The following is a 57671-nucleotide window of genomic DNA, read 5'->3' as shown; positions in this document are numbered from 1 at the left end:
GGAAACTCGAAACGCGTCTTTTCACCCAGACCGGGATGCTGAGACACTGCCTGAGGCATCACCAGCTTCAAAATCTTGAAGCTGTAGTCCCTTGAGTAGATGATGGGCGTCTCGGTGTAGACAAACACCGACTTGAACCCGACGCCGAACTTGCCTATGCGGTCAGGGTTGTTTTTCTTGCTACTGTTGTGAATTCCTGTGATGGCTCGAATGTCGGCTTCATCGAAATGCCGGCCACCGTTGTGCTCGAAATAGCATGCGTGAAGCCCTAGCTCAAACATGACTTCGGTGGCGCCAGCGTCCTCTGCGTTCTGAAGAAGCTCGTAGATGAAATGAGCTTCGTCTGGGTAGAAGTCTTCGAAGATACTGAGGTTGATGTCCCCCTGATTGGCCTCGATGCCATCAAGGAAGCGCTGACGCTGCTCAGCAAGATCCTTCAAAAAGCTCATATTGGCCTCCTGACTTCCAGAATACCGAACACCGTGGGTGTGGCTCGGATGTCGCCACTTTCGGCAGCCTGACGTAAGGCGGCAATACGCATATCAAAGTCAATTTGCGCACGCTCTAGTTCGGACTGTTTCATCACACGAATCTTGTCGTTCGTCGCACGCCCTATATGTTCTTCCAATAAGGCCTTACGAGCAGTAAAGCTGGCCGTCAGGCTCTGAATTCGCACGCCAACAAGCTGCCGATTGTCTTCGGAATGCTGTGTCGACTTTGCCAGCCACAGCTGGTGATGGACGCCATCCAGGCCATCCCAGACTTGCTGCGATGGCACCTCGACGCTAGGCGCGTCAGTTACCCCTTGCAGTAACTCCAGAAGTGCCTCTGCGATGAGTGCTTCAGCAGCCACAGGCACCAGTTCTTCATCATGCTTCACGCCCTGCCTATACCAGCGGTAAAGCGCAAATGGATGCATGCCAACAGGCAAAGTCTCGTGCATAACCGAAACCTTGACGATGACCACCTCCGCCTCTTTGAGGAAGGCCGCCGCTTGGCGGAGCAACGGGTGCCCCAGAGAGAGAAGCACCGCTGATGGATTTTCTACAGCACACTCTTGCTCGAATGTGGCTTGCAGCGTTGGCACAGAGCCTTTGAGCCACCTCTCCCACCCTCGATGCATCGGATCAGTTGAACGCGGAAGCTTGCGGAAGTCCTCGAGCAACGTAGCGCGGGCCTCTTGACTGAGACGCAAGGTTTTCAGTGGTTTGTCCCCAAGTAGGAAATCCTGCTCTTTACCAAGACGTCGGCCCAGATAGGATGCCACTGCACGGCTAAGCGCATGAGGTTCAAGCCAATGGTTTCGGGACTGCGCCAGACGCTGTTCCCAGCTCGCAGCAGCGATATTGAGTCCGAATAGCTCACCCTGGCGCTCTTCGAGGCGCTGCTCTTCCTCGATTTGTCGAATCTTATTGTCGGACAGCTGCTGAAGTCGTTGGGCTCGCTCCTCTTCGCTGAGGCTGAAGGTCTCGGCGATGCTGTGAAGCTCTCGCGTGATGTCACCCAGGATTTCCTCATTGCCGCCAATGGCGTGCTGGAACACTCCGATGCGAGATAGGCAGCGGTCATAAATTTCCGCGTCAATCGTCCCAGGTGTGACCAGGTTGAAGATGCCCACCGCATCGCTTTGCTGCCCATAGCGGTCAATACGGCCAATGCGTTGCTCGATTCGCATCGGGTTCCACGGCAGATCGAAGTTGATGAGACAGTCGCAGAACTGGAAGTCCAGACCTTCACAACCGACCTCCGAGGATAAGAGCACATCGATTGCGTCTTCATCTTCCTTGGGCAAAGAGAAGCGGTAGCGCAGCGACGCACGGTTTTCATCGGAGATACCACCGTGCACTAGGCCAAAGCGGATGTTGGCAGCCTCCAGCTTGCCAGCGAGATAGTGAAGGGTGTGCCTGAAGGTACTGAAGACCAAGAGCTTGTTACGAGGCATGGTCAGTTTGTCAGTGACCACTTGCATGAAGGCTTCTGCCTTCGGGTCCTTCGGATCCAGACGCTTGGCCCGCTCGACAAGCGACTCGATGTCCTCGCTAATTTGGTCCACGAAGTCGAAAGAGCGCTCCTCAACGTTTTCACCGTCGTCCTCAGCTTCAAGACGGGCTAGCTTGCCCAGAAGGATGTCCTCGAGAGCTGGAGCCAAGCCATACAGGCTGCTCGCAGCCTGTCTGCTGACCGTTGTCATCATGAACTTGACGTTCTGATTGCCGTGCAGCCGAGCGAAAATGCGTGCGATGACGGAGAGTAGGTCGTCGTGAAGAACCTTTTGGCTTGGGGTGAACTCAGTGGTAACCGTCTCAGCCTTTCGGGTCGTGAACTCACCGATGTCGCGGCGCCTGGTGCGATTGATGAGCGAACTAAAAGTGTAGAGGTCTTCTAGGGCCTGGATGGTCTTAATGCGAACAGCGCCGTCCTCAGATCCTTCGGCTAGCCCGTCATAGATGTGCTGGAACCCCGGGTTCACCGCGAGCACCTCGCGCCCCCAAGTAGTGCTGGCAACGCCACGAAGTTGCTCCCGCACTTCCTCTGTCCAGCCTGAGCTTCCCCGACGGCAGGCTTGAATGCCCGCGTTGATAAACTGGTTAGGCTCAGCCATCTGGTTGAAGCTGGCCGGATCAATGATGACGTCGGGGCGTAGGACGTTGAGCAGCGTGTATAGGTCTTCACGACCAAGTTGCACCGGGGTAGCCGAAAGAAATACTACCGCCTCCGCATTATCCGCAAAGTAGCGCACTGCTTGGTGCAGAAACGTATCGGCATTGCGGATGTGATGCGCTTCATCAACGATGACTAGGTCGAACTTCGGTGAGGGATCCAGCTCAAGCAGACCAAGGTCTCGCGACTTCCCCTTGCCCGGCTTGCCAAAGAGCAAATCGCCGTCGAACAGTGAAGTCGGAAGAATGGCTTTCTCATATTGGGCAGGCCACTCACCACTGAGGTGTGTTTCCTTAATACAGTGGCGGAGCAGTGACCCGTCGAACGCGACGAAGTGCTCATCAAAGCGCTTCATTTCCAGTTCCCATTTGCGCTCGGCTACCAGAGCTTTTGGGCAAATGATGAGGACTGACTTGATGTCACTACGGGCCTGCAACTCCTTGAGAATGAGCCCAGCCTCGATTGTCTTACCCACACCAACTTCGTCTGCAACAAGCAGGCGTGGCCGGTCTGCTCGAATGAGCTTGAATATCGGTCGGTACTGGTACGGTACAAACCGAACGCGGCCGGAATTCAATGAGTAGAGCGTAGAGGCAGACGGCGAGGACAGTTGTACTGCACTGAGCATTGCGGAGAGCTCGGTCGCGGTTAGGACCTTATGGCTTTCAGCTGGATCATCCAGTGCTTGGAGTTGGCTTTCATAGTAAACCTGCCTCGCCCCATTCTCGAAGACCCGGTAGCGGGTCTCTGCCTCTACGCTCGGAAGTACCTCCAAAACGGGGAACACGGCGTTTGGATTGGAGCGCAGACAGAGTAGCTCTCCAACTGAAAACTTTTGTGCCGATTTTGGCGCGGGCGCAGGACTCTCTGCAGGTAGGGCGGTCTGGGTAGAGCCCTGAGTTGACGCTGCGAGCACTTCAGTTTGCGATGCCATCCTTGCCAGAGTAGCTCGCTTGAACTCTTCGACTCGGTTTAGAAGAGCATCATCAGCATTAATGACGTAAAGGAACCGCTTCAAAGTATCGGCGTCTCGATAAGCGTCCGTGGAGTTCAAGCCACCTGCAGGAGCATGAGCCCACCGATTGCGAACGCTTTGCAGCTCCCTAATCCAATTTCTCGCCTCTCTCGGGAGGGGCTCGGCCCCTGCCAGTTCAGTCCAGTTCTGATCAAGCACGCGAAGGATAGCGGCTAGGTCAAGCCCCGAGAGAGACTGGATACGCTTTTCCTCGACGATTCGTTGCTGCTGAAAGGTCAAACGGTTAAAGACATTGTCGACCCACCACTTCGGGCTTAGCGAAGGAAGTTTTGTCTCCAGCCAACGTGCTATCACCGCTCCCGATGCATGCAGCAACTCGTTCATTCCAGTTCCTCGGAAAACGTTGTCGTTGGTATCCAACGGTAGCCTAATGGCGGACAACTGCTACAACGCTACGTGAAGGACGTTTGGCAGCTTCGGCTCAAGCACAACTGATTGAGATACCTCTTTCGGCAAAGCTTAGCCGGTTGGCCCCTACGATTTGGTTTTTCAGGCCGATTCGAGAAAAATCGCTGAGACGTCTGATTCGACAATCATGAAAAGATCACCACTTAAAATAGGCGGATACGATCACCCTAAGCATTGGGATCAAGAAGGTGTGTTGGCTGGACGCTTACGCCTGCCGTAACTCCGACATTGAAGCATCAGGTTAAAACCGGTCTCACCCTCTTTCCCCTTTCCGAGGGCTTGCTGGGGCAGTCACCCGACTTGCCATCTTTTTATGCCCCCAGTGGAGCAAATTTCACGACAGGATCGGTCACGCACAAACGAGATGGGGGGACAAATGGGGGGACAAAACTTAAAGTGAGCGTACAATCCAGTAAAACAAGGCCATAACTCAACAATAAAGCCGCCCACAAGCCGGCTTTTTAATGCCCGGAATAATCCTCCCCCCACCGCTCTCCTGACCTTTCCCCCTGGTGAAGCCTCTCTCACAGGCATCGATCCGTGCGAGCACGCCTGCGCGCTATCGAAACAAACGGGCCTCCAACTGTCATGGTCGCGCAACGATACAGTTCGTTGCCCATGCCCGTCGCCGTACCGGTACTTCCCTCGCCAAGCTCCCTAATCTGCAGTTCGTCATCAGGCACCCACGCCTCAGTTCGCCAAGTACCGATAAAAAATGCAATAAAAAAAGGAGCTTCAATTGAACACTGATGAAACAGTGGTTGTCACCGGAGTGACATCAGGTATTGGTCTGGCCTGTGCCAGGAAGTTGATCGAACAGGGAAGCAAGGTAGTTGGAATTGGGCGCAGAACCGAGCGCCTCAATGCATTGGCCGACGAATTGGGTGAGCGTTTTTATCCCCTAAGCTGTGATGTGCGTGACATCGACTCACTCAACACACAGCTGAAACAACTCCCCGATGCATTTGCCGCCATCAGCAAACTCATCAATAGCGCCGGCTTACTTCAGGGACAAGGGACGTTACTGGAAGTCTCGGATGTTCAAATATCCACCATGCTGGAGACCAATGTTCACGGTTTGATCAATGTCACTCGGGCGGTATTACCCAAGCTGATAGAAAGTGGACGCGGGCACATTATCAACCTGACCTCGATTGGCGCTCATTATCACTACGCCGGCGGCCATGTCTATGCGGCATCCAAAGCCTTTGTCGACCACTTCGGACAATGCCTGCGCACCGAACTGGTGGGCGCTCGGGTCCGGTTGACCAACATCGCACCTGGTAAAACCCGCTCAGAATTCGCCTTGGTTCAATTTGCCGGCGATCAAGCCAGAGCCGACCGGGTGTACAGCACCCTGACGCCGCTTGAGCCGATGGATGTTGCCAACTCGATCCTCTGGGCCCTGCATCAGCCCTCCCACGTCAATATTAATCTTATTGAACTAATGCCTGCTGATCAGGAACTTTCATACCGGTGATCCCATGAGCCAATCTCTCGCCCACTACTATGTCAGAAACAAACTTACCCACAAGTTGATCAGCAAGCGCGTGCTGTCACCTATTTCACTTTCCCAACAGCCACCGGCTGACTTGGTACAGGCACTTTGCATTGAAAGTGAAGTGTCAAAGTTGTCCGATGTTTATGCCCGGTTCCAACACTCGGACGATAACCAGACGGGGCTTCCTCGTTACATGCCGTTTTATCGTTTCATACAGTCCAAATTCCCCGGCTTTCAATGGCAGGTTCGTTCCACTCAGGGCAAGAAAACCTTGATTCTGGACAAGCCGTACATCAACCAAAGCCGTCCTTCGCTGTTGAATTTGCTGCTGTGTGCCATCAACGACAACACCGCCACGACCCCGGCCCTGAAAGTGCGATACCCCGCCATGCGAGAACTGCCGGACGAGTTGGTGGTGGATCTTGAGCAGGCCTTTGAGCGTTTGTCATTTGCCCAATCAGCGCCCCACTTTGTCGCGCGTTTTGCCCAGGCTCTGGCCAAGGGACTGGCCGGTGAAACCATTACCCTGGTCTCCCCGGTGTGCCCTGATTACGGCTACGAAAACAAGAATGGCCGCCTGCGCTATACCTTCGAGCATCTGGGCGAAGGCATCGGGCTGGTGGCCGGACGTGTGGTCAAGACCCTGCCTGACCTGCAAGCAGTGCTGCAAAAGCACGGCATCGATGCACGGATCGCCGTGGCGGCCGGGGATTTTGAAGGGTTTGACGCCAGTACCCTGAGCCGCCTCAAGGAAACACGCGAAGGCTTCGCTCACAAACTGCGAATCAGCCAGCAGAAGATCCTCGACGTTCTCGGCCCAGGCGCCGAGTCGATCATGATCGCCGAAGCGGCCGGTGGCGAGGACTGCTGGCATGCACTGACGACTGAAGCCCAACAGCGTCTGGCACATCAGGACAACGGCTGCATCGTCGAGGACGATCTCGACTATGCCTCCATCTTCAGTGCCCGACTGCCGCTCTATCAGGCCTGGCACCAGCAGCGCAGCAACGAAGAGCTGATGCAGATCCTGTATGCCCAGGGTGCGGAGTATGCGGCCATCGGCAAGGTGTTTGCCCGGCAGTGGACCAACCCGATTGTTATCGGAGCGGATCACAATCGCATGCAACCCTTCTATTGGCTGTACAGCACCATTCCTGTCCTTTACCTGACCCGGGTTTACTGATGAGCGCCCGTGAAAGTGCAGGTCAATGCACTCTCTACTGTCAGTACGGGCCACAGGGCGATGTCCGTGCCAGCTATGCCCATCTGCCCTTCCAGGGTTTCTGGACCTGGCTGACCGGCAAGGGACAGGCACTGGCACCCGAGGCGTTAAAGCGCGCAATGAATGAGAGCGGTGAGCGCTTTCTGGTGGCTCATTTGCTGTTCACCTGGTCAGTGATGATCGCCCTGGTGATGCTTGGCCAAGCCGTTCTGGAGGGAGCCTTCTCCACGGGTACCGCGGTGTTGCTGGTGCTGGTGGGCTGGGTCTTGATGGTTAACCGATTGCGCAGCATGCAAGCCACTTTCCACTACCTGACCCACGGCGCGGTGCTCAAGGACAAGGCTCGCGCGCAGCGCTATGCCAGGCTCTTTCTGACCACACCGCTGCTGTACCAGGATTGGGACACCTATAACCAGAGCCATGTGCGCGAACACCACAATATCCATGTGTTGTGCTCCGACACCGATCCCGACCAGCGCTTCATTCGTGAGCAAGGGTTCTACCCGGGGATGCCGGAACCGGTCTACTGGTGGCGAGTCTGCTGCACGCCCTTTCGCCCCGTTTACCTGATGCGCCAATGGCGTGGGACGCTGCTCGACAGCTTCGTTCGTCTTGACCGTCGTGAAGCGCTGTTTCGCGGCTGCTTCTGGGGCGTATTGCTGACGCTACTGTGGGCGACAGGCGGGTTACCAGCCTTTGGCTTGATGTATGTGATCCCGCGCGCTGTGCTGTTTGAGCACTCCATGTGGCTGCAATTGTTTACCGAGCACCTGTGGTTCTATCACCGGGACGCCCGCAGCACCGAGAAAAGCCACTATGGCCGACTGACCTGGGGTCGTTTCCAGGGCCGTACACCGCCAGAGCGCGGGATCATCGCGCACGCCGTCTGGGTATTGAAGTGTGCGCTCTACGATCTGCCGGTGCGCTTGTATGTGTACCCGCAAGACTTGCCCAACCACGACGCACACCACCGTCGCCCCAACGTGCATTACCGGCATATCGCCAACTATCGCGCCAGCGTCGAGCAACAGCCTTCCCCTTACGGCCCGTTCCTCGAAGTCTGGGGGTTCATGGCGGGGCTGTACCTGATTCGCGACCATTTGTGCCGAGGAGTGACCGAGCCGTTTACCCCTCGGGAACCTGCTTCTCTCGATACCCCAAACAGCCTGTACCCAACGTCCACCTCTCAAGGAGTCTGAGCAATGCAAGAGACGATTCAAGCTGCGAACCACGAACTGCAGAACAACGCCTACGCCTCCCTCAAAGCCTCACAGCTGTTTTCTCAAGAAGAGCTGGAGTACATGGAAGCGGCGTGCCAGGTCATCCCCAAAACCATCATCGAAATCGGCGATGTGGGCGAAGAAAACTTTCTCGCAGTGGGACGCTTCATGGAGGATCAGAAAGGCCAGTTACCGGTGTATCGCAACGATCCTTACGGAAAACGCGTGGTGGAAATCCTCTCGTCGGGAAAGAGTCGTGAGTTCTTCAACGGCATCATGGAAGCCGAGTGTTTTATCCGTCGCTGCCAGTCCAATCTGCTGGAAGCCGGCAACTTCATCGGCAAGCACATCGATACCTACAGCAACCTGGAATATCGCTATTCAGTGGTGATCCAGTTCGGCAAACAATACGAAGGCGGCGAGTTTTTCATCGAGCATGAAGGCCGCGAATCGCAATTTAAAACCGGCTATGCCGATGTGCTGATCAATCGCTGCGAGATTCCCCACGGCGTACGCAAGGTGGAGAGCGGCACACGCTCCTCCCTGGTGTTTTTCCTGAGCACCAGCCCGTTGGACAAACCCAACCTCAACAACAAACAGATCTGATCGGAATGTACGTCCACCCCCGCAGGGTGGACGTACGACCGGCGAAGCCAGAAGGAAACGTCCCATGACGCAAACCAACGTAGCCAGCTTTCAAGAAACAAAGAATCAAGACCTGCAAGCCTATTTCCTGGGCCTCATTTCGGTCGCGGCGTTTGCCATGACCTTACCGGCGGCAAAAATGCTCGCTGGCGACCTGAGTGCCCTGCAAGTCGGGTTCTTTCGGTCGGTGTTGGCTGCGTTTGCGGCAATTCCCTTTTTGCTTATCGGTCGGGCAAAGTTTCCCAATCGTTCGCAAATCAAGCGGATGTTACTGACCTCCACCGGGATTGTTTACGGCTTTCCGATCCTCACCGCGCTGGGCATGCAATACGTGCCGGTCAGCCACGGCGGCGTGGTGCTCGCTGCACTACCGCTGTCCACAGCGATTTTCGGCACCCTCATCACAGGCACTCGCCCATCCAAAATGTTCTGGGCGGTCTCAAGCCTGGGCTTCCTGGTGGTGATGGCCTACACCGTCATCAAGTCGAACGTTTCAGACATCTACATCGGTGACCTGGCGCTGCTGGGTGCCGTACTGCTGGCCGGTTTTGGCTACGCCCAGGGCGGTGCACTTTCCAAGGAACTGCCAGGTTGGCAGGTCATGTGCTGGACCCTGGTCATCAGCCTGCCTGTGCTGCTCCCTGTCAGCCTCTGGCTCTATGACGGCCAGACCATCGCCAACTTGCCTGGACAAGGCGTCGCCGCCCTGTTGTTTCTGGCCTTGATCAACTCGCTGCTGGGTTTCTTCTCCTGGAACCGCGCCCTGGCCCTGGGTGGCATCCAGCGCATCAGCCAGCTGCAGTTGCTGCAACCGTTCTTCACTTTTGCCTTTTCGATCATCCTGATGGGCGAGTCCTGGAACTGGCTGACCCCGGCCGTCTGCGCCATCGTCATCGTGTTGGTCTGGCTGTCCAAGCGCATCTGAACAGGACCGCGCGCTGGCTGACCAGCGCGCTCCCATCCACGTGTTCCTCAAGGGACTTTCAGCCCGGCTGTTACACCCTCTCCACACCCAGACGGAAACCCGCCCATGACCTCTTCGAGTTTTTTTCGTCCCACCGCTGAACTGCAACAATGGGACGTCTCGCAGTATGAAAACAACGCCCGTCTCGTCGCTCAGCTCGCCAATGGCGCGGTGGAACTGTTGGCCATCAAGGCGGGCGAGCGGGTCTTGGACATCGGTTGTGGCGACGGCTATTTGAGCGAGCAATTGGCTCGGCAAGGCGCTGATGTGGTGGGTTTCGACTACAGCCCGGAACGGGTGAAAGCCGCACGATCGCGCGGCCTGGATGTGAGGTTGGGTAATGCCGAAGAGCTGATCTTTCACCAAGAGTTCGATGCAGTGTTCAGCAACGCCGCCATGCACTGGATGCGACGTGCCGATCAAGTCGCCCATGGGACCTTTATGGCACTCAAGCCCGGTGGGCGTTTCGTCGGTGAATTCGCCGGCGCCAAGAATGCCTTACTGATCCGTCGGGCAATTCACGACGCCCTGGAGCGCAGATCCGTCGATGCACAGAACATTGCCCCCTGGTACCTGCCCACAGCCGGTGAATACCAGCAGGTGCTGGAGAACGCCGGGTTTCATGTCAGCTCTATCAGTTGGTTTGAACGGCCGGTGGTGCTGGATTACCCCATTGCCCAATGGATACAAACCTTTGGCAGCCCTTACCTGACGGTGCTGCCAGTCGAGGCTCACGCGAGTTTTCTGGAGGAAGTGACGGAGGAGCTGGCCAATGACCTGCTGGACTCCGACGGCCAATGGACGGTGGACTACACACGCCTGCGTTTCAGAGCCGAGAAAAAGGCATAACCCACAGAACCTGTCTGAAAAAAGAGCGGTGCATTGGAGCAATCAGCAGATGGCGGGCGATGCTTGCCGTCGAACTGGGAAATAACGATATGTCTATGAAAACCAATGGATTAACGCTGAAGTCTTTTTACGCCGACACCCAGGTATGGTCGAGCCAGGACGGTAAACCGCTGTACTGGATCGATGACATCAGCCTGACCGTCAACGGCTCGGAAATCGTCGAGGATTCGCTCATTCAAGCCCTGCACGATAATGACGAAGTCCAGATCCTCAACGGCGTCATCTACTCCTATGCAGACCTGGGTGAAGTAGCCACCCTGGTGGAATACTTCAGAAGCTGGCAGCAAAACCTGGAGTCGATGCACCGCCCTCCCTTCACCCGTGAAGCGCCGCCGGGCAGCGAGATCGACTAGCGTCAGGCTAACCCTGGCCTGGTCTCAAACGCCGTGTTCGGTGACTCGGGCTGTTTCGCTGCAGACCTGAGATTCGATGAAACGCTTGAACTGGATGTCATTGCAGTGGCTGACGTTCAGGCGGATGTACTGATCGTAGTCCCGGGTGTTGCTGAACAACGATCCTGGAGCCAGAAAGATACGGGCGTCATGGGCCTGTTCAATCAGACGGCGAATATCCACGTGCGCGGGGAAACGTGCCCACAGGAACAAGCCATCCACGCCGGGTTCGTCAAACACCACACCGACCTTGCCCAGCCACTCCCGTGCCCGGACACGCTCCTGCATCACCCGCTGACGCAGGGCATCCAAATGGTGTTGATAACGCCCGGACTCCAGGGTGTAAGTCACGATGGTTTCGTCCAGGGATGAGCCGCACAACAAGTTGTACATCTTCTGCTCCACCAGACGCTCGACGAAGGCCGGCGGTGCCGCCACATACCCGAGGCGCAGGGCAGGACTGAGCACCTTGCTGAAGCCGCTGATGTAAAACGTGCGATTCAAACCATCCAGGCTGGCCAGTCGAAGGGTTTGCTTGGCAGACAACGAGCCGAAAATATCGTCTTCAACAATATGAAAATCATACTTCTCGGCCAGCGAAAGAATCTTGAACCCCTTGGCCGGGGAGGTATTGCCGCCAGTGGGGTTGTGGATCAGGGTCTGGGTCAGAAACAGTTTTGGCCGGTACTTGATCAGCATGGCCTCCATGGCCTCCAGGTCCGGACCATCACCCATTCGTGGCACCGTGATGATGTTGAAATCCCGCCCCTTGATCAGCTTCAACTGCAGCAACAAATAGCTTGGGTCCTCGACCAGCAGGTAATCACCAGGCTTGAGCATGACATTACGAATCAGCGAGAACGCATGGGTAGCGCCCACCGTCACCACAATCTGGCTGCTGGAGGCATTGATGTGCACCTCTCGCAACTTGCGCCCAATCACCGAGCGCAACGCCTGGCTCCCCGCTGCGGGCGCCGGAACGCTGCAAGACAGCGTGTTACGAATCAACCGTCCGGTAACCGAAACAGGCACAGCTTCAGCCAGCCAGGACGGAGGAAAGTAACCTGAACTGACGGGGATGTCGTACTGAGAAGGGTCCAGCGCGCGGTACAGAAACCCCGCATGCAGGCTGGACGGCGGGATCAACTCGTCCAGGTCCTTGAGCGTTCCTGCCGGGTTGGTCGCGAGAATAAAGTAACCGGCCCCGGGGCGGGACTCGATAATGTGCTGCGCCACGAGGTCCTCGTAAGCGCTGCTCACCGTAAAGTTACTGACGCCCAGTTGTTTGGACAGAGCCCTGACCGATGGCAACCTGCTGCCTTGAACCCATTGAAAAGATTCAATGCGAGCAATAATTGCGCTTCGGATCTGGTCCACCAACAGCGTCTTGCTGCTGCGATCTATCTCAAACATCTCATTCCCTTAATGAAACAACCGCCACCTCTGAAAACATGGCCTTCCTGATTCCGGCAAAGAGCAGGGCCGGCGATCGACAGCCCACCCGGAAATTTTCGCGCACGAGGTAACAATCCTGGATTTTTTGTAAGCAAAGTTTACGCCAGTGCTCGAAAAATACCTCGCCTATTCCATCGAATAAAAACTCAGGAACGTAAACAACCATGACCCACATGCCGATCCACGTCCGTGCGGATCATCTGCGATAACAGCGTGCGGAAGCGACGCTCCTCTGTATAACCGTTCGCTTATTCGTCAACATTCAGCGCATAAAACTCATGCAACTTGGCCTGCAACAGTTTCTTGTCAGGCAGCTGAGTCTGATACTCCGCGATCAATGCTGGCGAAAGCGAACGGTTCAGGGCGTACTCGACGACTTCGTCATCTTTGCTGGCGCACAGCAAGACCCCAAGCGCCGGGTTTTCATGGGGCTTGCGGACATTGCGATCCAAAGCCTCAAGGTAGAAGTCCAGTTTGCCGAGGTATTCTGGCTCGAAGCGGCCGACCTTGAGCTCAATCGCCACCAGGCAATTGAGCCCACGATGGAAGAAGAGCAGATCCAGCGCAAAGTCGCGGCCACCCACTTGCAATGGATACTGCGAACCGACGAAACAAAAGTCACGCCCCAGCTCGATCAGAAAATCCCTGAGCCTGCGCAGTAACCCGCCCTGTAAATCAGCCTCGACATGACCTTGCGCCAAATCGAGAAATTCGACCATGTAGGTGTCCTTGAACACACTCAAGGCTTCGGGACGTGTTTGCCTCATCAACGGTGAGACTTTTGCGGGATTGACAACGCTACGCTCAAACAGAGCGGCTTTGAAGTGGCGTTCGAGCTCCCGGCTCGACCACTTCTCCTGAATCGCCATGCGCAGGTAAAACTCACGCTCTTCCGGGCGTTTGCTTTGGTTGAGAATGATCAGGTTTTGGGTCCACGGCAATTGTCGCAGCAGTGCTGCGACAATTGCATCATGCCTGTATGTCTCGAAAAACTTGCGCATGCGAAACAGATTAGCCCTGGTAAAACCACGCAATCCTGGCTGAGTACGGGCGAGGTGAGTAGCCAATTGAGCGACCACTCCATCCCCCCACTCAGCTGCTTCGATCTTCCGGCTGATGTAAGCCCCGACCTGCCAGTGCAGTTCAATCAACTCGGTATTGACTGCCTGCACCGCTCGCTGCCGGGCAGTGACGATGAGTTGCGTGATTTCGTTAAAGCTTGCACCAACGGATGGTGCGATAGAGCTGAGGTCATTCACGTGAAGGCGTTCCTGTTTAGTCGGTGACGACCTTTTTAGTACGCCTCAACCCAAAACAATAATCACGATGTATGTCGAGGTGATACAGACTCACGGATAACTAAACCCCTTGACCAACGTCAACTCCCCCACCGCCCGCATCGGCACCAGGAACGTTTCCATCTTCTCGTTCGGCGTCCCCTCTTGCGTGATCACCGTAATCTGCGCAGTGGTCAGCGGCTGAACAGCTTCTTCCTGGCCCTCCTCATCACTGCGATAGCCACCGCCGTAGTAATTCACATAAATCAGATACTGCCCCTTGATCGGCGCGGGCATGGCGAAGATTTCCGGGCCGTAGCCGGTGGTGACGTCAACATCCAGCGCCGCGCCATTGGGAGCAACACGATCGCCGTACCAGATATGCGCCCCATCGGGCGTGATGAGGTGCAAATCCAGATCAGTGCCGTCGCTGTCCCACGAAAGCAGCACTCGCAACTTGGCCGGGGTGGCGCCGCCGCGGGTGTTGAGAAATTGAGTGCGGTGGCGTTGTTGACCGTCGGGGCTGCGGACTTCGACGCTGTTGCTGCCGTTGGGGAATGAGAACGGGCGATCGAAGCGCCCGGCGGGGTCGATCTTCAGCGGCATGCTGACGCCGTTGACGATCAGCTTGCCGGGGTCATTGCTCTTCGGTGTCGCGTTGATCTGCCCCGTAATGCGCGCAGTGTTGGCCTGCCCCACCGGGGTGTTGACCGAGGACGCCGGGTAATTAACCGTCTGACGAAAGTTCTCGCCCTCGCCTTCAGGAGCCCCCGTGCGCCAGCCGCCGACGGGCGTATCAAGTTTGACGGCGGCGAGCGTCGCCGGCAGTACGCAAAAAGCGCAAAGGAACAGGAAGACCTGTGGGTAACGGAGTTTCATGGCCTATTCCAGCAAGAGGTGGCGGGCGAGCCCTTCGATGTAGGTTTCATCCTGGCCGTTGGGGTGTGCTTCGAAGGCCAGGTGCAAGTATTCGTGAGTCAGGTCGAGGCGGTCTTGCAGCGACAGCACGCCACGCACATAGATGCGCTGGCGTTCGCGATCGACAAACGGACGGCCGAAGGCCAGGCGGCAGACGGCGAAGGTGCTGACTTCGTTGTAGCCGACCTCGCTTTCCAACTGCGCACGCCAGCCACGGCGTTGCTTTTGCAGCCAGTCTTGCGCGGCGGGCAACGCTTCGCAGGAGGCGACGGGGTTGTCCCAGCGGCTGAGGCTCGCACGTGGGTAGGCGTGCAACAGGATGGCGTCGTAGCGTTGGCCGGCATTGGCCTGTTCGACGGCTTGCTGCCAGGAGAGTTTGTCCGGGCCCGGTTGGTCGGTGTGATAGGTGACGGTGCTGCCGGCGAGTACCAGGTCGCTGGTCCACGCGGCGATGTTGCGCGATTCGGTGGCGGCCGGGCGTGGGGCGACGCGTTGTCGACTGCTGCTGTCATCGATGCTCAGGCAATCGCCGTTGCGCGTGGCGTTTTGCAGCAGATAAGTGCGGATCGCGATGCTCAGGGCTTTGGCGGCTTCGACAGGTTCGGGTCTGGCTTCGCGTTGCAGGACGCGGGCGACGTACTCTTCGCGATCCAGGCGGGCGACCAGTTTGTCTTTGAGCAAGAACAACTCGCCGTCGCTATGGATATCGAGTTGATTGCCGTTGGCGAATTCGACCCGATAGTCGCCTTGCAAAGGCCCGGGCGTTAACACGCGATCCCCCGACAGCACGCGTTTGAGCGGATAACGCGCGAACAGGCCGACCTCGACGCACTTCCCCGCCTCGGCGGGCCATGACGAGGGCAACACCGTCGCCAGTGCCTGACCGTAATTGCGCAAGACCATTTGACTGGTGCCGCGCCCACCGGCCCAGATCGGCGTTCCGTCCGCCGTCCAGCCAGCGAATCCGCCCTGACGCGAGGAAGGATCCTGATCCCCCAACCAGCTCCAGGTTTTCACCCGTAACCGACCACCGAGTTCGCCCACGACATTGCCGTCAGCAGCGTTCAGCACCACATCGAGCAACACCCGTCGCGCCTGATCCTGCGCTGGCATCACGGCCAATACCTTCAACAACTCAGCCACCGAAACCCGGGTCTGCGGTTGCAACGATGGCAAATCCAGCAACCACTTCGGCGCTTGTCTCGCCTGCCAATACGCGCGCCACTGCGCGCCAGCAATGCCCAGACGCGCAGGATCGAAGTACAACCCGCAGGACTTCACCAACGCCTGATCGCGCTCAATCCTGCCGCCCGCTGTGCAGCAATACACTTCTTCCTTCGATTGCCCGCGACACTCGTAAGCTGGTTCGCGCGCGCCGGTGTCCACCAGCCAGGCATAGACAAACAGCTTCCACACACTGCCCAGCGGTGTCTGCACATCAGCAGGCAATGGCTCACGCGAGATCACCTGCGTCCGGCTCAACGAAAGCCATTCACCCTTGAAGCCCAGGTGCAACGGCTCGTCCTGCGCTGTCGCCAGCGCAGGCATCAAACACAGCAGCCACCAGACCAGACGCCGGGTCATGTCAGTGGACCGAGACCTGGCCGAGCGCGGGCTTCTGCTCCTGAGCCTGATGCTGCGGCGCGTAGATTTGAGTGAAACGCACCGGCGGCAGGTTGAACTGACCTTTTTGCGAGAAGCGCACCAGATGACGCAGGCGCAATTCGCCGCTCAGGGCATCCACCGGGATCGCGTAAGCCAGTTGCCCCGGTTCGAAACGGGCCTTCTCCAGCGCGGTCGGCTCGGTGCCGGCCTTGCCCATCAGCTTGATGCCCCAGGTGGTGCGCTCGACATCGGCGCCCGGTGGCAGCGGCACTTCGAGCATGCCGTAACGCAGCGGTTTGGCGGCTTTGCTGGTGATGATCACTTCGTCCAGATACAGGCTGTCGCTGGACAACGGCTTGGTACCGACCGCTTCGAGTTTGAATTCGAACGCTTCGTCACCCGGCACCAGACGCGACAGACGACGGGTAATGGTCACGGCCATCGGATCGATTGCCGGTTGTTGGGTCTGGTAGCTCAGCGCGGCACGCAGCGGGCGCTCTTGTGTCCCGGTCAGCGACAACACCGCCGGCACCGGCGTAGCGCCTTGCCACGTCCAGTACATCTCACCGGTATCACCGTAGCGCTTCTTCCAGCCTTCACCCGGCGCCAGTGCGATGGTCGGCGAGGCTTGCTCGATGCTGCGTTGCAACCAGGTCAACGCCAACGCGCGCTCCAGGGTCGATTGCTGTGGCAACAGACGTTGCAGCAACGCTGTCGCGTGAGCCTGATCGAAGGCTTGCAGCGACAGGTTCAAGGCTTCGGCAAACGGCTGCGAACTCACGGCCAATCGTTGTTGCGCATCCGGCAATTGACGATTGAACGCATCCGGCAGCGTCACCTTGGACTGCTTGGCCAAAGAAGCCGTCAGCGCACGCGCCGCCGCCAGACCCAACGCTGAATCCGGATCGCTCATGACGATGCTGTCTTCGCCATCCTCCATCAGGTTCGCGGCATTGCCGTCGCCGGCTTTTGCCAGGTCATCCATCAAACCGCTGAGCAAGGTGTTGACCGGCAATTGCATTTGCTTGGCAAAGGACAGGATCAGTGCACGCTGCAGCAACGGCGTGTTCCTGGCCTGTTTCGAATAGACCTCCAACACCCGCTGCCAATGCTCCGGCGGCAGACTCAGTTCCAGCACTTTGCTGGCGTTCCAGTCGGCGTAATAAGCGTAAGCGGTGAGGAACGCATCCGGCTCGCCGTCCATGCCCCACCAGGTGAAGCTCGCCGAAGGCCCGGCCATTTGCACCAGCCGCAGACGGCTGTTCTGCATGATCAGGCGCAAGCGATCGCGAATCTGTGGGTTCGACGACAGCGATGGATACGCAATGCTCAGTGGCAACAAACGGCTGGCCGTTTGCTCGACACCACCGTACGGATAACTCAGCAGATCATCGAGGGCCGAACGGAACAGCGCTTGCGGGCTGTCATCCAGGCGCAGACGAATATCGCTGGCGTCGGCCGGCAGGGTCAGCGGTGTATCACCACTGGCTGCGTCCAGGCTTTGAGTCTGCGTCACTTGCCAACCTTCGCCGGTCGCGGTCAGGCGCACGGCCAGGGCATCAGCGGTTTTGCCGTCCTGCACCAGCTCAGCGGTCCAGTCACCACTGGCCAACGGGAATGTCGGCAGCGCGATGTAGTTGATGCCGTTGTTCAGGGTCACCGGCACACGCTGATCGGCGCCGGCGTAATGAATCACCAACTCAGCCTTGACCGGCTTCTCGGCCTGACTGAAAGCGAACACACCGAGGTCCGGTTTGTCGCCGTTACGGAATGTGGTCGGGCCGCTCCACTTCAGGTACAGCGGTTTTTCCGAGCGAACAAATTGCTTCTTCTGCCCGACCTGGCCGTCATCGGCGATGGCCCGTGCGGTGATGCGCCAGCGGGTCAAGGAGTCCGGCATTTTGAAGGTGAAGCGGGTTTTACCGTTGGCGTCAGTCACCAATTCCGGCTCCCACGCGGCGGTGTCGATGTCTTCGCGACGCGGACGTTCCAGCACTTTCACCCCACGCTCGCTACGGTTGGATTTGCCCGGTGCGCCTGGGCTGCCCGGCAATGCCACGTCGTAGCTGATGAACGACAGGCTGGCGCTGGTGCGCACGTTGTTGCGGCGCGGGTGATAGAAGAACTGGTCGATGGTCGGGGCGACTTCGGGCTGTAACGCATAGACCATCTCATCGACCACGCTGACCGTCAGGTGCGCCGGAATCGGCTTGCCGGCGAACTGGGTGGTCAGGTCAACCGACACGGTATCGCCGGGCTGATACGCCTCTTTATCGGTGGCGATGGCCACGTCGATTTGCGGCGCAACCACTTTGATGCCGGCGTTCTGGAAGCTGTACTGACCGCCCTTGGTGTAGAGCACGGAGAAGGTCAGGTTTGGCGCGTAGTTGTCTTTCACCGGGATCCGCGCGCGGTATTGGGTGTCGCTGAGCTTTTCCATCTTCAGCCAGTCGCCGCCCTTGGACAGCAACGCCGTGGCTTCGACCTTGTCGCGCTCGAGCGACAACAACGCATCGATAATCGGGTCGGGGAAAGTGATCAACGCGAGGGCTTCGTCGCCGGCCTTGTACTCGGGTTTGTCGAGGACGATTTCCACGGTGCCGGGCACGGCTTTGACGCCGTCGCCGGTGACCGAATGACCGGTCGCGCCAAGCACGCGGCCATGGTCATCTTTCAGCGTCAGGTTGTAAGTGCCAGGACGGTCGAAGGTCAGGGTGAAGCCTTTATCGGTGGCGGCAAGTTTACCTTCGCCCGTGGTCTGATCTTCGAGTCGCACCCAGCTGTAGCTGCTCGGCTTGACCGCTTTGCTCTGCTCGCTGACACCTTCGTTGGCATAGCTGAATGCAACCTTGGCGCCCACCGCGCTGAACCGTTGAGGGGCGCTCAGGCGGAAACTGGCTGCACCGCGATCAATGAGGATTTCCTTGGTGGTCTTGACCCGATACGCCGCGCCATCGCTGGCGAACACGGTAAGCATGTAGCGGCTCGGTTTCTCGGCGGCGGGCAGGTCGAGGCTCGCGTTGCCCTTGGCGTCGGTGGTCAGTTCGGCGCTGGTCAGTTCCACCGGGAATTGCCCGAGGTATTGCAGTTCGTTGTCGACCATCGACAGTTGCTGGGCGCGCAGGCTCAGGCTCAACTTGGCATTGGCCACCGGTTTGCCGTCCGGGTACAACAACACCAGATTGCCCTTCACCGGTTCACCGGTGCGGTAATCCTGCTTGGCCAGGTTCAGGGAAATCTCGAAGTGCGGCTTGATGTATTCGGCGACGCGGAAGGCGCTGCTGTAGGCCTGATCCTTGTAGCTGAAACGCAGTTCATAACCGCCCGCCACCGCGTTGTCCGGCAGTTGGAAACGGCCCTGAGTACCTGCCTTGGAGTCGAGCTTCAGCGCCAACGATTGCAGCGCCGTGCCGGTGGCATCGAGCACGGTCACATTGACGTCGGCAGCGGTCGGTGCCACGGAATCCCGCGCATTCTTGAACTCGCGACCGACGATTTTCAACGACACCCAATCCCCCGGCCGATACAGCGGCCGATCGGTGAACGCATAGAGTTTGGTGTCGTAGATTTCGCTGTCGTAATAGAAGTTCTCGGAGACGAATACCCCGCCCTCTTCGTCCTCGCCGATCACGAACGAACGCTCCGGGCTGACGTGTTTCAGACGCAGCAAACCATCGGCGTCAGTCGCGCCGCTGCTCATCACGCCCAGGCCGTCGGTCCACAGCACATTGACCTTGGGCACCGAACTGCCTTCGTGTTTGCGCGCTGCCCACACCAGCAATTCATCGCCGGCAATCTTGCTCACGGCTACGGTGTTGGAGACGAACACCATGGTGGTCGCGCGGTATTTGCCGATCAGCGCTTCCACCAGATACAGGCCCGGTTTCAGGTTGCCCAACGGGATGTACACGTTGCCCGGCGAGACGCTGACGAACTCGCTGGAAGAACCGGCCAGGTTCACGCCCTCAGGTGGCTGGATCGGTTTGGCTTGCCACAGCGGATAACGGAATTGACTGACCACCGGCAGGCCCGGAATCAACGCGAATTGCGGCTGAGCGTCGTAAGGCGTTGGTGCGGCGATGGCGGTGCCCATCTTCAGTTCCGGCACTTCCTCGGTGACTTGTTTACGCGACTCGTAGGAAAACGCCCGCTGCATCACCCGACGGGATTTGCGGTACCAGTTGTCCCACAGATACGCGAGGGTATTCGACAGGCCTTCACCCTTGAACTGACCATCGCTGACCACCCGATGCAGGTTCTTCTGGCGCTTGAGGAAGTCCAGCGGCTTGTCGATGCGATACACACGAATGTCGGCGCCGCCATAAGGCTCCATGCGAAACCGGCGGTAATCGCGGCCTGGGGCTTCGAGGCGAACCATCGCCTGCTCGTCGCTGGCGAAACTGCTGTCGGCCAGCAGAAAGAAACTCTCACCGACCACCGGGGTATAGCCGCTCGGCTCGACGGTGTCTTCCGCGTTGACCGAAGTCAGCGGCACAAGCAGCGCCAGCAACAGAGGCAGTTTTGAGCAAATGCGCAGCATGCGGGCACCGATCATTGGGAGAGAAAGTTCAGTCGATAGACGCCGATGAAGTTGGGGTTGGCTGCGTCGGGTATCCATCGGGTGTCCTTCCATGTCATGAGTTGTTGCAGGCTTGCGGAGCGCATGCCGTTGTCGGTGGGGGTGGTGGTGCCGGTGTGATAGGCGATGAAGCGGCCCATCCAGATCATCAGGTGCTGGTCGTCGCCTTGATCGAAAAACATCAGGTCGCCAGGCCGGGCCTGGGCCAGATCGCGGCCGACCAGATGGCTGTTGAACTGGATCAGTTTGATCGCGTTGACATAGGGCCCGACTTTGCCGCCGCCCTGTTGCCATTGCTGGGCGAGGCCGCGCTGGGCGTCGCTCAATTGCAGTTCCGGCGGCAGGTAGCGATTGGACAGACCATTGCTGCGCAGCCATTTGTCGTCATGGACTTTCAGCGCTTCGTTGGCGGCAAACCGCACCAGCCCGGCGCAGTCCTGCTGATACCAGCGCGGGCTCGGGCCTTGGGTCAGCTGTTCCTGGGCGATGCGCACGAACCAGGCGCGGAACACCTGGGATTGCTGCGGGTCGAGCGCGGCGGTTTCGCTGGCAAATGTGCGAGTCCCCAGCAGCAACGCCAGCAGGCCGAGGCCTCGGATAAGTGCGGTCACAGGGCTTTCCACTCAAGCGGCAGCCACTGCCAGTGGCCGTCGGGCTCGCTGCCTTTGGGCAAGGTCAGGGCGTATTTGCCGTAGCCGCCGAGGGTGCGCAGTTTTGGGATCAGGTAGGTTTGCGCGGCGTTGTAAAACACCGGTTCCATGTCTTGCGGCAAGCTGTCGAGGGTTTCCTGTTGCATCAGCTGCGCCATGGAATCCGGGCCGAAATAGATCGGCATCAGCAGGTCTTTCGGCAGCACGTCAGCCAACGGCGGGAAGCGTTTGTCGAGGGTGCCCAGCGCTTTGTCGACCAGCTTGTCGTCGAGGGAAAACAACAGCGTCGAACCGTGGCGCGCCAGGCTCACGCGCATAAAGGCTTTGCCGGTGATCGCATCCGGTTGCTCGGCATCCTTGGCCTGATAGGGACCGAAGTTGGAGCTGACCTGGCGCTGCCACTGATGGGTTTGACCTTCCTGTTTCTCGACCACCGGGAACGCGTGATCAGCGACGTTGCCTTCATAGGCGCCGACCATCGAGCCGAACAGGTTGCCCAGGTCGCCATCGAGTTTGGCGCTGGCATCGTCGTTCAGGCTGGCCACCAGCAGCGGCGTGTACAGCCGCGAATCGGCGTACCAGCACAGGCCGGCGGCACCGGCCATGTGTTCGGTCAGGGCTTGGGCCACCGCGTCGTCGGCACCGAGTTTCACCAGCAGCGGTTTCTGTTGTTCGGCGGCCAGTGGCAAGGCGACACAGGCGCTGGCGCCCATGGGCATGGCCTGCCAGATCGGTTTGAAGTCGAAGTCTGGCTGGTTCTCCAGTTCGTCCATGGCCAGGAAGCTGTGCCAACCCTTGTCATCCATGTCGAAACGCAGGCCGGCGAAGTTCGGAATGAAGCGCTGGTAACCCATGGCCAGCACGCTGGAGTTGACCGAGAGGCGCTGTTTCACCTCAGGCGTACGCGGTGGCAGGCCGAAGGCTTCGGGGAACAGTTTGTCGCCGTTGAGCAAGGCGGCGATGGCCTTGGTCGAAACGCTGCCGGTGTCCTCGGAGGCGCCGTTTTCCGGGTCATAGAGCTTGGCCGGATTGGACAGCACCACCAGTTTGTCGCCATGGGAGGCGAACACCAATGACTTGCTGGCGTTGTAGGTGAGCTGATAGAGCGTGACAGCGTCGGCGCCGACTTTCACCTCGCTGAGTTTGCTCAGCTGCGTATCGTCCAGCGCCACTTTTGCCAGCGGCTCCAGCACCTTGGCCAGCCCACCGCGATCCATCACCAACAGGAAATCCTTGAGTCGCCCATCCGCCCCACGCCACAGCGCCACATCCGCCGGTTGATCGAACAGCTGCTCGATCAGGCTGTCCTGCAACTTCAGGTCATGCTCGTAAATGATCCGCCGCAGACTGCCGATCAAACCGAGACGGTCGGCGTGGGCTTCGTAATAGAAGACGAAATCTTCGGTCAGGGTTTCCTTGAGAAACGGCACGGCCAGCAAATCCTTGGGCAGCTGGCTCAGGGAATGGGTTTCGAGCAAACCGTCCGGGCGGCTCATGCCCAGTTTGTCGCTGGCCAGTTCCGCAGGCGGGGCTTTGGGTTTGTGCAGGAACCAGCCCAATCCGCCCACCACGCCGGCCACCAGGCACAACCCGATCACCAGCGCCGGCCAGCGACGGGAAGTTTTGGTCGCAGGTGCGCCAGCGGCCGAGGGAACGGCGGGTGAAATCGTGTTATCGCTCATGTTCACAAACCCAATTCATCCGTGGTGCGGGATGTTTAATAGTTGAAAGTCTTGACCAGCAGCAGGTCGCCGATCGCCCGCAAGGGCACGATGAACGTCTCGCGTTTTTCGTCGACGGTGTTTTCGTTGAGCACCAGATTGATTTGCGAGGTGATCACCTCGTTCTGGTTGCTGGACTCATCGAAGTTATAGCCGCCACTGCCGAAGTTGCCCCAATAGTTCACATAAACCAGGTAGGTGCCATGCATCGGCGCGGTCATGGTGAACATTTCCGGACCGGGGCCATCGACCCCGTCCGGGTCCAGGCCGCCGCCATTGCTCATCGCCGGGCGAGCCCAGAACGCATGCTGGCCGTCGGGGGTAATGATGTGCAGGTCGAGCTCGGCCTTGGGATCGTCCCAACCCAGCACCACGCGAATTCGCGCCGGCGTGCGCAGGTTGTTGGCTTCATAGAATTGAACGCGCTTGAGGGACTTGCCCTCGGAACTGCGCACTTCGACGCTGTTGGACCCGGCGCCGAACGCATACGGCCGGGCAAAGCGCCCTTGCTCGTCGGTGTACAAATTCAGGGGATTGCCATTGACCGCCAGACTATGGGGCGGACGCAACGTGCCGAGAGCCTTGAGCTGGCCTTCGATCATCGTGCGATTGCGCTGCACGCCCCGGTCGATGGGCGGCGTGGGATAGGCGACTCGAGGGTTTTCACTGCGGTCCAGCAGGCCGTGATAGCGCCAGCCGCCCACCGGCTCCGACAACTCGGCCGTGGGCTCGGCCCAGGCAGCCTGGGCGCAGACCAGCGTGATCAGCAGTGAAAGAACACAACGCATGTAACGCCTCCTGCCATGCATAACGAAACCCTGCGCCCGATCCTCGGCGCGTTACAGATCCAAAAAACTGCGTTTCGTCAGAAAGACCCTTGAATATAGGGTCGTAGAAGGCGCGAAGATTAGCCATTCGGCAGTTTTTTAACAATCTGATGCGTCTATATTTGCGGTGGAAATCACGGTGATTGTCGGGCGTGAGCCGAATAACGATCGTATTCGGCTCACATAATGAGCCGAATACGACTATTATTCGGCTCATTCACTTTGGAGTACCCGAGTTCATGGCCCCTCACTGGATTTGGCAACGGCCTGATTGGCCAAATTTCAATTGGCAAGCCGAGCGCCTGACATCGCTATTGCGCGAGTGTGTGCAGGCACAAGGGCGGTTGATGGGCATGACCAGTTCCGTGGGTAGCTCACTCATCGCGCAGAACGAACTGGATGCGTTACTGCAGAACATCGTGACGTCTTCGGCTATCGAAGGCGAGCAACTGAATGTTGGCTCCGTGCGCTCTTCTCTTGCGCGACGTTTGGGTCTGGAGCCCGTTGATGGCGATCAAGTCAGCCAACGCAGCGAAGGGCTTGCGCAGTTGATGCTCGATGCCACTCAACACTTTGCGCAACCACTGACATTGGAGCGATTGCAGGAATGGCATAAATGGCTGTTTCCTGATCAAGACACAGACTTCGCCGCCCGGCCGATCCATGTTGGCGCGTTGCGCGGCGATGAGCCGATGCAAGTGGTTTCGGGGCGACTCGACAGGCCGACCGTCCACTTCGAAGCGCCGCCTCGCCAAGGCCTTGAGCATCAACTCGACACGTTTCTCCGTTGGTTTGAAGCCAGCCTGAATCAGACAGAACTCGATCCGTTACTGCGGGCCGGCATCGCACACTTCTGGTTCGTCACTTTGCACCCCTTCGACGACGGCAATGGCCGCCTGACGCGAACCATCACCGACCTGGCACTGGCGCAGGGTGAGGCCCAGGCTATCCGTTTCTATGCCATGTCGGCGAGCATCCTGGAGGATCGCTCCGGCTACTATCGAGTACTCGAAACCAGTCAGAAAGCCACGCTGGATATCACGCAATGGCTGGAATGGTTTCTGCGAGCCCTCCTGCGCAGCTTGCAGCAAGCCATGAGCCGGATCGAGTCGGTGCTGGGCAAAGCGCGTTTCTGGCAGGCACATCGAGAATCTGAACTGTCGGCTGAGCAGATCAAAGTGCTGAATCGCCTACTTGATGGTGGAGAACGGGGGTTCAAGGAGGGGATTAGCGCGGCTCAATATCAGGCCGTGGCAAAGGTTTCCAAAGCCACCGCTACCCGTCATCTGTCCGAACTGCTGGAGAAGGGCTGCCTGAAACGCCTGCCCGGTGGCGGGCGCAGCACTCGGTATCAGATCCGTCCTCCTGATATTGAGGCATTCTGAGCCCGATTTTTCCGACGCAGCGACAGGGGTTTTCAGGCCCGTTCATTTGCCCATACCCCCCATGTCTGCTAGTGTCGCGCCGGTTTAACGTCAACCGGAAATAGCCGCCATGGCCCGCAAAAAAGCTGCACTGGATTTCGAACAATCTCTCGCTGACCTGCAAACGCTGGTGGAGCGTCTGGAGAACGGCGAATTGTCGCTGGAAGACTCGCTGACGGCTTTCGAGCAAGGCATCGGTCTGACCCGCGACTGCCAGGCGGCGCTGGCCCAGGCCGAGCAAAAGGTTCAAGTGCTGCTCGAACGTGATGGCGAGCTGGCCGAGGAACCCTTCGACGCGGATCAGCCAGAATGATTGCGACGTATTCGGCGGCCAGCCAGGCCCGCGTCAACGCAGCACTGGAAACCCTGTTCAACGCGCCAGGCCCTGAACTCGCCCGCCTCTACGAAGCCATGCGCTACAGCGTGATGAATGGCGGCAAGCGTGTGCGTCCGCTGCTGGCTTACGCCGCGTGTGAGGCGCTGGGTGGCAAGGCCGAGCAAGCCAACGGCGCGGCCTGCGCGGTGGAGCTGATCCACGCCTATTCGCTGGTACACGACGATTTGCCGGCCATGGACGACGACGATCTGCGTCGCGGTCAGCCGACTACGCATAAAAAATTCGATGAAGCCTGTGCAATCCTCGCCGGAGACGGTTTGCAGAGCCTGGCCTTCAGCGCCCTGCTCGACCCGCGCCTGAGCAGTTGCGACGCTGAAACCCGCCTGCAGATGGTCAGCGCCCTGGCATTGGCGGCCGGCCCGGCGGGCATGGTCGGCGGGCAAGCCATCGACCTCGGCTCGGTGGGCTTGAAGCTCGATCAAAAAGCCCTCGAATACATGCATCGGCACAAGACCGGCGCGTTGATCGAAGTCAGCGTCAAGCTCGGCGCCCTGGCCAGCGGCCATGCCGCGAAGGATGAACTCAAGTCCCTGCAAAGTTATGCACAGGCCATTGGTCTCGCATTTCAGGTCCAGGACGACATTCTCGACGTCGAAAGTGACACCGAAACCCTCGGCAAACGCCAAGGCGCCGACATCGCCCGGGACAAACCGACCTACCCGGCCCTGCTCGGTCTCGACGCGGCCAAGGCTTATGCCCTGGAACTGCGCGACCAGGCCTTGCACGCGCTGCGACCGTTTGACGCGGCGGCCGAGCCCTTGCGCGATCTGGCCCGGTACATCGTCGATCGCCGCAGCTGACGGCGTATCTGCCAAAAAAAACCAACGCGTGGGCAGGGGACGATGCATCAGGTAAACTGCCGCATCTTTTATACCTATAACGATTCGCCTGATGCCCACGACGTTTCATGAGATTCCCCGCAAACGCCCGACCACGCCCCTGCTCGACCGTGCCAACACGCCGGATGGGCTGCGGCGGTTAGGCGAAGCCGAGCTGGAAACCCTGGCCGATGAGTTGCGCCTGGAATTGCTCTACACGGTCGGTCAGACCGGTGGGCATTTCGGTGCTGGCCTGGGCGTGATCGAGCTGACCATCGCATTGCATTACGTCTTCGACACCCCGGACGACCGGCTGGTGTGGGACGTAGGTCATCAGGCCTACCCGCACAAAATCCTCACCGGCCGTCGCGAGCGCATGAGCACCCTGCGCCAGAAGGATGGCGTTGCCGCCTTCCCGCGTCGTTCCGAGAGCGAGTACGACACCTTTGGCGTCGGCCACTCCAGCACGTCGATCAGCGCAGCGCTGGGCATGGCCATTGCCGCCCGCCTGCAACACAGTGATCGCAAGGCGATCGCGGTGATCGGCGACGGCGCACTGACCGCCGGCATGGCCTTCGAGGCGCTGAACCACGCGCCGGAAGTGGACGCCAACATGCTGGTGATCCTCAACGACAACGACATGTCGATCTCGCGCAACGTCGGCGGGCTGTCGAACTATCTGGCGAAAATCCTTTCCAGCCGCACTTACGCGAGCATGCGCGAAGGCAGCAAAAAGGTCCTGTCGCGCCTGCCCGGCGCCTGGGAAATCGCCCGTCGCACCGAAGAATACGCCAAAGGCATGCTGGTCCCCGGCACCCTGTTCGAAGAACTGGGCTGGAACTACATCGGCCCGATCGATGGCCACGACCTGCCGACCCTGATCGCCACCCTGCGCAACATGCGCGATCTGAAAGGCCCGCAATTCCTGCACGTGGTCACCAAAAAAGGCAAAGGCTTCGCCCCGGCCGAAGTCGACCCGATCGGTTACCACGCCATCACCAAGCTTGAGCCTCTAGACGCTCCAGCCGCCGCGCCGAAGAAAGCCGGCGGGCCGAAGTATTCCGGTGTGTTCGGTGAGTGGCTGTGCGACATGGCCGCGGTTGATCCGCGTCTGGTCGGGATTACCCCGGCAATGAAGGAAGGCTCCGATCTGGTGGCGTTCAGCGAGCGTTTCCCACAGCGTTATTTCGATGTGGCGATTGCCGAGCAACACGCCGTGACCTTCGCCGCCGGCATGGCCTGCGAAGGCGCAAAACCGGTGGTGGCGATCTATTCGACCTTCCTGCAACGCGCTTACGACCAACTGATTCATGACGTCGCGGTGCAAAACCTCGACGTGCTGTTCGCCATCGACCGCGCAGGCCTGGTGGGCGAAGACGGCCCGACGCACGCGGGCAGCTTCGACTTGTCGTTCCTGCGCTGCATCCCCGGCATGCTGGTGATGACCCCGAGCGACGAAAACGAACTGCGCAAAATGCTCAGCACCGGCCACCTGTACAACGGCCCGGCAGCCGTACGTTACCCGCGCGGCACCGGCCCGAATGCGACCATCGAGAAAGACCTCGAGCCGATCGAAATCGGCAAGGGTGTGGTTCGCCGTCAGGGCAGCAAAGTCGCCCTGCTGGTGTTCGGCGTGCAACTGGCCGAGGCACTGAAAGTCGCCGAGACGCTGGATGCGACCGTGGTCGACATGCGTTTCGTCAAACCGCTCGACGAAGCACTGGTTCGCGACATCGCCAGCCGCCATGAATTGCTGGTAACCATCGAAGAGAACGCAATCATGGGCGGTGCCGGTGGCGCGGTCAGCGAATTCCTCGCCCGCGAGAACATTCTCAAGTCGATGCTGCACCTGGGCTTGCCGGACGTTTACGTGGAGCACGCCAAGCCTGCGCAAATGCTGGCCGAATGCGGACTGGATGAAGCCGGGATCGAAGAAGCGGTGCGTCAGCGTTTGCAGCTGCTCAACCTGTAAACCCGATCCCTCGTAGGAGCTGCCGAAGGCTGCGATCTTTTGATCCTGATCTTCGGCGGCTCTCAATCTAAAAAAGCAAAATCAAAAGATCGCAGCCTTCGGCAGCTCCTACAGGGGTTGTGTCGTATCTGAATTCGCCTCGGATCCCCCATGAAACTCTCCCCTTTTGCCCTGACGCTGACGCTGCTGCCGGCTGGCCAGGTTCTGGCCGACACCTTCGAACGTGACCAGGCCCTGAAACTGCCCGACGTGCTGATCAGCGCCAACCGTCAGGTCGAAGCGCGCAACGACAGCAGTGCCGCCAACACCGTATTCACCCGCGAAGACATCGATCGCCTGCAACCCGACAGCGTCACTGACTTGCTGCGCCGGGTACCGGGCGTACAGGTCGGGCAAACAGGCGGACGCGGCAGTCTGCCGGGGGTCTACATTCGTGGCACCAAGTCGGCGCAAAGCCTGGTGCTGGTCGACGGTCAGCGCATCGGCAACTCGACCTCCGGCGACAGCAACCTGCAACACATCAATATCGATCAGGTCGAGCGCGTGGAAGTACTACGCGGCTCCCGTTCGGTGATCTACGGCAGCGATGCGATTGGCGGGGTGATCCAGATCTTCACCCGCCGTGGCGGCGAACAAGGCCTGCAACCACGCATGCATGTGGGGATGGGCAGTAATCAGACCTGGGAGCGCAGCCTCGGATTGTCCGGCGGCGACGCGCAGACCCGCTTCAACCTCGGCGCCAGCCTCGATGAAACCGCGGGCATCAATCGCACCCGGCAGTCCTGGCCCAGCGATGGCGATCACGACGAATACCGCAACAAATCGGTCAGCCTGAGCCTGAGTCACGCGCTCACCGACGACATCGAAATCGGTGCCAACCTGCTGGATAACCAGGGCAAAAGCGCATTCGACAACCCGTTCGGCCGCTTCGACATGAACACCTTCGAATCGCTCCAGCAGCAGCCGTATAGCGAGTTCGCCGTGAGCAGCGTCAGCAGTTACGTCGACGCGCGGATCAATGACCGGTGGCAAACCCGTATCGAGCTCGGTCACAGCGAAAACCGCGAGAAGACGCTCGACAAGCTCAGCGATGAGCGCAGCGTGTTCAACACCTATCGCGATTCGGTGAACTGGCAGAATGACCTGACCCTGGATGACCGCAACAGCCTGATCCTGGGCGGCGACGGGTACGAAGACCGGATCAACAGCAGCACGGCGTTCGACGAAGACAGCCGCTGGAACCGCGCAGCGTTTATCCAGCATCGCTATCAGGCCGACAGTTTCTCCACCGAACTGGGCCTGCGCCACGATCAGAACCAGCAATTCGGCAGCCAGAACAGCTGGAGCGGCACCTTCACCCTGCCGCTGAACCCCGACAACGATGTGCTGTTGACCTACAGCGAAGGCTTTCGCGCACCGACCTTCAACGACCTCTACTACCCGGACTTCAGTAACCCGGACCTGAAACCCGAGACTTCAAAAAGTTATGAGCTGCAATGGCGCAGTCAGCTGACGCAGAGCAGTCGCCTGGAGGCCTCGCTGTACCGCACCGATCTGGAAGACGCGATTATTTTCGGCAGCAACAACCGCCCGGCGAACGTTGCTTCGGCGCGCATCAACGGCTTTGAAGCGGCCTTGAAACAAGAGCTGTTCGGCTGGCAGAGCAACCTCGGCCTGGCGCTCATCGACCCACGGGATCGCGACAGCGGCCATACCCTGGCCCGCCGTGCACGGCGGACCTTGAGCCTGGACCTCGATCGGCAGCTCGATCGACTGGGCCTCGGCGCCAGTTGGCAAGCGGTGAGCAGCAGTTATGACGACGAGAACAACCGGCAGCCATTGGGCGGATATGCGCTGCTGGGGTTGCGCAGCAGTTGGGCGCTGAATCGCGAAATCAAGCTGGAGTTGAAGGTCGATAACCTGCTGGACAAGGGCTACAGCCGGGCGTTGTACAGCCATGACGGCAGTCAGTACGGGTATCGCGAGGAAGGCCGGGCGTGGATGTTCGGGGTAACCTGGACGCCGGAGCTCTAATTCAGAGTTTGCGGTGTCTGGACTGGCCCCATCGCGAGCAGGCTCGCTCCCACATTGATCTCCCGCATTGATCTATGTCTGAACGCGGTCCAGTGTGGGAGCGAGCCTGCTCGCGATGGCCGCACCTCGGTCTCAGAGATCGGGCGCGATCAACTGGCACAACTTGGCCGTCGCTTCGATCATCTGCCCGCTCGGCCGCTCCAGGCCTTTATCGGTCACCAACAGCAATTGCCCCTGCGCCACCGCCGTCACCTGGGCCCAGGTCTTCCACGCATCGAGCTGCGCCTGATCACTGGCCAGAATCACCTCGGGATTGCGCTGCAACACCGCCTCCACACTGACCTGCGGAGCAGGCTGCGTCAGGTCGGCAAATACATTGCGCGCTCCACACACCTGCAGCGCATCACTGATGATCTGTCCGCCGCCCACGGTGTACAGCGGCCGGTCCCAGACTTGATAGAACACCCGTAACGGCTCATCCCTTCGATAGCGCTGGCGCAGGGAACCCAGTCGCTGACGCAGATTTTCGGCCAATGAAACACCACGCTCCGGTCTTCCGAGTTGCGCAGCGATCACTTCAATCTGGGCGGCAAGTTGTTCGAGGTTGTGGGGTTCGGCGACATAGGTGGGAATGTTCAGCCCTTTGAGCTGTTCACGCTGAGCGGGCCCCATACTGCCCGGCCAAAGCAGCAACAGGTCGGGTTTGAGGCTGAGCAGCCGTTCCATATCCAACTGGCCGTAGCTGCCCACGGAAGGAATGCCTTTGAGCTCGGCGGGACGTTCACCGGCATCCAGCACACCGACCAGCAGGTCAGCCGAGTTCAGCTCAACAACGATTTCGGAAAGCGATGGCGCCAGGCTGACAACCCGCTCGACCGCAGCCACCGGGCCGTTGACGGCCAGCAGCAACACCGCCAGCCAGATGCTGCGCATCAGCCGAGTTGACGCGGGATACGGTAGAGGTAGAACAGTACTGTGGTCGACAGCGCCAGCAGCACCAATGGGACGGCTTCAAGACCGACGAATACCGCCAGCGCACCGATCCAGGCGGGCAGGCCGGCGACCAGAAACGCGGCGCGGCGTTTCGCGGCCAAGGCGATCCAGGCGGCGGGTTCTTCAGGGGTGTCGAGGGCTTTTTGGGTGGCGATCAGCGCGTGCTTGTAACCGCCAAAGAACTTCAGGCTGACAAACATCGAAGCCACACCCGCGATGAACAATGGCATGGCCAACACCGGCAGAATCGCCTCAGTCTGGCCGAATACGCCGTTGATCACGAACAGCGGCAGCAAGGCCAGCGCCAGATACTGCCACCAGTTGACGGACAGTCGCCGCCGTACCTGACCGCGAGTCACGCCCGGTCAACCTCGCCCTGATGCTCATTGCCCATCATGTGGTCGAGCTTGCTGGCCTTGGTGGCCAGGTAGAGTTTGTTATGCGGGTTGTGCCCGGTGTGTAACGGCACGCGCTCGGCGACCACGATACCCATGTCGGTCAAGGCTTTGACCTTGCGTGGATTGTTGGTCATCAGGCGCAGGGATTTGACGCCCAGATGTTCCAGCATCGGCAGGCACATGGCGTAGTCGCGCTGGTCGGCGGCGAAGCCCAGACGTTCGTTGGCTTCAACGGTGTCGGCACCGCCATCCTGCAATTCATAGGCGCGGATCTTGTTCAGCAGGCCAATGCCGCGACCTTCCTGACGCAGGTAGAGCAACACACCACGGCCTTCACGGGCGATCGCCTGCAACGCCGCCTCGAGTTGCGAACCGCAATCGCAACGCTGGCTGAACAAGGCATCACCCGTCAGGCATTCGGAATGCAAACGGCCGAGTACCGGAGCACCGTCGGTAAAATCACCCAGGCTCAGTACAACGTGCTCGCGCCCATTCTCTTCATCGAGAAAGCCGTGCATGGTGAATTGCGCAAAAGGCGTTGGCAGCTTGGAAGCGGCGACGAAAACGACAGGCACCGGTGTGCTCCTGATCTATAAATACTGAAGATTCGCAGAGGCGGCATTGTAACAGCACGTTCCTGCAGACGCTTAGGCTGAATTATCGGCCATAACGATCCAAAAGTTTGATATCAATCCCGTACCTTCCCTGTGGGAGCGAGCCTGCTCGCGATGGCTGATTGTCAGTTACACCTGTGTTAGCTGACAGTCCGCCATCGCGAGCAGGCTCGCTCCCACAGGGAAGTGCTCGCCAACCGCATGATCGGTGCTCAGTTCGAGTGAAACGGATAAGGTTGCTTCCAGCGTTCGAAGATCGGTTTCAGCAGGCCGCTTTTTACCAGCGACTCCATGCGCCGGTCGAACAGCGCCATCAGCGTGCGGGCATTCGGTGTATCAGCGAAGCACAGGTAAAGCGGCAATTCCGCAATATGCGTGCGGCGAAACTGCGACGGGTCCTTGGCTCGGCTAACGACGTAATCGACTTCGGTCAGCGCATCGATGTAGTAATCAGCGCGGTTGTGGGTCAGCATCGGCAGAATCCCGGTACGCCGCACGACTTCGTTATAGCGCTGCACGTTGGGCAGGTAAGCCTGATATTTGTAACCGCGTACCCACGCCAATCGGTAGCTGCCCAAGGTATCCAGGGTCGGTGCCGGATTGCTGGCCAGGCCCAATGCGTAGATCTGATCGGTATCGAAATTCCAGCGCGGATAAAGCAGATCGCTCGCCTCTTCCCGATAAGAACCGACACAAGCGTCCACTTCGCCACGCTGTGCCAGGCCCCTGGCGCGCGTATAAGGTTCGGTTCGAATATCCAGCTTGACGCCCGCCGGCTCGAACACTTTGCGCAACACGTCCCAGCCCAGGCCTTGACCATCGGCGGCGGTATAGTCTTCCCAGGCTTCGCTGGCCAGATGAATCACGGACGGCGTCGGTGCATCCTCCGCCCGGGCGAGCGAGCAAAACACCGCAAAAACCATCAGCAGCCATCCGCTTCGCGCCATCCCCGGTTTTCTCACATGACGCCTCAGACGAAAAACCACACCAGCCCTTGCATCGCCAACCAGGCAAACACCCCTGCCAGCACGTCGTCGAGCATGATCCCGACACCACCGTGCACATGTTGGTCGATCCAGCGAATTGGCCAGGGCTTGAGGATGTCGAAGAAGCGGAACATCAGGAACCCCGCCAGCAACCAATACCAACCTTCCGGCACCAGCCACAGGGTGATCCACATCCCGACCATTTCGTCCCAGACGATGCCTTCATGGTCGTGCACGCGCAAATCGTCGGCGACCTTGCCGCACAGCCAGAAGCCGAACAGCATGGTGATGCCGAGCATCAACCAGTAGCCCCAGTCGGGCAGCATCTGCCACAACGGAATGAAGGGTAACGCCACTAACGAACCCCAGGTGCCCGGTGCTTTTGGCAGGGTACCCGAGCCGAAGCCGAACGCCAGGAAATGCCACGGATTGCGCCAGACCGAAGGCGGTACAAACTCCCCCGGGACCTGTTTGGGATGATCTGTCACGGTGTCTCCCGAAAATGTTGATAACCCCGGATGGGTGGGGTGATGTCGTGTCCGTCGACGTCCAGCAGTGTCACGCCCTGCCCTGCAACAACCTGCCCGAGCACATGGATCGGCCAGCCGTCCGCCAGCAACGATGGCAATTCGGCGGGCGGCAGGGTGAAGGCCAGTACGTAATCATCGCCACCGCTCAGGGCGGCTTGTTCCGCGCCGGACTGACCGAGGAAGGCCAATAACGCCTTTGACAGAGGCAGCTTGTTCCGCTCAACCTGAACCCCGACTTTCGATGCCAGGGCAATGTGCCCGCAGTCGGCGAGCAGGCCGTCGGAAATATCCAGCGCCGCAGTGGCTCTGCCGCGCAACGCCATGCCCAGACCCAGCTGCGGTTGCGGCGACCAGTAATGAGCCAGCAACGGATCGGCGACGGCGGCTTCGGCCGTCCGCTGGCCGAGCACCAGCGGCAATGCGCCCGCGCCGTTACCCAGCTCCCCCCCCACACACAGCAAATCGCCTGGATGAGCGCCACTGCGGGTCAGGGCCAAACCGGTCGGCACCCGGCCGAACACGGTCATGGTCAGGCTCAGCGGTCCGCGGGTGGTATCGCCCCCCACCAGCGCCACACCGCAATGTTGCGCCATGCGGTTCAAACCGCGGGCGAAGGCTTCCAGCCAATCGGCGGTCCCCGCAGGCAGGGTCAGGGCAAGGGTAAAGGCAATGGGCGTGGCGCCCATGGCAGCCAGGTCACTGACAGCTACGGCCAGCGAGCGCTGGCCGAGCAGAAACGGGTCGCAAGGGTCTGCGAAATGTACACCGGCCACGAGCGTGTCGGTGGAAATCGCCAACTGCTCCCCAGGGGGAACAGCCAGCAAGGCGCAGTCATCACCAATCCCCAGTGCAACGCCTTCGCCGCCTTGCGCACAAGGCGCGGCGGCAAAGAAATTGCGGATCAGCTCAAACTCGCCCATGGCTTGGTATCCTGTCTCACCAATATTGTTTTTTTTGTTTGGCAGCGTCTGTTGTCGCCATGCTGCGTTGCCGCCCCTCGCCATAGCGGGCTATGACTTGTCGCGGCACCTTGTCTGGCAACAACAGTCACTCGCCAAAAAAGGAACGTATCGGCGAGACAGGACAGTACAAGCGCAATTCAGCGCTTGAACGCCTTCACTTCAGCTTCACGCAGACGCGGGGCCAGCTTGTCGAGCACACCGTTGACGAACTTGTGGCCGTCGGTGGAACCGAAGACCTTGGCCAGTTCGATACCTTCGTTGATCACAACGCGGTACGGCACATCAACGCGCTCGAGCAGCTCCCAGGTAGACAGGCGCAGAACCGCCAGTTCAACCGGGTCCAGCTCTTCGATGGTGATGTCCAGGCAGGGCGCCAGTGCGGCGTCGATCCGGTCCTTCTGAGCCGGAACCCCATGCAGGATTTCACGGAAGTAGGCGCCATCAACATCACTGAAATCGTTATCGACCCGGAACTGCGCTTCGATCTCGTTCAGCGACTGCTTGGCCATGTGCCACTGGTACAGCGCCTGAGTCGCGAGCTGACGGGCTTCACGACGCTTGACGCTTTTCGATGGCTTGCCGGCATCCGCAGGCTTTGGATCGCGCGGGTTGAAACGATCGCTATCGTCGCTAATCACTTGGCCTCCAACTGCGCCAGCAGGCTGACCATTTCCAGGGCGGACAGGGCAGCTTCAGCACCTTTGTTGCCGGCCTTGGTGCCGGAACGTTCGATGGCTTGCTCGATGGAATCAACGGTCAGTACGCCGAAAGCGACCGGAACGCCGAACTCCATGGACACCTGGGCCAGGCCCTTGGTGCATTCGCCCGCCACGTATTCGAAGTGCGGAGTACCGCCACGAATGACCGCGCCCAGGGCGATGATTGCCGCGTATTCGCCCTTCTGAGCGACTTTCTGCGCAACCAGCGGGATTTCGAAGGCGCCAGGCGCACGGATGATGGTGATGTCGCTTTCGCTCACGCCATGGCGAACCAGGGCATCAACTGCACCGCTGACCAGGCTTTCAACGACGAAGCTGTTGAAACGGCCCACTACCAAAGCGTAGCGGCCTTTAGGGGCGATGAAGGTACCTTCGATGGTCTTCAGGGTCATTCGTTAGATCTCTTAAAGAGCCGGGACGCGTTTTCTACGCGTCCCTCAGTGATTTGTTAACCGCGAATACAGGCCCGCAAACTGCCGGTCATTATTCGGAGGGCACGTATTCTACAACTTCCAGATCGAAACCGGATATCGCATTAAATTTCATCGGCGCACTCATCAGGCGCATTTTGCGCACGCCCAGGTCCCGAAGGATCTGCGAACCGGCGCCGACGATGCTGTAGGTGGTCGGTTTTTTCACTGCGCTGTGATCGGCGGTTTCGCGGATATGCGCCAGGAGCACGTCGCCATCGAGCGGGTGACCGAGCAACAGCACCACGCCGCTGCCAGCCTCGGCAACCGCGGCCATGGCGGCGCGCAGGCTCCAGCGGCCCGGTTGCTTGACCATCAACAGGTCACGCAGCGGGTCCATGTTGTGCACTCGAACCAGCGTCGGTTCTTCAGCGCACACGGTGCCCAGGGTCAGCGCCATGTGCACGTCGCCTTCCACCGAATCACGATAGGTCACCAGGTTGAACTGGCCCAGTTCGCTGTCCAGCGGCTGCTCGGCAATCCGCTGAACGGTACGTTCGTGGATCATCCGGTAATGAATCAGGTCGGCGATGGTGCCGATCTTGATGTCGTGTTCGGCGGCAAACGCTTCAAGCTCGGCGCGACGGGACATGGTGCCGTCGTCGTTCATCACTTCGCAGATCACACCGCTCGGCTCGAAACCGGCCATGCGCGCCAGGTCGCAGGCGGCTTCGGTGTGGCCGGCGCGGGCCAGGGTGCCGCCGGCCTGGGCCATCAGCGGGAAGATGTGGCCGGGACTGACGATGTCTTCAGCCTTGGCGTCTTTGGCGGCAGCGGCTTGCACGGTGCGCGCACGGTCGGCCGCGGAGATACCGGTGGTCACGCCTTCGGCGGCTTCGATGGACACAGTGAACTTGGTGCCGAAGCCGGAACCGTTGCGTGGCGCCATCAACGGCAACTTGAGCAGTTCGCAACGCTCACGGCTCATCGGCATGCAGATCAGGCCACGGGCGTGCTTGGCCATGAAGTTGATGTGTTCAGGCTTGCAGCATTCGGCGGCCATGATCAGGTCGCCTTCATTCTCGCGATCTTCGTCATCCATGAGGATGACCATCTTGCCTTGGCGGATGTCTTCAACCAGTTCTTCGATGCTATTGAGCGCCACAAGGCACCCCCTTGGGTCAGGATTTGAGGTAGCCGTTGGCGGCCAGAAAGCTTTCAGTGATGTTGCCTGGCTTTTGCGAAGAGTCGCTTGACTCTGCGGCCTTATCGCCCAACAACAGGCGCTCCAGATAACGGGCTAGCAAGTCGACTTCCAGATTCACCCGGCGACCCGGCTGGTACGACGCCATGATGGTTTCGCTCAAGGTGTGCGGAATGATGGTCAGCAAGAACTCGGCGCCATCGACGGCGTTGACCGTCAGGCTGGTGCCGTCGACGGTGATCGAGCCTTTATGGGCGATGTACTTGGCCAGCTCTTTCGGGGCACGGATGCGGAATTCCACGGCCCGGGCGTTTTCGGTGCGGGCAACCACTTCGCCCACGCCATCGACGTGGCCGCTGACCAGATGCCCACCGAGGCGGGTGGTCGGGGTCAGGGCTTTTTCCAGATTCACCGGGCTGCCGCTTTTGAGGTCATTCATGGCGGTGCAGTCGAGGGTTTCGCGACTGACGTCCGCCGCAAAGCCATTGCCCGGCAGTTCAACCGCCGTCAGGCACACGCCGTTGACGGCAATGCTGTCGCCCAGTTTGACGTCGCTCAGGTCGAGCTTGCCGGTTTCTACGTAAACCCGCACATCTCCACCTTTTGGGGTCAATGCACGGATACTGCCGATGGATTCGATGATGCCGGTAAACATGGAGTCCTCCTCGAGAACAGGGCCAGCACTAGAGCAATGGCCGGGAATTATACGCTCGCCGATGGCACAGGGATGGCAGTGACTCGCCAGTCATCGCCAACCGCGCGGATTTCGGTGATTTTGAGCTCAGGCGCGTCTTTCATCTGCGCCAGTGGCCAGTCCAGCAGCGGCCTCGCCGAGGAACCGAGAAACTTGCCGGCGATGAAGATCTGGAACTCATCCACCAGCCCTTGCTGAGCAAATGCCCCGGCCAGACGTGGGCCAGCCTCGACCAGCACCTCGTTGACGCCACGGGCAGCGAGCTCAACCAACAACTTGCGCAGGTCGACCAGGCCATCGTCGCCGGCCACGATCAGGCATTCCGGGCCATTGGCGTATTGCTCTTCAATGGCCATGCACGTCGCGACCAGTGCCGGGCCGGCCTTGAAGAATGGCGCGTCCAGCGGCACTCGCAGGCGACCGTCAATCAGCACCCGCAGCGGTGGACGGCTCATGGCCAAGGCGGTTTGCTCAGGGTCCAGGCCCAATTCATCGGCGCGCACAGTCAAGCGTGCGTTGTCCGCCAGCACTGTGTCGGCCCCGGTCAGCACCACACTCGCTTGAGCGCGCAGCCGTTGTACCGCCGAACGCGCCGCCGGACCTGTGATCCACTGGCTCTCGCCGCTTTCCATCGCCGTGCGGCCGTCGAGGCTCATCGCCAGCTTGACCCGCACGAACGGCAAGCCATGCTCCATGCGTTTGAGGAAGCCTTCATTGAGCTTGCGCGCCTCGCCTTCCAGCACGCCGCTTTCAGTGGCGATACCGACCTCGGCCAGACGCTGCAGACCGCGACCGGCAACTTCCGGGTTCGGGTCCTGCATCGCCGCGACGACGCGCGCCACACCGGCATTCACCAGTGCATCGGCACAGGGCGGCGTACGGCCGTGGTGGCTGCACGGTTCAAGGGTCACGTAAGCCGTGGCGCCTCGCGCCTTGTCGCCAGCAGCGCGCAAGGCGTGGACTTCGGCATGAGGCTCGCCGGTACGCACATGCCAGCCTTCACCGACAATCTGCCCGTCACGCACAACCACGCAGCCAACCCGGGGGTTGGGGTGCGTCGTGTAATGACCTTTGCGCGCCAGTTCCAGAGCGCGGGCCATGTAATGCGCGTCGAGGACGGCTTGTTCGGGGGAGTGGGTCATTCTTTCACCGGCTCACGGGCCAGGCGATCGATTTCTTCGCGGAACTCGTTGAGGTCCTGGAAGCGTCGATACACCGAAGCGAAGCGGATATAGGCGACTTCGTCGAGCTTTTGCAGCTCGGCCATCACCAATTCACCGACCACGAGGGATTTGACCTCGCGTTCGCCGGTGGCGCGCAGTTTGTGTTTGATGTGCACCAGCGACGATTCGAGGCGCTCGACACTCACCGGGCGCTTCTCCAGCGCCCGCTGCATACCGGCGCGCAGTTTTTCTTCGTCGAACGGCTGGCGACTGCCGTCGGTTTTGATCAGGCGCGGCAACACCAGTTCAGCGGTTTCGAACGTCGTGAAACGTTCGCCGCAGGCCAGGCATTCACGCCGGCGGCGCACCTGTTCGCCCTCGGCGACCAGACGCGAGTCGATGACCTTGGTGTCGTTGGCACCGCAGAAGGGACAGTGCATGGTGGCAGGCAACAAAAAATGGGAGGGCCATGGTAGCGCATCCCCGTGGCAAGACAAGCCATAGGGTTTGCGGTATACAGACTGGCTATATAGTTTGATCCATGGATTTCACCTTGCTGGAGCCGCAAATGCCCCTAAGACCGCTCGTTCTGCTCAGTGTTTTCAGCCTGCTGGTGGCCTGCGGCAGCGATGCGCCCAAGCCCCAGCCGCCGACACCAGGCCCCGCGCCGCAACAGGCACAGAAGAAAGCCAAGGCGGCGGCCGAGCTCGGTCCACTGCCGGCTTATCAACGTGAACTGAGCGGAACCCTGCAAGGCGTACCGGCCGGCGCCGAAGTCGAACTCGCGTTGCTGGTCATCGATGAAAAGGGGCGCCCGCAACAATTGCTCGCCAGTTCCAGCCTGATCGGCACCGATCAAGTGTTGCCGTTTCGTCTGCGTTTCAATCCGGAATCCTTTCCGGTCGGCGCCCGCGTTGAACTGCGCGGCCGCGCCAGCCAGTCCGGGCAGTTGATTCTGCATCTGCCGGCGCAAACCATCACACAGCCAACGACCCAGGCCTTGGGGCAGCTGCAATTCGTCAAAGCGCCATGATTGCACCGCTCGACCTGCAACAGGCGTTAGGTGAACTGCTCGGGGACGCACAGCTTGTAGCCTGTGAGTTGCCAGACACCGAGCTTAAACTCTGGCTGATCGACGGCGACAACATGGACCGTGCCTTCAGCCCGGAAGAAACCCGGCGCATTCTCCACGAGCCGCCGTATTGGAGTTTCTGCTGGGCCAGCGGTCTGGCGGTCGCCCGCTATCTCGCCGAATTTCCTGAGTGGGTCAAAGGCAAACGGGTGCTCGATTTCGGCGCCGGTTCCGGCGTGGCGGGGATTGCGGCGGTGAAAGCCGGGGCGCTGGAAGTGGTGGCCTGTGACCTGGACCCGCTGGCAATTGCCGCGTGTCGGGCGAATGCCGAACTCAATGACGTACACCTCAGCTATTCGACGGACTTCTTTGCCGAGGCCGATCGATTCGATCTGATTCTGGTGGCCGATGTGTTGTACGACCGGGCGAATCTGCCGTTGCTCGACGAGTTTCTCAGCCGTGGCCGGGAAGCGTTGGTAGCGGATTCGCGAGTTCGCGATTTTCGCCATCCGTTGTATCAGCGCATCGAGATGCTGGAGGCAATGACCTTGCCGGATCTGGCCGAACCCGAAGAGTTTCGGCATGTGAGCCTTTACCATGCGCGGCGTGGCTAAAAGCTTCGCGGGCAAGCCTCGCTCCTACAAGGTTGGTGTCGATTTCGAAATCAATGCGAACCTGTAGGAGCGAGGCCTGCCCGCGAAGACGCCCCGTCAGGCAACACATCACTCAATGGCCACCCCGCTTTCAGCCCCCCCCGCCAAGCCTTATAGTGACCACATTCACGCTTTTACGAGATCCCCCATGAGCCAGGAAACGCCGTACATCTTCGACGCCACGACTGCCGATTTCGAGCAGTCTGTGATCGAGAACTCTTTTCACAAACCGGTACTGGTGGATTTCTGGGCCGAATGGTGTGCGCCGTGCAAGGCCTTGATGCCGATGCTGCAAACCATCGCCGAGAGCTATCAGGGCGAGTTGCTGCTGGCCAAAGTCAATTGCGACGTCGAACCGGACATCGTCTCGCGCTTCGGCATTCGCAGCCTGCCGACTGTGGTGCTGTTCAAGGACGGTCAACCGGTGGACGGTTTTGCCGGTGCACAGCCGGAATCCGCCGTGCGCGCGATGCTTGAGCCACACGTGCAAATGCCGCCGCCGGCGGCTGCCGATCCGTTTGAGCAAGCTCGGGCGTTGTTCGATGACAACCGTTTCGCCGATGCCGAAGCCATCCTCAAAGTGCTGCTGGGCGAAGACAACACCAATGCCAAAGCGCTGATTCTCTACGCCCGCTGCCTCACCGAGCGCGGCGAATTGGGTGAAGCGCAAGCCGTGCTCGACGCGGTCAAGACCGATGAGCACAAGGCCGCGCTGGCCGGCGCCAAGGCACAGATCCAGTTTCTCGGCCAGGCCAAGGACTTGCCGGATGCAGCCGACCTGAAAGCACGCTTGGCGAAAAATCCGCAGGACGATGAGGCGGTCTATCAATTGGCGATCCAGCAACTGGCCCGCCAGCAATACGACGCGGCGCTGGATGCCTTGCTGAAACTGTTCATCCGCAATCGCAGCTACAGCGAAGGCTTGCCACACAAAACCTTGCTGCAAGTGTTCGAACTGCTGGGCAACGATCATCCGCTGGTGACGACGTACCGCCGCAAGTTGTTTGCTGCGCTGTATTAAGCGGATCGGGCCATGTGAACCCGATCCCGTAGGAGCTGCCGCAGGCTGCGATCTTTTGATCTTCCGACCATTTCAGCGCCGGAAAAACAAGATCAAAAGATCGCAGCCTGCGGCAGCGCCTACGCTGGCTCGCGCCAGCTGTACAGCGGCGTATCCCCACCGCTCACCACTTTGACGTCCGCGCAGTGGCGCAAGCGCACCAGCAAGCGCTTGCCCGCCGCGGCGCTGCCGGTCAGCCCTTCCAGCTGCTCCAGCAGATCCGGCCCGCTCAATTGTCCGGCCTTGCGCAGCAGCTCTTGGGCGATCTGCCACAGCGCCTCGTCCTGATTCACCGGTTTGGCGGGCGCACTCGCCTCGGGCTTTGCTGCCTGCAACTGCGCACCGAGCTGCGCCCAGTCACCTTCATCCAGTTCCAGCGTCAAATCCACCGGCCAGTCGCCGATGCTTCCGCGTATTCGCAACATGAGTCTGCTCCTGCACATACCTGACTCGCATGCTCCCATGGGTCTTGCGCAACGCCAAGCGGACGGTCAAACTCTCGACACTTTCGTTATAAGATTACATAACAAATTTTTCATTTTACTTTTCGGAGACCCGCCATGCGCCGTCTGCTGTTCGCTTTGCCGTTTGCCTTGTTGCCGCTGACTGTCGCCCACGCGGCTGTCGAGCATGATCATGACCACGATGAACACGGCAGCCTCAGCGCCCACGAGCATGGTGTCGGTCGTTTGAACGCGGCGCTGGACGGCCAGACCCTGGAACTGGAACTGGAAAGCCCGGCGATGAACCTGGTGGGTTTCGAACACGCCGCCACCACCGACGCCGACAAGGCCAAGGTCGCCGCCGTCCGTGCCCAGCTGGAAAAACCGTTGATACTGTTCAACCTGCCAAAAGCGGCCGGTTGCGTGGTCGCGATTCAGGAACTGGAAAGCCCATTGTTCGGCGACAAGCCGGATGCCGACGACCATGACGAAGTTGATCAGGAAGCGGCCAAGGACGGTCACGAGCATCACCATGACCACAGCGAGATCCACGCCCATTACCAATTCAGCTGCTCGGCCCCCGGCGCGCTGAAGACCCTGGACCTGGCGAATATCTTCAACACGTTCCCGGCCACCCAGAAAATCCAGGTACAACTGATCAGCCCGAGCGGACAGCAAGGGGTTGAAGTGACGGCCAAGGCTGCCGCCCTGAAATTCTGAATCCAATACCACCCCCTGTAGGAGCGAGGCTTGCCCGCGAAGAGGCCATTAGATTCAACAGTGATGTCGACTGTCAGATCGCTTTCGCGGGCAAGCCTCGCTCCTACAGGGGTTGAGGTTGAGACAAGTAACCAAACCATGAAGTCGGCGCCATGACCCAAGCACTCATCGAACTGTCCGACCTGGGCTTCAGCTGGCCCGGTCACCCGCCGCTGCTGGACATCCCCGCGTTTCGCCTTATGCCGGGTGAAACCCTGTTCCTCAAAGGCCCCAGCGGCAGTGGCAAGACCACCCTCCTCGGCCTGCTCGGCGGTGTGCAAAAGCCAGATCGGGGCAGCATTCGCCTGCTTGGCCAGGAGCTGACCGAGCTTTCTGCCGGCGCGCGCGACCACTTCCGCGTCGATCACACGGGCTACATTTTCCAGCAGTTCAACTTGCTGCCGTTCCTCTCGGTGCGCGAGAACGTCGAGCTGCCCTGCCACTTCTCCAGACTGCGGGCCGAACGGGCGAAACAGCGCCACGGCAGCGTCGATCAGGCGGCAGCCACCCTGCTCGCCCACTTGGGTTTAACCGATCAAAACCTGCTCGGCCGCCGCGCCGATTCGCTGTCCATCGGCCAGCAGCAACGGGTCGCCGCCGCGCGCGCATTGATCGGTCAGCCGGAACTGGTGATCGCCGACGAACCGACCTCGGCGCTGGACTACGACGCCCGCGAGAACTTCATTCGCCTGCTGTTCGCCGAATGCCGCGAAGCCGGGTCGAGCCTGTTGTTTGTCAGCCATGACCAGAGCCTCGCGCCACTGTTCGATCGCCACCTGTCGCTGGCCGATCTCAATCGCGCCGCTACCCCGTCCGAGGTCTGAGATGTATCTGTTTCGTCTAGCCATGGCCAGTCTGGCTAACCGTCGCTTCACTGCGATCCTCACCGCGTTCGCCATCGCCCTGTCGGTCTGCCTGCTGCTGGCGGTGGAGCGGGTGCGCACCGAAGCCAAAGCCAGTTTCGCCAGCACCATCAGCGGCACCGACCTGATCGTCGGCGCGCGTTCAGGCTCGGTGAACCTGCTGTTGTATTCGGTGTTCCGCATCGGCAACGCCACCAACAACATCCGCTGGGACAGCTTCGAACATTTCGCCAACAACCCGAAAGTGAAGTGGGCGATCCCGATGTCCCTCGGCGATTCCCATCGCGGTTATCGGGTGATGGGCACCACCGAGGCGTACTTCGAGCACTATCAGTACGGCCATCAACAGCACCTCGAACTGGCCGACGGCCGCGCCTTCGCCAGCGATCCGTTCGAAGTGGTGCTCGGCGCCGAAGTGGCCGATGCGCTGCACTACAAACTCGGCGACAAACTGGTGCTGGCCCACGGCGTGGCGGCGATCAGCCTGGTCAAACACGACGACAAACCGTTCACCGTGGTCGGCATTCTCAAACGCACCGGCACCCCGGTGGACCGCACGCTGCACATCAGCCTCGGCGGCATGGAAGCCATCCACATCGATTGGCACAACGGCGTGCCGGCGCGCGGTAACGGTCGGGTCAGCGCCGATCAGGCGCGCAACATGGACCTGACGCCGCAAGCAATCACCGCCTTCATGCTCGGCCTCAACAACAAAATTTCGACGTTCGCGCTGCAACGCGAGATCAACGAATTCCGTGGCGAACCGCTGCTGGCGATCCTGCCGGGTGTGGCGTTGCAAGAGTTGTGGAGTTTGATGAGCACGGCGGAAAAAGCCTTGTTCGTCGTTTCGCTGTTCGTGGTGCTGACCGGGTTGATCGGCATGCTCACGGCAATTCTCACCAGCCTCAACGAACGGCGCCGCGAGATGGCGATTCTGCGTTCGGTGGGCGCGCGGCCGTGGCATATTGCGACCTTGCTGGTGCTGGAGGCATTTGCCCTGGCGCTGTCGGGAGTGATTGTCGGCGTGGCGCTGCTGTATGTGGGCATCGCCGTGGCGCAGGGTTACGTGCAGGCGAATTACGGCTTGTACCTGCCGCTGGCCTGGCCGAGCGAATATGAATGGACGCTGCTCGGTGGCATCTTGATCGCCGCGCTGCTGATGGGCAGCGTGCCGGCCTGGCGCGCTTATCGCCAATCCTTGGCCGATGGCTTGTCGATCCGACTATGAGGACGTTGAAAATGCCCCGCGCCCTGCTTGCGCTGTTGATGCTGGTCGCTCTGCCACTGTGGGCGGCCGAGCCGAAGGACCTGACCTGGTCGGAAATGATCCCGCCGGATGCGGCGCCAGAAGTGCCGAACATGACACCGCTGCATGACCTGTCGAAGATGAGCGACGCGTTGTCCGCAGAATCGGCCCCAGCGGCCAAGCAGGACATGCCGAACGCGCCCGTGGTGAAGAGTCTCGATGGCCAGAATATTCGTTTACCGGGGTACATCGTGCCGCTGGAAGTCAGTGAAGAAGGCCGCACCACGGAGTTTCTGCTGGTGCCATATTTCGGCGCCTGCATCCACGTACCACCGCCACCGTCGAACCAGATCGTGCATGTCAAAAGCGAAGTCGGCGTGAAGCTTGATGAGCTGTATCAGCCGTACTGGGTCGAAGGTGCGTTGCAGGTCAAGGCGTCCACCAGCGAGTTGGCGGATGCCGGGTATCAGATGGAGGCGGACAAGATTTATGTGTATGAGCTGCCGGAGTGAATCCGGTAATTCTGCGTGATCCGGTAGATAGCTATCGCGAGCAGGCTCGCTCCCACAGTGGTTTGTGTTGATGCACAGATCCAATGTGGGAGCGAGCCTGCTCGCGATGGGGCCATCAGAAGTTCCGCAAAAATCGGGGCCATCACTGTTTCATTGAGCTGAGTCAAAAGACCGTATCAGTTGGATCCCTACCATTGGACATCGAACATTTTTAACGTCCTCTGGAGCCCCCATGCACAAGTCATTGCTCAGCGCTTCGCTGTTCGCACTCGCACTCGCAGCCCCGCTCGCCCATGCTCACACCGCCGGTGACATCATCATTCGGGCCGGTGCGATCACCGTCAACCCGGAAGCCGACAGCTCCAGCGTCAAGGTCGATCAGGGCCCGCTGAAGGGCGCCGATCTGGGTGGCAAGGCCACCATGAGCAGCGACACGCAACTGGGTCTGAACTTCGCCTACATGATCACCAACAATCTGGGGATCGAACTGCTGGCGGCCTCGCCGTTCGAGCATGACGTAAAGCTCAAAGGCACCTCTCTGGGCGCCGCCAACGGCAAACTCGGCACCTTGAAACACCTGCCGCCAACCCTGAGCCTGGTCTACTACCCACTGGACCCAAGGTCCCCGTTCCAGCCGTACATCGGCGGCGGCATCAACTACACCTGGATCTACGACGAAAACCTCAGCAGCGAAGCCCGCGCCAACGGCTTCAGCAACTTCAAGGCGGAGAACTCCTGGGGTCTGGCCTGGCAGGTCGGTGCTGACTACATGTTGACCGACAACGTGATGATCAACGCCCAGGTCCGCTACATCGACATCAATACCCGCGCGACCGTGGAAAACGATGCCGTCGCGCCGGGCACTCGTGCCAGGGTCAACGTCGATGTGGACCCGTTCGTCTACATGGTCGGTCTGGGTTACAAGTTCTAGGAAATATTTGTCCGGCTTTTGTGGCGAGGGAGCTTGCTCCCTCGACACAGTTATTGCATCGGCCACAAAAAAGGCGCCTTCAAAAGGCGCCTTTTTCATGGTTGTGTAAAACGTCAGCGTCCCAGCAACCGCGCCAGCCCAACACTCATCGGTGTCTGCTCCGGGTAGGTAAACCGCTCCAGCAAACGCCGGTTGTTCGCCCGTGAATGGCGGATGTCACCGGAGCGCGCCGGGCCGTAGCTCACGGGCGGCAACTTGCCGACCACGGCTTCAAGGGCTTCAAGCATTTGCTTGAGCGTGGTGGCCTGATTCCAGCCGACATTCACCGCGCCGACCTCGACCTGCGGCTTCTCGATGGCTTGCACCAGCACGTCCACCAGGTCCTCGACATAGACAAAATCGCGAGTCTGCTCGCCATCGCCGAACACAGTGATCGGCAGGCCTTTCTGCGCGCGCTCGCTGAAAATGCTGATCACCCCGGAATACGGCGAGGATGGATCCTGGCGCGGGCCGAAGATGTTGAAGAAGCGGAAAATCACCGGCTCCAGACCATGCTGGCGGCGATAAAAATCGAAGTAATGCTCGCTCGCCAACTTGTCCACCGCGTATGGCGTCAACGGTGCCTTGGGCGTGTCTTCGTCGATCGACTCGCCTTCGCCATTGTTGCCGTAGACCGCTGCGCTGGACGCGTACAGCACTCGTTTGACGCCGGCCTGACGCATGGCCTCGCAAACATTCAGCGAGCCGATGAAATTGCTCTGGTGAGTCTTCACCGGATCGTCCACCGAGGCCTGCACCGAGGCCACCGCGGCCAGGTGCGCCACTGCGCTGCAACCGACCATCGCCTGCGCCACCAGTGCCGCATCGGCGACATCGCCCACGATCAGTTCGACGAGGGGATTGTCCAGCGGCAGGTTGCTGCGTTTACCGGTGGAAAGGTCATCGAGAATCCGCACCGAATGCCCTTGGGCAAGCAAGGCGTCGGTCAGGTGCGAGCCGATGAAACCGGCGCCGCCGGTGATTAAAACAGGGCCGTCAGCCATGGCGATAAAACCTATCCAGTAAGCCCGGGAGTGCCGCGCGCCAGGCGCGGGGCTTGATCCCGAAAGTGTGCAGAATTTTCTTGCAGGCCAGCACCGCGTGTTGCGGTTCTTCGGCGGCGTCGGGCCGCGCGGCGTGAGCCTGGGCAGTCGGCGCTTCGATGGCCAGCGGGTGCAGGGCGCGTGCTTCAGTGAGGATCGCCTGCCCCAGTGCCAGCGGCGTGGTCGCCTCATGTCCGGCGTAGTGGTAGGTGCCCCACAGTGGCGCCGCGCAATCGAGTTGCTTGAGCACCGAAATGATCACCCGGGCGGCATCGTCCACGGGCGTCGGATTACCGCGACGATCATCAGCCATCAGCAGTTCTTCAGCTTTTTCGGCGCGACTCAGGAATCGCCCAAGGGTGCCGTCGGGGCTGTCATCGAGCAGCCAGCCAAAACGCAGCAGCACGTGCTGCGGACAGGTGGCCCGTACGCTTTGCTCGATTCGCCACAAGGCCTGACCGCGCAGGCCCAGCGGTACCGGTTCGTCTTTTTCGCTGTAAGCGGTCGCCCGGGAGCCATCGAACACGCGATAACTCGACGGTTGCAGCAGCACAATGTTGTGATGCTGGCACAGCTCGGCCAGCCGTTCGATGGCGCGTTCCTGCCCGGCCAGACGCTGTTCGCTGACGGTTTCCGCCTGGAACCAGTCAAAGTAATAGGCGAGATTGATCAACGCATCCGGACGGGTATCGTCGAGCAGTTGCGTCAGGCTCGCGGCGTCCCAGCCGTCTTGCGGTGGGCGGGGGGCGAGGAAACCGATGTCTTCCTCCGCACCGAGGCGAATCAGCGCCTGCCCAAGGGCATTTCCGCCGCCCAGTAACATAAGGCGCATTCGCATAGAGTCAGCAGGCCCAATCTGATTGAAACGATGGCTTTATCGACAGCGCCCGCGGCGCGATTTCGTCAATAGTTGCCGGAATCGTTGCATTTTGCGGGTTTAGTGCGCAACCGTCATCCGTAAAGTGTAGATCCCGGGGATTTGTGGTGCTTGTGAGGGCCTCTTCGCGGGCAAGCCTCGCTCCTACAGGTTTTATCGCGATCAACCACAATCAGTGCAGGAGCGAGGCTCGCCCGCGAAGAGGCCGTCAGCACCGACACAGATCCTGAGCGGTACTTGCAACTTCCCGCCCCCACCCGCATAAATTACTCCATGAATCTGCCCATCCCCACGGACGCTGCACTGGCAGGCTTTCACCCCGCCGTCAGCGCCTGGTTCAGCAACACCTTCGCGACGGCCACCGCCGCCCAGGCCCGGGCGTGGCCGTTGATCCGCCAGCGCCGTTCGACCCTGATCGCCGCGCCCACCGGCTCCGGTAAAACCCTTACCGCGTTTCTGGCCGTGCTCGACGATCTGGTCCATCGCGGCCTGGAAAACCCCCAGGGCCTGCCGGACGAAACCCTGGTGGTCTACGTTTCCCCGCTCAAGGCCCTGTCCAACGACATCCAGATCAACCTGCAAAACCCGCTGGCCGGCATCACCGAGCAGTTGCGCGTGATGGGCCTGCCCGACGTGCCGATCAGCACCGCCGTGCGCACTGGCGATACGCCGCAAAAAGAGCGCTCGGCCATGCGCAAAACCGCGCCGCACATTCTGGTGACCACCCCGGAATCCCTTTATGTGCTGCTCGGCTCCGACTCCGGCCGGCAAATGCTCGGCACTACGCGTACGGTGATCGTCGACGAAATCCACGCCATCGCCGCCAGCAAGCGCGGCAGTCACCTGGCCCTGAGCCTGGAGCGTCTACAGGCGCTTTGCTCGCAACCGCTGGTGCGGATCGGCCTGTCCGCGACGCAAAAACCCATCGAAGCGGTGTCGCGCTTTCTGGTCGGCCGTGATCGCGACTGCGACATCATCGACATCGGTCACGCCCGCCCACGGGACCTCGATATAGAGGTGCCGCCCGTGCCGTTGTCGGCGGTGATGGCCAACGATGTCTGGGAGCTGGTCTATGACCGACTCGCCGCCTTCGCCCGCGAACACCGGACCACGCTGATTTTCGTCAACACCCGGCGCCTGGCCGAACGCCTGAGTCGACACTTGAGCGAACGCCTCGGCAAGGATGCCGTTGCCGCGCACCATGGCAGCCTGGCCAAGGAATTTCGCCTGGACGCCGAGCAACGGCTCAAGCGCGGCGAGCTGCAAGTGCTGATCGCCACCGCTTCGCTGGAGTTGGGGATCGATATCGGCGACGTCGACCTGGTGTGCCAGATCGCTTCGCCGCGCTCGATTGCCGGTTTCTTGCAACGGGTCGGCCGCTCCGGGCACCAGGTCGGCGGCACGCCCAAGGGCCGGTTGTTCGCCACCACCCGCGACGACCTGATCGAATGCGCCGCCCTGCTCGATTGCGTACGCCGTGGCGAACTCGACACGTTACAGATCCCCGAAGCGCCGCTGGACGTGCTGGCCCAGCAGATCATCGCCGAGGTCAGCTGCCAGGAATGGCAGGAGCAGGCGCTGCTGGACATGCTGCGCAAAGCCTCGCCTTACGCCACGCTCGACGAAAAGCACTATCAGGCACTGCTGCACATGCTTGCCGAGGGCTACAACGGTCGCCTGGGTATTCGCAGCGCTTACCTGCACCGGGACGCCGTAAGCCGCACCTTGCGTGGCCGCCGGGGCGCCAAGCTGACCGCCGTGACCAGCGGCGGGACGATTCCGGACAACGCCGACTACAGCGTTTTGCTGGAGCCTCAAGGGCTGAACATCGGCAGCGTCAACGAAGACTTCGCGGTGGAAAGCATCGCCGGGGATATCTTTCAGTTGGGCAATACCTCGTATCGAATCCTGCGGGTCGAAACCGGCAAGGTCCGGGTCGAAGACGCTCAGGGTCAGCCGCCGACCATTCCGTTCTGGCTCGGTGAAGCGCCGGGGCGTAGCGATGAACTGTCGTTCGCCGTCGCCCGCCTGCAAGCGCACCTCGATGAACGGCTCGGCGCCACACCCGGCAACCTGCAGCCAGCCGTCGACTGGCTGACCGACGTACTCGGCTTGAATCTCGCCAGTGCCGAGCAACTGGTGGATTACCTGGCCCGGGCACGCCTGGCCCTTGGCGCCTTGCCGTCGCAAGACACGCTGCTGATGGAACGCTTTTTTGATGAGTCCGGCGGTACGCAGCTGATCATCCACTCGCCGTTCGGCAGCCGCATCAACCGCGCCTGGGGCCTGGCCCTGCGCAAGCGTTTCTGCCGCACCTTCAATTTCGAATTGCAGGCCGCCGCCAGTGAGGACGCCATCGTGCTGTCGCTGTCCACCGGCCACAGCTTCGAGCTGGAGGACGTCTGGCGTTACCTGCACAGCAACAGTGCCGAGCACACTCTGATTCAAGCAGTGCTCGAAGCACCACTGTTCGGCGTGCGCTGGCGCTGGAACGCCGGGGTCGCCCTGGCGCTGCCGCGTTACAGCGGCGGACGCAAAGTACCGCCACAAATCCAGCGGATGAAAAGCGAAGACCTGATCGCCAGCGTGTTTCCCGATCAGATCGCCTGCGTGGAAAACCTCGCCGGCGAGCGCGAGATTCCCGACCATCCGCTGGTGGAACAAACCCTCGACGATTGCCTGCACGAAGCCATGGACAGCGAAGGCTGGCTGGCGTTGTTACGGCGCATGGAACACGGTGACATCCGCCTGATCAGCCGCGATTTGCCGGCGCCCTCGCCACTGGCGGCAGAGATTCTCAGCGCCCGCCCCTACACCTTTCTCGACGATGCACCGCTGGAAGAGCGCCGCACTCAGGCGGTGCTCAACCGCCGCTGGAGTGATCCGCAGTCCAGCGACGACCTCGGTGCGCTGGACGCCGAGGCGATTACTGCGGTGCGTGATGAAGCCTGGCCAACGCCCACCGGCATCGATGAAATGCATGAGGCGCTGATGAGCCTGGCGTGCATTACCGAGACCGAGGCCCAGGCCAACCCGAATTGGCTCGATTGGCTGAACACCCTGGCCGACAGTGGCCGGGCCAGCCGTTTGCAAATCAATGCCGAGCAATCGCTGTGGTTGGCGCTGGAACGACTGACCTGCCTGCGGGCGATTTATCCACAGGCCAAATGGGTTCCACCGTTGGAAGCGTTGCCCGGTTTCGATGAAACCTGGGAGTCAGATGAAGCCGTGCTGGAAGTGATCCGCGCGCGGCTCAGCGCGTTTGGTCCGTTGCCACTGAAAGTGATTGCCGAACCGCTCGGTCTGCCGACGATTCAAGTCACTCAGGCCCTGGCACAACTGGAGCGCGAAGGTTATGTGCTGCGCGGGCAATTCACCCCAGGCGCCCGTGAGGAAGAATGGTGCGAACGGCATCTGCTGGCGCGGATTCATCGCTACACGGTCAAACGGCTGCGCCGGGAAATCGAGCCAGTGGCTCTGCAGGATTTCATGCGTTTTCTGTTCGACTGGCAGCACCTGTCGGCCGCAAGCCAAGGCCAGGGCAGCGCGGTGTTGCCGGCGATCATCAGCCAGTTCGAAGGCTACCCCGCCGCTGCTTCAGCGTGGGACAGCGACCTTCTGCCGGCGCGGCTCAAAGACTATTCGGCGAGTTGGCTGGATGAGTTATGTCGCAGTGGCAAACTGGTCTGGACCCGCCTGACTGCGCGCAACAAGAGCACCAGCACCGCATTACGCAGCACGCCGATTCTGCTACTGCCGCGCAGTCAGGTCGGATTGTGGAGCGGCTTGACCGAGCAGACACCGGTCAGCGAGCTGTCGCCCAAAACCCAAAAAGTCCATGAAGCGCTCAGCCAGCACGGCGCACTGTTTTTCGATGAGCTGATTCACGAAGCCCATCTGCTGCGCTCGGAACTGGAAATCGCCTTGCAGGAACTGGTCGGTGCCGGGCTGGTAAACGCCGACAGCTTCGCCGGCCTGCGGGCGCTGATTACCCCGGCCAGCAAACGCCAGAATCGCAGCAGCCGACGCGGGCGCGGAGCGTTTGTTGGCGGGATGGACGATGCCGGACGCTGGGCCTTGCTGCGCCGCGGTGCTGTCGCGCCGGTTGTGGATAACCACCGCCCGGTTTCAACCCCCAGCGAAACGTTGGAACACATCGCCAGGACCTTGCTGCGCCGTTACGGCGTGGTGTTCTGGCGCTTATTGGAGCGTGAGGCGGACTGGTTGCCGAGTTGGCGAGAATTGCTGCGCACCTTTCATCGGCTCGAGGCTCGGGGCGAGATTCGTGGCGGGCGGTTTGTCAGTGGCCTGGCGGGTGAGCAGTTTGCGCTGCCCGAGGTGATTCCGTTGCTGCGCGAAGTCAGACGGCGCCCCCATGACGGGAGTCTGATCGCGGTGTGCGGGGTGGATCCGCTGAACCTCGCCGGCACCCTGTTGCCGGGCGCGAAAGTGCCGGCGCTGGCGAGTAATCGACTGGTGTATCGCGACGGCTTACCGGCCGCCGCCGAGATCGCCGGCAAACAGCAGTTTTGGCTGGATCTGGATCAACAGGCCAGTGGCGAGGTGCGTAATAAGCTGACTCGCCACAATTTCCTGTAGGAGCGAGGCTTGCCCGCGAAGAACGATGACGCGGTGCTGCCGATACACCGCAGCGCTCCCTTCGCGGGCAAGCCTCGCTCCTACAGGGACGGTGCTGTTATTGAGTTCGCGGCTGATCCGGCAACAACACCGGCGAATCCTCCAGCGGCCCATCATTTTCCGGTTCATCCACCTGCCTTTTAGGCAGCAAAACCTGCTGTGGATAAGTCTGCGCGAAATGCACCCATGGGCTGTTATCCACAAGTTTTTTAAGACGCTGATTGAACGCCCGATCCATCGAATATTGCCCAGCCGACTCGCCACAGGGCTTTATTGGCCTGGTAGATATTTGACCGGCACGCAAATATCAAATGCTCATCCCTGTATTTTTCCGCATGACCCAAACCCCGACACTGCGCTCCATCAATCAATCCACCGGAGTTGCAGCCATGCCCATTGCCTTGCTCGCGCTGACCCTTAGTGCTTTCGCCATCGGGACGACGGAATTCGTCATCGTTGGCCTGTTACCCACCATCGGCGCCGACCTCGGCGTCAGCCTGCCGTCCGCCGGTTTGCTGGTCAGTCTGTATGCACTGGGGGTGGCCATCGGCGCACCGGTGTTGACCGCCCTCACCGGCAAAGTCCCGCGCAAACTGCTGCTGTTATCGCTGATGGTGCTGTTCACCCTCGGCAACCTGCTGGCCTGGCAAGCGCCGAGCTACGAGTCGCTGATCATTGCGCGGATCGTCACGGGCCTGGCCCACGGGGTGTTTTTCTCGATTGGCTCGACCATCGCCACCAGCCTGGTGCCGAAGGAAAAAGCGGCCAGCGCGATTGCCATCATGTTCACCGGCCTGACCGTGGCGCTGGTCACCGGCGTGCCGCTGGGGACCTTTATCGGTCAGCATTTTGGCTGGCGTGAAACCTTCCTCGCCGTGTCTGCATTGGGTGTGATCGCCTTTATCGGCAGCTTGCTGTACGTGCCGAAAAACATCGCCCACAGCAAACCGGCTTCGCTGCTGCAGCAATTGCAGGTGCTCAAGCAACCGCGTCTGCTGCTGGTGTATGCCATGACGGCGGTCGGTTACGGCGGCTCGTTCATTGCCTTCACCTTTCTGGCGCCGATTCTTCAGGACATTTCCGGTTTCAGCGCCAGCACGGTCAGCCTGGTGCTGCTGGTGTACGGCATCTCGGTGGCCGTCGGCAACATCTGGGGCGGCAAACTGGCGGACAAGCGCGGCCCGATCAGCGCCCTGAAAATCATCTTCGCCCTGCTCGCCGCCGTGCTGTTCGTGCTGACCTTCACCGCCGGCAACCCATGGCTGGCCCTGGCCACCGTGCTGGTTTGGGGCGCCGTCGCTTTCGGCAACGTGCCTGGCCTGCAGGTGTATGTGGTGCGTCAGGCCGAACATCACACCCCGCATGCGGTGGACGTGGCGTCAGGCCTGAACATTGCGGCGTTCAACCTGGGCATTGCCGGTGGCGCGTGGGGTGGCGGTTTGATCGTGGCGCACATGGGCCTGATCCATACCGCGTGGATCGGCGGCCTGGTGGTATTGGTTGCTCTGGCACTGACCGTCTGGAGTGGTCGCCTTGATCGGTTGGGCCCGGTGTATGCCGAACCGGCTGAAGGTTCTGCCCGGATCGTCGCCGGTCATTGATTAACCTGTGGGAGCGGGCTTGCTCGCGAAAGCGGTGTGTCAGTCACATCAATACTGGATGTGAGGCCGCTTTCGCGAGCAAGCCCGCTCCCACATTTGATTTGTAGTGTTTTGCCGAGCCTTACCGTCCGTAGCCCCGTCGAAACTTTCTCTCACGCCCCGCAGTCATCAAAAGACAGAGGCTGTCCGAGGGCTACACCAGACGGGAGGCGACATGGCGGCGATTCATATCGGAATTTCAGGCTGGCGCTACACCCCTTGGCGGGGGGATTTCTACCCGAAGGGGCTGACCCAGAAACGCGAATTGCAATTCGCTTCACGGGCCGTCAACAGCATCGAAATCAATGGATCGTTTTACGCCCTGCAACGGCCCGAACGTTACGCCCAGTGGTATGCCGAAACCCCGGCGGGCTTCGTGTTCAGCGTCAAGGCGCCGCGTTTTATCACCCATATCAAGCGCCTGCGGGACGTCCATAAACCCTTGGCGAATTTCTTCGCCTCCGGGGTACTGGAGCTCAAGGAAAAACTCGGCCCGATTCTCTGGCAGTTTCCGCCCAACTTCAAATTCGATCCCGAGCTGTTCGAAAGCTTTCTTGAACAATTACCCCACGACACCGAACAGGCTGCCGCCCTCGCCCGTCAGCATGAACCGCGCCTGAACGGTCACGCCAGCATGAAGCCCTATGGTAAAAAACCGCTGCGCCACGCCGTGGAAATCCGTCACGAGAGCTTCGTCGATCCCGCGTTCATCCGCTTGCTCAAACGCTATAACGCCGCGTTGGTCATTGCCGATACCGCCGGCAAATGGCCGTATCGCGAAGACATCACCAGCGATTTCGTCTACCTGCGCCTGCACGGCGCCGAAGAGCTCTACGCCAGCGGTTATACCCCGCAAGCGCTGAAACGCTGGGGTGACCGGATCGAAGCCTGGCATCACGGCCAGCAACCGGCGGACCCGCAACTGATCGCGCCCCGGCAAAAGCCCAAGGTGCGCAAATCCCGGGAAGTGTTCTGCTATTTCGATAACGACATCAAAGTCCGGGCGCCCTTCGATGCTCGCCATCTGCTTGAGCGTTTCCACCTCGACAAAGACCTTGCCACCGCTCCCGGTGAACCGGCTGGCGAAGGAGTGCTGCCATGAGCATTCCCGAACCGGTCGGCACGACGGATGAACAGCAACCGATCATCAGCGCCGTGAGCCGCTTCACCGTGCTGACGGTCAATACCCACAAGGGTTTCACCGCCCTCAATCGGCGCTTCATCCTGCCCGAATTACGCGAAGCGGTGCGCAGTGTGTCCGCCGATGTGGTGTTTTTACAGGAGGTCCACGGTACTCACGAGCATCATCCCCTGCGCTACAACAACTGGCCGGCGATGCCCCAGTACGAATTCCTTGCCGATACCCTGTGGCCGCAATTCGCCTATGGGCGTAACGCGGTCTACCCCGCGGGCGATCACGGCAATGCGCTATTGTCGAAATTCCAGATCATTCGTCACGACAACCTTGACGTGTCCATCAGCGGCCATGAAAACCGTGGAATCCTGCATTGCGTGCTGCGCATGCCTGGTGACGGCCGGGAAGTGCATGCCATTTGCGTCCATCTGGGGTTGCGCGAAAGTCACCGCACGGCACAACTCAAGCTGCTGACCCGGCGCCTGGAAGAGTTGCCGCAGGATGCTCCGGTGGTGGTCGCCGGCGACTTCAACGACTGGCGCCAACGCGCCGATGCGCTGCTCAAACCCTGTGGTTTGCGTGAAGTCTTCGCCCAGCTGCATGGCAAACCGGCGCGCAGTTTCCCGGCGCGTTTGCCGGCATTGCGCCTGGACCGCATCTACGTGCGCAACCTCACGGCCAGTCATCCGCAAGTCCTGGCGGCACGCCCCTGGTCACACCTTTCCGACCATGTACCGCTATCGGTGGAGATCGAGCTATGAACAGCCCTGCGATGGAAAAAACCACGGTCGAACAGGTTGCTACACCACCCCCCGCGCGCGAGCCGGCGGCGGTTGACATCGTCTACGGCTGGCACGGCAACAACCGGGTCGAATTACTGGAAAACGGCGAGGCGTACTTTCCACGGGTGTTTGAAGTGCTGCGCCAGGCCCAGAGTGAAATCCTGCTGGAGACCTTTATTCTGTTCGAGGACAAGGTCGGCAATGAACTTCAACAAATCCTGATTGAAGCGGCGCAACGTGGCGTGCGCATCACCGTCAGCCTCGACGGTTTTGGTTGTGGCGAATTGAGTACCGAATTCCTCGCGGCCCTGAGCCATGCCGGTGTGCGCCTGCAAATATTCGACCCCGCCCCGCTTCACCTGGGCATCCGCACTAACTGGTTCCGCCGCCTGCACCGCAAGATCGTGGTGGTCGACGGCACGATTGCGTTCATTGGCGGGATCAACTTTTCCGCCGACCATCTGGCCGACTTCGGCCCCGAAGCCAAACAGGATTATTCGGTGGAAGTGCAAGGCCCGACGGTGGCCGATATTCATCACTTCGCCCTGCTGCAAGGCGGTCGCCCGGCCCGGGCCAAATACTGGTGGCAACGTCGCCGGCAGAGGCACGCTGAACTGGCGGTCAACGATCATGATGGTCAGGTGCGGCTGGTGTATCGCGACAACGCAGA

Annotated in this window: 51 protein-coding genes and 1 pseudogene (2 of these 52 only partly in view); 25 read left to right on the top strand and 27 right to left on the bottom strand. The window is 60.2% G+C overall.

What is annotated here, in order from left to right:
* Together KGB14_RS08680 and KGB14_RS08675 are read right to left on the bottom strand one after the other, a co-directional pair.
* Positions 1-449, bottom strand: partial view of a sacsin N-terminal ATP-binding-like domain-containing protein gene (locus KGB14_RS08680; protein WP_223485665.1) — the 5' end (the start) only. The gene continues 2692 nt to the left of window position 1, outside the view; the window shows 449 of its 3141 coding nt (coding positions 1-449); it begins with the start codon at positions 447-449; the stop codon falls past the left edge of the window.
* A complete protein-coding gene (locus KGB14_RS08675) occupies positions 446-4021 on the bottom strand; it encodes a DEAD/DEAH box helicase (RefSeq protein WP_223485663.1) in 3576 nt (1191 codons plus the stop codon). Before KGB14_RS08675 ends, KGB14_RS08680 begins: the two co-directional genes overlap by 4 nt.
* A gap of 823 nt (positions 4022-4844) precedes the next feature.
* Here KGB14_RS08675 and KGB14_RS08670 point away from each other — a divergent pair.
* From KGB14_RS08670 to KGB14_RS08640, 7 genes are all read left to right on the top strand, one after another.
* Positions 4845-5585: an SDR family NAD(P)-dependent oxidoreductase gene (locus KGB14_RS08670; RefSeq protein WP_223485661.1), complete on the top strand. Its 741-nt coding sequence runs from the start codon at positions 4845-4847 to the stop codon at positions 5583-5585.
* Positions 5586-5799: 214 nt separating this feature from the next.
* Complete coding sequence (locus tag KGB14_RS08665) at positions 5800-6789, top strand: hypothetical protein (protein WP_223485659.1); 990 nt, start codon at positions 5800-5802, stop codon at positions 6787-6789.
* Positions 6789-8027: a hypothetical protein gene (locus KGB14_RS08660; RefSeq protein WP_223485657.1), complete on the top strand. Its 1239-nt coding sequence runs from the start codon at positions 6789-6791 to the stop codon at positions 8025-8027. Before KGB14_RS08665 ends, KGB14_RS08660 begins: the two co-directional genes overlap by 1 nt.
* Positions 8028-8030: 3 nt before the next feature.
* Positions 8031-8654, top strand: coding sequence for a 2OG-Fe(II) oxygenase (locus KGB14_RS08655; protein WP_223485655.1), 624 nt, complete (start codon positions 8031-8033; stop codon positions 8652-8654).
* Between the two features lie 64 nt (positions 8655-8718).
* On the top strand, positions 8719-9618 hold the full coding sequence (locus tag KGB14_RS08650) for a DMT family transporter (protein ID WP_223485653.1): 900 nt from the start codon (positions 8719-8721) through the stop codon (positions 9616-9618).
* Positions 9619-9723: 105 nt separating this feature from the next.
* On the top strand, positions 9724-10506 hold the full coding sequence (locus KGB14_RS08645) for a class I SAM-dependent methyltransferase (protein WP_223485651.1): 783 nt from the start codon (positions 9724-9726) through the stop codon (positions 10504-10506).
* A gap of 89 nt (positions 10507-10595) precedes the next feature.
* Positions 10596-10919: a hypothetical protein gene (locus KGB14_RS08640; RefSeq protein WP_223485649.1), complete on the top strand. Its 324-nt coding sequence runs from the start codon at positions 10596-10598 to the stop codon at positions 10917-10919.
* Between the two features lie 24 nt (positions 10920-10943).
* Here KGB14_RS08640 and KGB14_RS08635 read toward each other — a convergent pair whose 3' ends face one another.
* The 9 genes from KGB14_RS08635 to KGB14_RS08595 all read right to left on the bottom strand — a co-directional run bounded on the left by KGB14_RS08635 (position 10944) and on the right by KGB14_RS08595 (position 23951).
* Positions 10944-12371, bottom strand: coding sequence for a PLP-dependent aminotransferase family protein (locus tag KGB14_RS08635; protein ID WP_223485647.1), 1428 nt, complete (start codon positions 12369-12371; stop codon positions 10944-10946).
* A gap of 1 nt (position 12372) precedes the next feature.
* Positions 12373-12588: a hypothetical protein gene (locus tag KGB14_RS08630; protein ID WP_223485645.1), complete on the bottom strand. Its 216-nt coding sequence runs from the start codon at positions 12586-12588 to the stop codon at positions 12373-12375.
* A gap of 73 nt (positions 12589-12661) precedes the next feature.
* On the bottom strand, positions 12662-13654 hold the full coding sequence (locus KGB14_RS08625) for a PDDEXK nuclease domain-containing protein (RefSeq protein ID WP_411740779.1): 993 nt from the start codon (positions 13652-13654) through the stop codon (positions 12662-12664).
* A 108-nt stretch (positions 13655-13762) separates the two neighbouring features.
* Positions 13763-14569 carry a YfaP family protein gene (locus KGB14_RS08620; RefSeq protein ID WP_223485641.1) on the bottom strand — a complete coding sequence of 269 codons (807 nt, stop codon included), beginning with the start codon at positions 14567-14569 and terminating at the stop codon, positions 13763-13765.
* Positions 14570-14572: 3 nt separating this feature from the next.
* Positions 14573-16192: a DUF2300 domain-containing protein gene (locus KGB14_RS08615; protein ID WP_223485639.1), complete on the bottom strand. Its 1620-nt coding sequence runs from the start codon at positions 16190-16192 to the stop codon at positions 14573-14575.
* Position 16193: 1 nt separating this feature from the next.
* A complete protein-coding gene (locus KGB14_RS08610; RefSeq protein WP_223486045.1) occupies positions 16194-20768 on the bottom strand; it encodes an alpha-2-macroglobulin family protein in 4575 nt (1524 codons plus the stop codon).
* Positions 20765-21403: a DUF1175 domain-containing protein gene (locus tag KGB14_RS08605; RefSeq protein WP_411740777.1), complete on the bottom strand. Its 639-nt coding sequence runs from the start codon at positions 21401-21403 to the stop codon at positions 20765-20767. Before KGB14_RS08605 ends, KGB14_RS08610 begins: the two co-directional genes overlap by 4 nt.
* On the bottom strand, positions 21400-23124 hold the full coding sequence (locus KGB14_RS08600; protein ID WP_223485637.1) for a DUF2138 domain-containing protein: 1725 nt from the start codon (positions 23122-23124) through the stop codon (positions 21400-21402). The genes KGB14_RS08605 and KGB14_RS08600 overlap by 4 nt, the downstream gene beginning before the upstream one ends.
* 35 nt (positions 23125-23159) lie before the next feature.
* Positions 23160-23951 (bottom strand): YfaP family protein, encoded by a 792-nt coding sequence (locus tag KGB14_RS08595; RefSeq protein WP_223485635.1) that lies wholly within the window; start codon positions 23949-23951, stop codon positions 23160-23162.
* Positions 23952-24229: 278 nt separating this feature from the next.
* Here KGB14_RS08595 and KGB14_RS08590 point away from each other — a divergent pair, with 278 nt between their 5' ends.
* The 5 genes from KGB14_RS08590 to KGB14_RS08570 all read left to right on the top strand — a co-directional run bounded on the left by KGB14_RS08590 (position 24230) and on the right by KGB14_RS08570 (position 30635).
* Positions 24230-25375 (top strand): Fic family protein, encoded by a 1146-nt coding sequence (locus KGB14_RS08590; RefSeq protein ID WP_223486041.1) that lies wholly within the window; start codon positions 24230-24232, stop codon positions 25373-25375.
* 109 nt (positions 25376-25484) lie between these two features.
* The gene (locus KGB14_RS08585; protein WP_007894317.1) at positions 25485-25727 is read left to right on the top strand and encodes an exodeoxyribonuclease VII small subunit; all 243 of its coding nucleotides are present in this window, start codon (positions 25485-25487) and stop codon (positions 25725-25727) included.
* A complete protein-coding gene (gene ispA, locus KGB14_RS08580; RefSeq protein WP_223485633.1) occupies positions 25724-26611 on the top strand; it encodes a (2E,6E)-farnesyl diphosphate synthase in 888 nt (295 codons plus the stop codon). Before KGB14_RS08585 ends, ispA begins: the two co-directional genes overlap by 4 nt.
* A 91-nt stretch (positions 26612-26702) precedes the next feature.
* A complete protein-coding gene (gene dxs, locus KGB14_RS08575) occupies positions 26703-28601 on the top strand; it encodes a 1-deoxy-D-xylulose-5-phosphate synthase (RefSeq protein WP_223485631.1) in 1899 nt (632 codons plus the stop codon).
* A gap of 150 nt (positions 28602-28751) precedes the next feature.
* Positions 28752-30635, top strand: coding sequence for a TonB-dependent receptor domain-containing protein (locus tag KGB14_RS08570; protein WP_223485629.1), 1884 nt, complete (start codon positions 28752-28754; stop codon positions 30633-30635).
* Positions 30636-30767: 132 nt separating this feature from the next.
* Here the strand turns inward: KGB14_RS08570 and KGB14_RS08565 are convergent, their stop codons facing one another.
* From KGB14_RS08565 to nrdR, 12 genes are all read right to left on the bottom strand, one after another.
* The gene (locus KGB14_RS08565) at positions 30768-31568 is read right to left on the bottom strand and encodes a cobalamin-binding protein (protein WP_223485627.1); all 801 of its coding nucleotides are present in this window, start codon (positions 31566-31568) and stop codon (positions 30768-30770) included.
* A complete protein-coding gene (locus tag KGB14_RS08560) occupies positions 31568-31987 on the bottom strand; it encodes an MFS transporter (RefSeq protein WP_223485625.1) in 420 nt (139 codons plus the stop codon). Before KGB14_RS08560 ends, KGB14_RS08565 begins: the two co-directional genes overlap by 1 nt.
* A complete protein-coding gene (gene ribA / locus KGB14_RS08555; RefSeq protein ID WP_223485623.1) occupies positions 31984-32601 on the bottom strand; it encodes a GTP cyclohydrolase II in 618 nt (205 codons plus the stop codon). The genes KGB14_RS08560 and ribA overlap by 4 nt, the downstream gene beginning before the upstream one ends.
* A 251-nt stretch (positions 32602-32852) precedes the next feature.
* Entirely contained in the window at positions 32853-33587 is a 735-nt protein-coding gene (locus KGB14_RS08550; RefSeq protein ID WP_223485621.1) for a substrate-binding periplasmic protein, read from the bottom strand.
* A 23-nt stretch (positions 33588-33610) separates the two neighbouring features.
* Positions 33611-34114, bottom strand: a complete 504-nt coding sequence (locus tag KGB14_RS08545; protein WP_223485619.1) for a phosphatidylglycerophosphatase A — start codon at positions 34112-34114, stop codon at positions 33611-33613.
* A complete protein-coding gene (gene thiL / locus KGB14_RS08540; protein ID WP_223485617.1) occupies positions 34111-35076 on the bottom strand; it encodes a thiamine-phosphate kinase in 966 nt (321 codons plus the stop codon). The genes KGB14_RS08545 and thiL overlap by 4 nt, the downstream gene beginning before the upstream one ends.
* 179 nt (positions 35077-35255) lie before the next feature.
* Positions 35256-35756 (bottom strand): transcription antitermination factor NusB, encoded by a 501-nt coding sequence (gene nusB, locus KGB14_RS08535; RefSeq protein WP_038981348.1) that lies wholly within the window; start codon positions 35754-35756, stop codon positions 35256-35258.
* The gene (gene ribE / locus KGB14_RS08530) at positions 35753-36229 is read right to left on the bottom strand and encodes a 6,7-dimethyl-8-ribityllumazine synthase (RefSeq protein WP_003185938.1); all 477 of its coding nucleotides are present in this window, start codon (positions 36227-36229) and stop codon (positions 35753-35755) included. Before ribE ends, nusB begins: the two co-directional genes overlap by 4 nt.
* 91 nt (positions 36230-36320) lie before the next feature.
* A complete protein-coding gene (ribBA, locus tag KGB14_RS08525; RefSeq protein ID WP_223485615.1) occupies positions 36321-37412 on the bottom strand; it encodes a bifunctional 3,4-dihydroxy-2-butanone-4-phosphate synthase/GTP cyclohydrolase II in 1092 nt (363 codons plus the stop codon).
* 16 nt (positions 37413-37428) lie between these two features.
* A complete protein-coding gene (locus KGB14_RS08520) occupies positions 37429-38106 on the bottom strand; it encodes a riboflavin synthase (protein ID WP_223485613.1) in 678 nt (225 codons plus the stop codon).
* 47 nt (positions 38107-38153) lie between these two features.
* Positions 38154-39287 (bottom strand): bifunctional diaminohydroxyphosphoribosylaminopyrimidine deaminase/5-amino-6-(5-phosphoribosylamino)uracil reductase RibD, encoded by a 1134-nt coding sequence (gene ribD, locus KGB14_RS08515; RefSeq protein ID WP_223485610.1) that lies wholly within the window; start codon positions 39285-39287, stop codon positions 38154-38156.
* Complete coding sequence (gene nrdR, locus KGB14_RS08510; protein WP_003228656.1) at positions 39284-39748, bottom strand: transcriptional regulator NrdR; 465 nt, start codon at positions 39746-39748, stop codon at positions 39284-39286. Before nrdR ends, ribD begins: the two co-directional genes overlap by 4 nt.
* Before the next feature lie 128 nt (positions 39749-39876).
* Here nrdR and KGB14_RS08505 point away from each other — a divergent pair, with 128 nt between their 5' ends.
* The 3 genes from KGB14_RS08505 (at position 39877) to trxA (ending at position 42054) form a co-directional block, all read left to right on the top strand.
* Positions 39877-40341 carry a hypothetical protein gene (locus KGB14_RS08505; RefSeq protein ID WP_223485608.1) on the top strand — a complete coding sequence of 155 codons (465 nt, stop codon included), beginning with the start codon at positions 39877-39879 and terminating at the stop codon, positions 40339-40341.
* Complete coding sequence (locus tag KGB14_RS08500; protein WP_223485605.1) at positions 40338-40994, top strand: class I SAM-dependent methyltransferase; 657 nt, start codon at positions 40338-40340, stop codon at positions 40992-40994. Before KGB14_RS08505 ends, KGB14_RS08500 begins: the two co-directional genes overlap by 4 nt.
* Positions 40995-41181: 187 nt before the next feature.
* Positions 41182-42054 carry a thioredoxin gene (gene trxA / locus KGB14_RS08495; RefSeq protein ID WP_223485603.1) on the top strand — a complete coding sequence of 291 codons (873 nt, stop codon included), beginning with the start codon at positions 41182-41184 and terminating at the stop codon, positions 42052-42054.
* A 119-nt stretch (positions 42055-42173) separates the two neighbouring features.
* Here the strand turns inward: trxA and KGB14_RS08490 are convergent, their stop codons facing one another.
* The gene (locus KGB14_RS08490; protein ID WP_223485600.1) at positions 42174-42518 is read right to left on the bottom strand and encodes a hypothetical protein; all 345 of its coding nucleotides are present in this window, start codon (positions 42516-42518) and stop codon (positions 42174-42176) included.
* A gap of 135 nt (positions 42519-42653) precedes the next feature.
* On the opposite strand from KGB14_RS08490, the gene KGB14_RS08485 reads away from it, so the two are divergent.
* The 5 genes from KGB14_RS08485 (at position 42654) to KGB14_RS08465 (ending at position 46847) form a co-directional block, all read left to right on the top strand.
* Positions 42654-43256 carry a DUF2796 domain-containing protein gene (locus tag KGB14_RS08485; RefSeq protein ID WP_223485598.1) on the top strand — a complete coding sequence of 201 codons (603 nt, stop codon included), beginning with the start codon at positions 42654-42656 and terminating at the stop codon, positions 43254-43256.
* A gap of 152 nt (positions 43257-43408) precedes the next feature.
* A complete protein-coding gene (locus KGB14_RS08480) occupies positions 43409-44119 on the top strand; it encodes an ABC transporter ATP-binding protein (protein ID WP_223485595.1) in 711 nt (236 codons plus the stop codon).
* Position 44120: 1 nt separating this feature from the next.
* Positions 44121-45386, top strand: a complete 1266-nt coding sequence (locus KGB14_RS08475; protein ID WP_223485592.1) for an ABC transporter permease — start codon at positions 44121-44123, stop codon at positions 45384-45386.
* Between the two features lie 11 nt (positions 45387-45397).
* Entirely contained in the window at positions 45398-45916 is a 519-nt protein-coding gene (locus KGB14_RS08470; protein ID WP_223485590.1) for a DUF3299 domain-containing protein, read from the top strand.
* A 232-nt stretch (positions 45917-46148) separates the two neighbouring features.
* A complete protein-coding gene (locus KGB14_RS08465; RefSeq protein ID WP_223485587.1) occupies positions 46149-46847 on the top strand; it encodes an OmpW/AlkL family protein in 699 nt (232 codons plus the stop codon).
* Between the two features lie 113 nt (positions 46848-46960).
* Here the strand turns inward: KGB14_RS08465 and KGB14_RS08460 are convergent, their stop codons facing one another.
* Both KGB14_RS08460 and KGB14_RS08455 read right to left on the bottom strand, forming a co-directional pair.
* A complete protein-coding gene (locus KGB14_RS08460; protein ID WP_223485585.1) occupies positions 46961-47890 on the bottom strand; it encodes an NAD-dependent epimerase/dehydratase family protein in 930 nt (309 codons plus the stop codon).
* Positions 47883-48767: a sugar nucleotide-binding protein gene (locus tag KGB14_RS08455; protein ID WP_223485583.1), complete on the bottom strand. Its 885-nt coding sequence runs from the start codon at positions 48765-48767 to the stop codon at positions 47883-47885. The genes KGB14_RS08460 and KGB14_RS08455 overlap by 8 nt, the downstream gene beginning before the upstream one ends.
* A 312-nt stretch (positions 48768-49079) precedes the next feature.
* Here KGB14_RS08455 and KGB14_RS08450 point away from each other — a divergent pair, with 312 nt between their 5' ends.
* Positions 49080-53405 (top strand): DEAD/DEAH box helicase, encoded by a 4326-nt coding sequence (locus KGB14_RS08450; protein WP_223485581.1) that lies wholly within the window; start codon positions 49080-49082, stop codon positions 53403-53405.
* 97 nt (positions 53406-53502) lie between these two features.
* On the opposite strand, the pseudogene KGB14_RS08445 reads toward KGB14_RS08450, so the two are convergent.
* Positions 53503-53700: pseudogene (locus KGB14_RS08445) on the bottom strand (hypothetical protein); the annotation flags it as partial.
* A gap of 133 nt (positions 53701-53833) precedes the next feature.
* Here KGB14_RS08445 and KGB14_RS08440 point away from each other — a divergent pair.
* The 4 genes from KGB14_RS08440 to clsB form a co-directional block, all read left to right on the top strand.
* A complete protein-coding gene (locus KGB14_RS08440; RefSeq protein ID WP_223485579.1) occupies positions 53834-55045 on the top strand; it encodes an MFS transporter in 1212 nt (403 codons plus the stop codon).
* 214 nt (positions 55046-55259) lie between these two features.
* On the top strand, positions 55260-56186 hold the full coding sequence (locus KGB14_RS08435; RefSeq protein ID WP_223485577.1) for a DUF72 domain-containing protein: 927 nt from the start codon (positions 55260-55262) through the stop codon (positions 56184-56186).
* On the top strand, positions 56183-56980 hold the full coding sequence (locus KGB14_RS08430) for an endonuclease/exonuclease/phosphatase family protein (RefSeq protein WP_223485575.1): 798 nt from the start codon (positions 56183-56185) through the stop codon (positions 56978-56980). Before KGB14_RS08435 ends, KGB14_RS08430 begins: the two co-directional genes overlap by 4 nt.
* Positions 56977-57671 carry the 5' portion of a cardiolipin synthase ClsB gene (gene clsB, locus KGB14_RS08425; protein WP_223485573.1) on the top strand. 586 nt of this gene lie beyond the right edge of the window, so 695 of the gene's 1281 nt are visible here — the first part of the coding sequence; the start codon lies at positions 56977-56979; its stop codon lies off the right edge, out of view. Before KGB14_RS08430 ends, clsB begins: the two co-directional genes overlap by 4 nt.

It is taken from the genome of Pseudomonas sp. A-RE-19 (assembly GCF_019956555.1).
In the GTDB taxonomy this organism is placed as follows: Bacteria; Pseudomonadota; Gammaproteobacteria; order Pseudomonadales; family Pseudomonadaceae; genus Aquipseudomonas.
Note: the sequence above shows the minus strand (reverse complement) of the source record. Positions and strands in the feature narration are given on the sequence as shown.

Bases quoted from the DNA above. Each gene is read 5' to 3' on its own strand.
- KGB14_RS08590 (WP_223486041.1), top strand. From the start codon at position 24,230: ATGGCCCCTCACTGGATTTGGCAACGGCCTGATTGGCCAAATTTCAAT.
- KGB14_RS08595 (WP_223485635.1), bottom strand. From the start codon at position 23,951: ATGCGTTGTGTTCTTTCACTGCTGATCACGCTGGTCTGCGCCCAGGCT.
- KGB14_RS08565 (WP_223485627.1), bottom strand. From the start codon at position 31,568: ATGCGCAGCATCTGGCTGGCGGTGTTGCTGCTGGCCGTCAACGGCCCG.
- KGB14_RS08465 (WP_223485587.1), top strand. From the start codon at position 46,149: ATGCACAAGTCATTGCTCAGCGCTTCGCTGTTCGCACTCGCACTCGCA.
- KGB14_RS08520 (WP_223485613.1), bottom strand. From the start codon at position 38,106: ATGTTTACCGGCATCATCGAATCCATCGGCAGTATCCGTGCATTGACC.
- trxA (WP_223485603.1), top strand. From the start codon at position 41,182: ATGAGCCAGGAAACGCCGTACATCTTCGACGCCACGACTGCCGATTTC.
- KGB14_RS08455 (WP_223485583.1), bottom strand. From the start codon at position 48,767: ATGCGAATGCGCCTTATGTTACTGGGCGGCGGAAATGCCCTTGGGCAG.
- KGB14_RS08440 (WP_223485579.1), top strand. From the start codon at position 53,834: ATGCCCATTGCCTTGCTCGCGCTGACCCTTAGTGCTTTCGCCATCGGG.
- KGB14_RS08450 (WP_223485581.1), top strand. From the start codon at position 49,080: ATGAATCTGCCCATCCCCACGGACGCTGCACTGGCAGGCTTTCACCCC.
- KGB14_RS08460 (WP_223485585.1), bottom strand. From the start codon at position 47,890: ATGGCTGACGGCCCTGTTTTAATCACCGGCGGCGCCGGTTTCATCGGC.
- KGB14_RS08435 (WP_223485577.1), top strand. From the start codon at position 55,260: ATGGCGGCGATTCATATCGGAATTTCAGGCTGGCGCTACACCCCTTGG.
- KGB14_RS08615 (WP_223485639.1), bottom strand. From the start codon at position 16,192: ATGACCCGGCGTCTGGTCTGGTGGCTGCTGTGTTTGATGCCTGCGCTG.
- nrdR (WP_003228656.1), bottom strand. From the start codon at position 39,748: ATGCACTGTCCCTTCTGCGGTGCCAACGACACCAAGGTCATCGACTCG.
- ispA (WP_223485633.1), top strand. From the start codon at position 25,724: ATGATTGCGACGTATTCGGCGGCCAGCCAGGCCCGCGTCAACGCAGCA.
- KGB14_RS08490 (WP_223485600.1), bottom strand. From the start codon at position 42,518: ATGTTGCGAATACGCGGAAGCATCGGCGACTGGCCGGTGGATTTGACG.
- KGB14_RS08620 (WP_223485641.1), bottom strand. From the start codon at position 14,569: ATGAAACTCCGTTACCCACAGGTCTTCCTGTTCCTTTGCGCTTTTTGC.
- KGB14_RS08550 (WP_223485621.1), bottom strand. From the start codon at position 33,587: ATGGCGCGAAGCGGATGGCTGCTGATGGTTTTTGCGGTGTTTTGCTCG.
- ribE (WP_003185938.1), bottom strand. From the start codon at position 36,229: ATGACCCTGAAGACCATCGAAGGTACCTTCATCGCCCCTAAAGGCCGC.
- dxs (WP_223485631.1), top strand. From the start codon at position 26,703: ATGCCCACGACGTTTCATGAGATTCCCCGCAAACGCCCGACCACGCCC.
- KGB14_RS08665 (WP_223485659.1), top strand. From the start codon at position 5,800: ATGCCGTTTTATCGTTTCATACAGTCCAAATTCCCCGGCTTTCAATGG.
- KGB14_RS08600 (WP_223485637.1), bottom strand. From the start codon at position 23,124: ATGAGCGATAACACGATTTCACCCGCCGTTCCCTCGGCCGCTGGCGCA.
- KGB14_RS08630 (WP_223485645.1), bottom strand. From the start codon at position 12,588: ATGTGGGTCATGGTTGTTTACGTTCCTGAGTTTTTATTCGATGGAATA.
- KGB14_RS08645 (WP_223485651.1), top strand. From the start codon at position 9,724: ATGACCTCTTCGAGTTTTTTTCGTCCCACCGCTGAACTGCAACAATGG.
- KGB14_RS08570 (WP_223485629.1), top strand. From the start codon at position 28,752: ATGAAACTCTCCCCTTTTGCCCTGACGCTGACGCTGCTGCCGGCTGGC.
- KGB14_RS08470 (WP_223485590.1), top strand. From the start codon at position 45,398: ATGCCCCGCGCCCTGCTTGCGCTGTTGATGCTGGTCGCTCTGCCACTG.
- KGB14_RS08660 (WP_223485657.1), top strand. From the start codon at position 6,789: ATGAGCGCCCGTGAAAGTGCAGGTCAATGCACTCTCTACTGTCAGTAC.
- thiL (WP_223485617.1), bottom strand. From the start codon at position 35,076: ATGGGCGAGTTTGAGCTGATCCGCAATTTCTTTGCCGCCGCGCCTTGT.
- KGB14_RS08650 (WP_223485653.1), top strand. From the start codon at position 8,719: ATGACGCAAACCAACGTAGCCAGCTTTCAAGAAACAAAGAATCAAGAC.
- KGB14_RS08635 (WP_223485647.1), bottom strand. From the start codon at position 12,371: ATGTTTGAGATAGATCGCAGCAGCAAGACGCTGTTGGTGGACCAGATC.
- KGB14_RS08475 (WP_223485592.1), top strand. From the start codon at position 44,121: ATGTATCTGTTTCGTCTAGCCATGGCCAGTCTGGCTAACCGTCGCTTC.
- KGB14_RS08610 (WP_223486045.1), bottom strand. From the start codon at position 20,768: ATGATCGGTGCCCGCATGCTGCGCATTTGCTCAAAACTGCCTCTGTTG.
- KGB14_RS08505 (WP_223485608.1), top strand. From the start codon at position 39,877: ATGCCCCTAAGACCGCTCGTTCTGCTCAGTGTTTTCAGCCTGCTGGTG.
- KGB14_RS08675 (WP_223485663.1), bottom strand. From the start codon at position 4,021: ATGAACGAGTTGCTGCATGCATCGGGAGCGGTGATAGCACGTTGGCTG.
- KGB14_RS08480 (WP_223485595.1), top strand. From the start codon at position 43,409: ATGACCCAAGCACTCATCGAACTGTCCGACCTGGGCTTCAGCTGGCCC.
- ribD (WP_223485610.1), bottom strand. From the start codon at position 39,287: ATGACCCACTCCCCCGAACAAGCCGTCCTCGACGCGCATTACATGGCC.
- KGB14_RS08500 (WP_223485605.1), top strand. From the start codon at position 40,338: ATGATTGCACCGCTCGACCTGCAACAGGCGTTAGGTGAACTGCTCGGG.
- KGB14_RS08640 (WP_223485649.1), top strand. From the start codon at position 10,596: ATGTCTATGAAAACCAATGGATTAACGCTGAAGTCTTTTTACGCCGAC.
- KGB14_RS08430 (WP_223485575.1), top strand. From the start codon at position 56,183: ATGAGCATTCCCGAACCGGTCGGCACGACGGATGAACAGCAACCGATC.
- KGB14_RS08655 (WP_223485655.1), top strand. From the start codon at position 8,031: ATGCAAGAGACGATTCAAGCTGCGAACCACGAACTGCAGAACAACGCC.
- KGB14_RS08485 (WP_223485598.1), top strand. From the start codon at position 42,654: ATGCGCCGTCTGCTGTTCGCTTTGCCGTTTGCCTTGTTGCCGCTGACT.
- KGB14_RS08585 (WP_007894317.1), top strand. From the start codon at position 25,485: ATGGCCCGCAAAAAAGCTGCACTGGATTTCGAACAATCTCTCGCTGAC.